This is a genomic window from Isoptericola sp. Y541 (assembly GCF_059445465.1).
In genome coordinates this window covers 507,643-564,264 of record NZ_JCAIUJ010000001.1, presented here as the reverse complement: position 1 = coordinate 564,264, position 56,622 = coordinate 507,643, and the positions used below count along the sequence as shown (strand labels likewise).

Genomic DNA, 56,622 nt, shown 5'->3' with positions numbered 1-56,622 from the left:
GCCGGCGGGCGACCCCCCGGCCACGCACCCGCGGGTCCACGGCGACCTGCCACACGAAGAGCGTGCGCGGGTCGGCCGGGAGGCGGTACGCGGAGAGGAAGCCCACTGGCGTGGGACCTGCGGTGCCGCCGGCTCCGTCGTCGAGGACGGCGAGCCGGCAGGTCGCGGCGAAGTGGTCCGCGAGCAGCAGGTAGGCGTAGGAGGAGTTGAGGTCCAGGGAGCCCGAGTCGCGGGCGAGGCGCCACATGGCGCCGCCGTCGACTGTCGTGGGCGGCCGGATCGTCAGGCCCTCGAGGCTCGCCTCGGTGCTTGCCGCCATGCGGGACGGCGGTGGGCCGTCGGTCGAGCTGTCGGTGGTCGGGTGGTTGGTCGTTGCGGGGTCCGTCGTGTCCATACCGCCATCGACCATAGACGCATCGAGGGGGAAGTTCACCTCGGCCATGACCGTTCCTCGACCGAGGCGACCCTTGGCGCCCCCCGACGATCGTTGGCAGATCAGCGATATGTCGCGACGATCATCGACGAATCATCGACGGTTCTGCAGCAGGTCATCTGTCTCGAATGCTGAGACTTTCCATCGCTTCCGCGGGTGCCTGGGCCGGGAACGACCGTGGGCGCGCCCGTCTGCAACGGGCACGCCCACGGCATGCGTCTGGTCCGGGACGTTGCCCGGGAGGTCAGCCGACGAAGGGCGTGGCCTTCTTGATCTCGACCGGGATCTCGCGGCCGCTGGGCGCCGTGTAGGCCACCTTCTCGCCGATGCGGTGCCCGTCGATCGCGGCACCGAGCGGCGACGTCGGCGAGTACACGTCGAGGTCGGTGGTGCCTGCGATCTCGCGCGAGCCGAGCAGGAACGTCATCTCGTCCCCGGCGACCAGGGCCGTGACGACCATGCCGGCCTCCACGACGCCGTCGTCGGCGGGCGTGCCGATCTGGACGTGGCGCAGCTTCTCGGCGAGCTCTCGGATGCGGGCCTCGTTCTTCGCCTGTTCTTCGCGCGCGGCGTGGTACCCGCCGTTCTCCTTGAGGTCGCCCTCGTCGCGGGCGGCGGCGATGCGCTCGGCGATCTCGGTGCGGGCGGGGCCGGAGAGGTGCTCCAGCTCGGCCTGCAGCCGGTCGTGAGCCTCCTGGGTGAGCCAGGTGACGGTGCTCTCGGTCACGAGGGCTCTCCTTTCGTGGTGCTCGTGGCCTGTTCCGGCAACGCTCATGCGTCCGACGTGCGTCGGCACGCGCGTCGGCTGGGCAGGACTGGCGTGTGAATCATTCAGGATAGCCCGGACCGGGCGCAGAACCCAGGTCTCCGCCCTGGGCGAACAAGCTTCTGAGCGGCGATGGGGGCCGGGCATGGGCCGCGGGCCTCAACCCTGGTCGGTGATGTCGCAGGTCTCGACGACCGCGGTGGTCGCCTCCTCCGACGTGCGGACCGTGACGGTGTAGGTGGTCGTCTGGTCCTCGGTCGGCCCGACCGGCACGTCCAGGGTGCCCACCTGGGCGTAGCTCGGGGCGAGCGCCTCGACCTCGCAGACGGCCGTGGTCCCGGGGGGCATGTGCACCTGGAACGTGACCTCGACCCGCTCGGCGTCCTGCACGTGGAAGGCCACCACGTCGACGTCCACCGGGTCGCGGCGCGTCTGCTCGATCGAGAACCACGCAGCCACGGCCACCGCCGCGGCGAGGGCGGCGCCGATCGCCACCTTGCCGCCCGTCCCGATGCTGCGGCGCCCTGGGCGCGTGCCGTACCGGTCGGCGGGGGGAGTGGGGTTGCCGGGCTCGCTCATGGTGCACCATTGTCCCTGAACCTAGCCGCCGACACGTCACCCGGGAGGGACCTTGTCCTCCGCCTCCTCTGCACCGCCCTCGGGCGAGCGCGAGCCCCTGCGTCTGATGACGGTGCACGCGCACCCGGACGACGAGTCGAGCAAGGGCGCCGCGACCATGGCCCGCTACGCCGCCGAGGGCGTGGATGTGCTCGTCGTCACCTGCACCGGCGGGGAGCGCGGCGACGTGCTCAACCCGAGCTTCCGCCCGCCGGAGGGTTACGAGTTCGAGACGGTCGAGGGTCGGCGCGCGGTGCGGCGCCTGGAGATGGCTGCCGCCGCGGAGGCGCTCGGCGTCCGGCAGACGTGGCTCGGCTTCGTCGACTCGGGGCTGCCGGAGGGCGACCCGCTGCCGCCGCTGCCGGAGGGCTCGTTCGCCCTCATGCCGCTCGAGGAGGCCTCCGCGCCGCTGGTCGAGCTGATGCGTGAGTTCCGGCCGCACGTCGTGACCACCTACGACCCGTCCGGCGGGTACCCGCACCCCGACCACATCAAGTGCCACGAGGTCGCGTTCGAGGCGTACCACGCGGCCGGGGACGCCTCGCGGTACGTCGTCGAGGGCGGGGCGGAGGCCTGGGCGCCGCGCAAGCTGTACTACAACCACGGGTTCTCGATGGACCGGATGCGTGCCGTGCACGAGGCGATGCAGGGCGCCGGCCTGGAGTCGCCGTTCGGCGACTGGATCGAGTCCCGCGCCGCCCGCGAGATCCCCGAGCGTGAGGTGACCACCAGCATCGACGTCGCCGGCTACTTCGGGCAGCGCGACGCCGCGCTGGTGGCGCACGCGTCGCAGATCGACCCCGACGGCTTCTTCTTCGCGGTGCCCCGCGACATCGAGGCGGACGTGTGGCCCACCGAGGAGTTCGAGCTCGCGGACTCCCGGGTCCCGACCACGCTCCCCGAGGACGACCTGTTCGCCGGTCTGCGGGGAGAGGGCCGATGAGCGCCGTCTGGTCTGCGGCCGTCGTCCTCGCCACCGACCCGAGCCCTAGCCCCAGCCCGACCTCGCAGCTGACCGAGCTCGAGGTGACGCCGGGCCTGGCGGGGTTCGTGGCCACGTTCGCCGTCGCCGTGGCGTGCGTGCTGCTGTTCCTGTCGTTGACGCGGCACCTGCGCAAGGCCCGGCACAACGCGGAGGAGCAGGGCATCCCCGTGGAGGAGCCCAGGCGGATCGGATTCAGCCAGCCGGGCGAGGGCGACCCGACCGGCGCCGATCCGGCCGACGGGCAGGGCGACGGGCAGGGCGGGCAGGGCGACGGGCCGGACGAGGACGGCCAGGAGCGTCGATGAGCGCGTCGGTGCGCGTCACGGTCGGGCAGCTCGCGATCACCGCCGATCACGACGCGAACCGGGAGGCGGTCGCCGAGGCGTTCCTCGCGGCAGGCCGGGTCGGCGCCGACCTGCTGCTGCTGCCCGAGTACGCGTCGGGATACGACCGCCGCGGCGTCGGCGTCGAACACGCGGAGCCGCTCGACGGCCCGTTCGTCACCGCCCTGCGCCAGCACGCCGCCCGCTACCGCATCACCGTCGTGGCGGGCACGACGCTGCCGGCGGTCGGTGGGAGAGCCGCGGGGTCGCGCACCGGGCAGATCCCGGCGGTCAGCGGGGCGTTCCCCGCGGTGAGCGGAGCGTTCCCGGCCGTGACGGGGGCGTTCCCCGCGGTCACCGGGTCCGTCCCCGCGATCACCGGGACGACGCCGAGCGCGTCGTCGGCCGAGCCCGCCGCCGACCGGGTCGCCACCCGGGGGTCCAACACCGTCGTCGCCGTGGACGCCACGGGCGCGCTCGTCGGCGCCTACCGCAAGGTGCACCTGTACGACGCGTTCGGCTCGCGCGAGTCCGACCGGCTCGAGCCCGGCCCGGCGGACGTGCCGCCGCTGGTCCTCCGGTTCGGTGACCTCACCTTCGGCGTCATCACGTGCTACGACCTGCGCTTCCCGGAGTCCGCGCGCCGCCTCGTCGACGCGGGCGCGGACGTGATCGTGGTGCCGGCGGCGTGGGTGGACGGGCCGCTCAAGGCCGACCACTGGCACACGCTGCTGCGCGCCCGGGCGATCGAGAACACCGCGGTGGTGATCGGCGTCGGGATGGCCGGGCCGGGACTGGTGGGTCGCTCGCTGCTGGCGGGGCCCGACGGCGTGGTGGGGCTGGAGCTCGACGAGACGCCGCAGGTGCGCACGGTCGACCTCGACCCGGAGCCGCTCGCGCAGGTGCGCCGGCAGAACCCGTCGCTGGCGAACCGGCGCTACCTCGTCGTGCCGAGGTCGTGAGCGGCTACAGCGCCGCGAGGTAGATCGCGACCGTGTGGCACGTGAAGCCGATGACCGTCAGCGCATGGAAGATCTCGTGGAACCCGAACCACCGCGGCGACGGGTCGGGGAACTTGGTGCCGTACACCACCGCTCCGAGGACGTACGCGACGCCGCCCGAGGCGACCAGCCAGCCGACTGCGGGCCCGCCGGCGGCGCCGAACTGCCCGATGTACCCCATGGCCACCGAGCCGAGCGCCACGTACACCGGCACGTAGAGCCAGCGAGGCGCGCCCATCCACAGCACGCGGGCCACCAGGCCCAGCACCGCGCCGCTCCAGACGATGGCCAGCAGGACGGCGGCCTTCCGCTGCGGCAGCAGCATCACGGCCAGCGGCGTGTAGGTGCCCGCGATGATGAGGAAGATGTTGGCGTGGTCCAGGCGTCGCAGCACGGCCGCGACGCGGGGGGACCAGGTGCCGCGGTGGTAGACCGCGCTGGTGCCGAACAGCAGGACGGCGGTGACCCCGAAGACGGCGCACGCGATCTTGTCCGCTGGGGTGTCGGCCAGCACGACCAGCACGATGGCCGCGGCCAGCGCCAGCGGGGTGGTGACGGCGTGGATCCAGCCGCGAAGGTGGGGCTTGAGCCGGGCCGCCTGCGCTGCGGCGGCCTCCGAGACGGTCTGGACGGCGTCGGTCACGGCGCCGCGGGCCTCACCGGCGGCGTCCTTCGCGCCCTCGACGACCTCCTTGACGACGGGCAGGTCGAGACGATCGGTCGCGCGGCCCTTCTGCTGGGCGGCAGCTGCCACGGTGGTCTCCTCACTCGGGACGTAACCTACGCATCCGTAGGTTAGTCAAAGCGTAGGCGACGCGAGCGGGGCAGGTCGACCAGGGCTGTGAAGATCCTGGGGCGGGCTGCTGTCCGTCGCGAGCCGGTGCGGCCGGTCGGCGTCCGGTGTCGGACGAGGGGCGCCGCGTGCGGCAGGATCGGTGCGGAACGGGCCGGTGCGCGAGAGCGGTACCGTTGTCCCGCTCCCCGTCCGACCCCCCGCCGGACACCTGCGTGCGGTCGTACGCGGTGCGGCGCGGCCCTATCCACCGAGGTCACACGCGTGCGCATGCCCCACCTGCTCTACGGCCTGTACGAGCGACGCCTCGCCGCATCGCTGCCGACGGCGCAGAAGCCCCGGCACGTGGGCGTCATCCTCGACGGGAACCGGCGCTGGGCCCGGTCGTTCGGCGAGACCGCCGCGACGGGGCACCGCCGGGGGGCCGACAAGATCACGCAGTTCCTGGGCTGGGCCGAGGAGCTCGGCGTCGAGGTGGTGACGCTGTGGATGCTCTCCACCGACAACCTCGCGCGACCGGAGGGCGAGCTCACCGACCTGCTCGACATCATCCGCGACGCCGTGCAGGACCTCGCGGAGTCCCGCCGCTGGCGGCTGCGGGTCATGGGCCGCCTCGACCTCCTGCCCTCCGAGCTGGCGGACGCCGTCCGCGCCGCCGCGGACGGCACGAGCGACGTCCAGGGGCTGCAGGTGAACGTCGCGATCGGGTACGGGGGCCGGCACGAGATCGCTGACGCGGTGCGCTCCTACCTCAAGCAGGAGTCCGCGACCGGGGCGACGCTCGAGGAGCTGGCCGAGCGGATCGACGTCGAGGACATCGCCGCGCACCTCTACACCAAGGGGCAGCCGGACCCGGAGCTCGTCATCCGCACCTCGGGCGAGCTCCGGGTGGGCGGCTTCCTGATGTGGCAGAGCGCGCACTCCGAGCTGTACTTCTGCGAGGCCTACTGGCCCGACTTCCGTCGCGTGGACTTCCTGCGCGCGTTGCGCGACTTCTCCCGCCGGGAGCGACGACTCGGCCGGTGACCGGCCCGTGGTTGAGCCTGTCGAGACCATCCGGTGGTTTCGACAGGCTCAACCATCGAGCGGACGTCGGTGGCCTGCGGCACACTGCCACGGTGACCCCGCCGCCCGTGCCGACGCAGTCGTCGGAACCCGAGACCGCGCAACCGGCCCAGCAATCGACCCAGCAATCGACCCAGCAACCGAGCCAGCCACCGATCGAGCAGACGGCCGAGCACCGGACCACGGCGAGCGCCCGCCTGGCCGCCGACGCCTGGGAGTCGCTGTTCCGCACGCAGGTGACGATCATGCGCCGGTTTCAGGCGGACGACATCTGGCACGACCTCACGATGCGCGAGTACGACGTGCTCTTCACGCTGTCGCGAGCGCCCGGCGGCGAGCTGCGCCTGCGTGACCTGAACGAGGACATCCTGCTGGCCCAGTCCTCGCTCTCGCGCATGGTCGAGCGGCTCGAGGCGCGGGGGCTGGTGGAGCGGTCCGTGCCGGCCGCCGACGCCCGCGGCACGCTGGTGCGGCTCACCGACGAGGGCGCGCGGCGCCAGCGGGAGACCGGGCGTGCGCACGTGCGCACGATCGCGGAGTACGTGGGCACGGGGCTGGAGCCCGCCGAGCTGGAGACGCTGACCAGCCTGCTCGGGCGGCTCCGCGCGGCGCAGGCGCGCATCCCGGACCGTTCCTCGTCGATGTGACAGGGCGTGCTGTCAATGTCACGTCGGAAGAGCGGCCTCCGCGGCCTGCAGGCCTGCGGCCGGGTGCCATGATGACGATCATGCCGATGACCCCCCGGTCGGCCGATTCCGGCCCGTACGACGCCCTGCTCCTCTACTCCTTCGGTGGTCCGAACAAGCCGGAGGACGTGGTCCCGTTCCTTCGCAACGTGACCGCCGGCAAGGGGATCCCCGACTCGCGACTCAAGGAGGTCGGCGAGCACTACTACGGCTTCGGCGGCAAGAGCCCGATCAACGAGCAGAACCTCGCGCTGAAGGCGGCGCTCGAGGCCGAGCTCGCCGCCCGCGGGATCGAGCTGCCCGTGGTGTGGGGCAACCGCAACTGGGAGCCGTACACCACCGACGCGATCGACGAGCTGGAGCACCTGGGCGCCCGCCGCGCCGTCGCCCTCGTCACCTCCGCCTACTCCTCCTACTCCGGCTGCCGCCAGTACCGCGAGGACCTCGCGGTCACACTGGAGAAGCGCGGCCAGCTCGGCCCCGACGGCTCCACCGGCGTGCAGTTCGACAAGGTCCGCGCCTACTTCAACCACCCCGGCTTCGTGCAGGGCAACGTCGAGGCCGTGCTCGAGGCATACGACGAGCTCGAAGCCAAGCTTGCCGACGGGGGCGGGTCGCCCGCCGAGGCGAAGGTCGTCTTCGTGACCCACTCCATCCCCGACACGATGGAGGCCGCGTCCGGCGTCGGGCACGCCACCTACTCCGCGCAGCACCTGGACGTCGCCGCCGTGATCGCGGCCGCCGTCGCCGAGGCCCGGGGGCACGCCGTCGAGTGGGAGCTCGCGTACTGCTCGCGCTCCGGCCCGCCGTCGCAGCCCTGGTTGGAGCCCGACGTCAACGACCTGCTCACCGAGCGCGCCGGCGAGGGCCTGCGGAACGTCGTGATCTCCCCGATCGGCTTCGTCTCCGACCACATGGAGGTGGCGTACGACCTCGACACCGAGGCGATGGCCACGGCCACGGAGCTGGGCATGACTGCGGTGCGCGCCGGCACGGTCGGCACCCGCCCCGTGTTCGTCTCCGGCCTGGTGGACCTCATCCTCGAGCGCGCGGCCCTGGCCCGCGGCGAGGACGTGGACCAGGCCACCGCGGGCACCCTGCCCGCGTTCCCGTCCGTCACGCCGGACGACTGCTGCCTGCGGCGTCACGCCGAGCCCAGCGGCATCCCGGCCCTCTGCAGCGAGGACATGCACCGATGAGCGAACACACCCACGGCGACACGGGCGAGGCCGTCCAGGCCGCCGCGATCAACGAGTCCATCCGGTACGCGATGATCGCGGTCTTCTCCCTCGCCGAGCCGCTGCCGGCCGGTGACGCCGAGCGCGCCGCGGTCGCCGTCGAGGCCGAGGCCGCGCTGTGGGACGGCCAGCCCGACGCCGCCCGCGACCCCGTGCGGGCCGACGGCGAGGTCGTCGTGCGCGGCGTGTACGACGTCGCGGGGCTGCGGGCCGACGCCGACCTCATGGTGTGGGTGCACGGCCCGTCCGTCGAGGCCGTGCAGGGCGCCTACCAGCGCCTGCGCGCGTCGCGGCTCGGCTCGGCGCTGGCGCCGGAGTGGTCGGTGGTGGCGCTGCACCGCGCCGCCGAGTTCAACAAGGGCCACGTGCCGGCCTTCCTCGCCGGCGAGCGGCCGCGCGACTACCTCAGCGTCTACCCGTTCGTGCGCTCCTACGACTGGTACCTGCTGCCCGACGCCGAGCGTGGCACGATGCTGCGCGACCACGGCATGGCGGCCGCCGGCTACAAGGACGTGCGCGCCAACACGATGAGCACCTTCGCGCTGAGCGACTACGAGTGGCTGCTCGCGTTCGAGGCCGACGAGCTGCACCGCATCGTCGACCTCATGCGCGACCTGCGCGCCACCGAGGCGCGCCGGCACGTGCGCGAGGAGGTGCCGTTCTTCACCGGCCCGCGCGTCACGCTGGCCGACTGGGCGGACAAGCAGCCCCGCGCCTGACATCCCGCCGGTTGAGCTTGTCGAAACCCGGGTTTCGACAAGCTCAACCAGCGGTGGCGGACTCAACCAGCGGTGGTGGACTCAACGAGCGGTGCCGGACTCAACCAGCGGTGGCGGACTCAACCAGCGAGGTGGCGGTGGCGACGACGACCGTGCCGCCGGTCGCGTCGTCGGCGTCGGGGTCGTCGTCCGTGACGACGCGGGCGGCGAGCCCGACGCCCTCGACCAGCGCGGTCGCCGCGGCGACCTGACCGGTGCCCACCTCGAAGAGCAGCGACCCGCCGGGGGCCAGCCAGCCCGGAGCGGCGACCACCACCCGCCGCAGGATGTCGAGGCCGTCGGCGCCGCCGTCGAGGGCGACGGCGGGCTCGTGGTCGCGGGCCTCGGGCGGCATCGTCGCAATCGCGTGGGTGGGGACGTACGGCGCGTTGCAGAGCAGCAGGTCGACGCGGCCCCGCAGCATGCTGGGGACGGCGCTGAGCAGGTCGCCTTCGTGCACGGCGGCACCGAGTGGCTCGAGGTTGCGGCGCGCGTAGACCACGGCGGCCGGCTCCACGTCGCTCGCGTGCAGCACGGGAGCCGCTGCGGCGTCCCGGAGGCCGAGCAGCACGGCCCCGCCCACGGCGCCGCACCCGCAGCACAGGTCGAGGATCGTCTGGGGCGCGGGCAGGCCGAGGGCAGCCGCGACCATCAGCTCGGTGCGCCGGCGCGGCACGAACACGCCGGGCCCCACCGACCAGCGGCGGCCGGCGAACTCGACCCAGCCCAGCAGGTGCTCCAGCGGCTCGCCCGCCACGCGACGCGCGACCAGGTCTTCGAGCACGGGCCCGTTGACGTCGTCGTGCCAGCGGTCTTGGGATGACAGACGGGCGGCCTCGACGAGCAGGGCTGCCTCGTCCTCGGCGAACACGCAGCCCGCGGCCCGCAGCCGTGCGACGAGGTCGTCGTCGGCAGCGGGCCGCGCGAGCGAGGTGCTCCGGTCGTGGCTCAGGGGTACAGCCCTCGGATGCGGTGGGCCTCGGCGGTGCGCTGCACGCCGATGACGAGCGCGGCGTCGCGCAGTGACAGCCCCTCCCGCTTGGCCAGCGTGGACACGTCGCCGAACGAGGACGTCATGCGGTACTCGAGCTTGTCGGCGATCTCCTGCTCTGACCACCAGTACGCCTGGTTGGCCTGCACCCACTCGAAGTAGGAGACGACCACACCGCCGGCGTTGGCGAGCACGTCCGGCACCACGGTGACGCCGTTCTTCGCCAGGAGCCGGTCGCCCTCGGTGGTGGTGGGGCCGTTGGCGCCCTCGACCACCCAGCGTGCCCGGACCCGGGAGGCCGTGACCTCGTCGAGCACGCCCTCCACGGCCGCGGGCACGAGGACGTCGACGTCGAGGGCGAGCAGCTCGTCGTTGGACACCGCGTCGCCGCCGTCGAACCCGACCACCGACCCGGTGGCGGCGACGTGCTCGAGGAGCCGGTCGACCTCGAGGCCCGCGTCGTTGCGGAGCCCGCCGTACTGGTCGCTCACCGCCACGACCGTGGCGCCCCGGCCCGCGAAGATCGCGGCAGCGTGCGAGCCGACCTTGCCGAAGCCCTGCACGGCGACGGTCACGTCCGACAGCGGCACGCCGGCGTCGCCGAGCGCCGCGGCGGTCACGTGCACGATGCCCGCGCTGGTCGCGGTGCCGCGCCCGCGCGAGCCGCCGACGGCCAGCGGCTTGCCCGTCACGACGCCGGGGATCGTGTACCCGCGGTTGACGGAGTAGGTGTCCATGACCCAGGCCATGGTCTGGGCGTCGGTGCCCATGTCGGGCGCCATGATGTCGGTGTCCGGGCCGATCATCGGCATGATCTCGGACGTGTACCGGCGGGTGACGCGCTCCAGCTCGGCCGTCGAGTACTCGCGCGGGTCGATGGCGATGCCGCCCTTGGCGCCCCCGTACGGCAGGTCGACGATGGCGCACTTCCACGTCATCCACATGGCGAGCGCGCGCACCTCGTCGACATCGACGCCGGGGGCGTACCGCAGACCGCCCTTGCCGGGGCCGCGGGAGATGTTGTGCTGCACGCGGAAGCCGTGGAACAGCGCGGTCTGGCCGTCGTCCCGGCCGAGCGGCACGGCGACGTGGATCTCGCGCCGCGGGGTGGCAAGCATCTGGTGCTGGCCCTCGTCGTAGCCGAGCACAGCCACCGCGCTCGCGAGCTGGCTGTGCGCGGTGGCGAGGGGAGAGCTGTGGTGAGGGGCGGGGGCCGGGGTATCGGCCAGGGGTGCCGAGGTCATCGACGTCGTCGTCACGGGTCCTCCAGGACACGGTGCCGGTGACCCCGGGTGGGGGCCGGCAGGGGCGGCGCGGCCCGGGATGGTGGGCCTCGGCGTCCACGGTAGCCCCTCGCGCGGGTGCCCCTGCAGGCGAGACTCGGGGGGTTGCGGAGCCGTGTCCGTGCGTTGACCTGGCCATGACGGACTCGTCGGTCGAGCTTGTCGAGACCACGTCCCGGGTCTCGACAAGCTCAACCGGCGGGGTCAGCGCGCGAGCCGCCAGGCGGTCGGCAGCAGGGCCGCGGCGAGCGCCGCCTTCAGGATGTCGCCCGGCAGGAACACGACCGCGCCGCCGAGCAGGGCGGCGCCGATCGGCATCCCGGTGCTCACGGCGAGCCACGGCACGCCGACGGCGTAGACGGTCAGGGTGCCGATCGCGTACGTCCCGGCCGTGGTGAGCACCCGGCGGTCCGCGCCGCGCCGCGCGAGCGCGCCGACGACCATCCCGGCCACGAGGAACCCGACGAGGTAGCCGCCGGAGGCGCCGGCCACCGACTGCCAGCCCGCCGTCGCGCCCGCGAACACGGGCAGGCCCGCGACGCCGGCGCCGAGGTACACGGCCTGCGCGAGCGCCCCGCGCCAGGGTCCGAGGGCCGCGGCACCGAGCAGGACGGCGAAGGTCTGGCCCGTGAGCGGCACCGGCAGCCCGGGGACCGGGATCACGACCTGGGCAGCGAGCGCGGTGAGGGCGGCCACGGCGACGACGAGGACGACGTCGCGGGCGAGGGCGCCGGGCAGCAGGTCCGCGAGGATGCGGCGCGGGCGGGCCGGGGCGAGGGAGAGTGCGGCTGCGGTCATGACGACGACGCTAGGTGCCCGCCGGACCCGGGTCACGGCCCGGTGCATCACGAGTCCGGGGCCCACGATTGTGCAGGTCGGACAGACGCGAGGCGGCGTACGGCGTGGAGGGCCCCGGTCGTTGTGGGAATCGTGCACGCGACCTGCCCTCCGCGCGGCACGGTGCCGGTGTCCGGTCCGGGGCGTTTGCTACTCTCCGGCGGCATGGCAGACAAGGATGTCGCAAGCCCCGCCCTCGACCACGAACTCCGGGAGGAACGCCCGCGCTGGCGCCTCGTCGGGCCGGGTCTCGTCGTCGCCGCCACCGGCATCGGTGCCGGCGACCTGGTCGCGACGCTCGTGGCGGGCAGCCGCTTCGGGTACACCTTGCTGTGGGCCGCCATCGTCGGCGTCCTCATCAAGATCGTGCTGGTGGAGGGCGCCGGCCGGTGGTCGCTGGCCACGGGCCGCACGATCTTCGACGGCTGGAAGTCGCTGGGCGCCTGGGCGAGCGTCTACTTCGGCGTCTACATCGTGGTGTGGGGCTTCAGCTACGGCGCGGCGGCGATGTCGAGCTCCGCGCTGCCGCTCGCGGCGCTGTTCCCGCAGGTCGACCTCATCTGGTTCGCGATCGTGTCGGGGCTCATCGGCGCGGCCGTCGTGTGGTTCGGCAAGTACAAGACGTTCGAGTACGTCATCGCTGTGCTCGTGGGCGTCATGTTCGTGACGATCGTCGGGTCGGCCGTCCTCACGGTGCCGAACCTCGGCGAGATCGTCGGCGGGCTCGTGCCGCGCATCCCGGAGGGCTCGATCCTGTACACCCTCAGCCTCGCGGGCGGCGTCGGCGGCACCATCACCCTGGCCGCCTACGGGTACTGGCTCAAGGAGAAGGGCTGGCACACCCCGCACTGGATGAAGGTCATGCGGATCGACAATGCCGTGGCCTACGTCATCTCCGGCGTCTTCGTCGTCTCGATGCTCATCGTGGGCGCCGAGCTGCTGTACTCCTCGGGCGTCACCATCGCGGACGGCGAGGGGGGCCTGGTGGACCTGGCCGACGTGCTCGCCAACCGGTACGGGGAGTTCATGGCGCCGCTGTTCCTCGTGGGCTTCTGGGCGGCGTCGTTCTCGTCGGTGCTCGGCGTGTGGAACGGCGTGTCGCTGATGTTCGCCGACTTCGTCGCCACGGCCCGGGGGCTGTCCGAGGACGACTCCCGCCGCAAGTCGGGCGGCACCTACTACCGGGCCTACATCCTGTGGCTCACGTTCCCCCCGATGCTGCTGCTCCTGCTCGACCAGCCGATCGCCCTCGTGGTGGCCTACGGCGCGCTCGGCTCGCTGTTCATGCCGTTCCTCGCGATCACGCTGCTGTTCCTCATGAATTCCTCGCGGGTGCCCGCGAAGTGGCGCAACCGGCCGCTGACCAACATCGCCCTCGTCGTGATCGCCGGCATGTTCGTCGTACTGGGCGTGCAGCAGCTCGTCGAGGCGGTCGCGCCGGCGTTCGGGGGCTGATCGACCAGCAGGCTCAACCAGCGCTGCGGGCGCGACGGCGGAACGACGACGGCGTCTCGCCCGTGAGCCGCGCGAACGTGCGCGTGAACGACGGCTGGTCGTAGAAGCCGGCGGCGGCGGCGACCTCGGCGAGCGGGGTCGCCGTCGACGTGAGCAGGTGCGCGGCGCGGTCCACCCGGGTGCGCAGCACGAGCTGGCGGGGCGAGAGCCCGAAGACCTTCCGCACCCGGCGGTCCAGCACCGCGGGGGTGCTGCCCGCCATCGCGGCCAGGTCGGCCACCGAGAGCGACACCCCGGGCGAGGCGTCCAGGTGGGCCTCGACGCCGGCGACCAGGCGGGCCGTCGCCTCCATGGTGCCGTCGTCGGCGTCGCCGGAACGCAGGTCCTGCGACACGGAGACCAGCCCGACCACGCGGCCGCCGTCGCGCACCGGCAGCTTCGCGGTGAGGAACCACCCCGGCGTGCCCCCGACGCGGCGGATGAGCTCCAGCTCGTGGCGCAGCGGCCGGCCGGTGCGCAGCACCTCCGCGTCCTGCGCCTCGTAGCGCCCGGCGAGCTCGGGCACGAAGAGGTCGGCGGCGCGCCGGCCCAGCACCTGGCGGCGCGAGCGCTCGTTGGTGCGGCGCACGAAGACCTGGTTGACCGCGAGATAACGGCCGTCGGCGTCCTTGGCGCAGAACATGACGTCGGACAGCTCGTCCATCAGCGCCACCATGACGGGGGAGAGCGCGGCCAGCACCGCAGCGGTGCCTGGCACGTCGGTCAGCACGTCGGTCAGCACGTCGGTCGGGACGTCGGCGTCGCCGCCCGCGCGGACCTCGTCCGGCGTGCTGCTGGTGTTGTCGGAATCTGCGCCCATCGCGGGCCCGATCGTACAAGACGGGCACCGGCTCGAGGGCGCACCCTGGGGGCATGAGTACCTCCGTTCCGGCGCACGGCGGCGCCACGTCCTCCGCCGTGCGCAGCGCGGACAGCACCGCCGCCGTCGACGCCGACGCGGCCCTCACCCCGGGCGCCGAGGCCCTGATCGAGGACGCCGTCGCGCTCGCCCACCACTGGATCGCCGTCGCCTCGGGGACGTCTCCGCAGGCCGCGGGCGCGTCCACCACTCGGGCCGACCGCAAGACCCGCGCGACGGCCGAGCGCCTCGGCGCGCTCGTCTCCGACCCGGCGGGCCTCGAGCTCGCCGTCGGGTTCGTCGACGACGTGGCGCGCCCGCACGACCTCGCCGTGGCCGCCACCGCCCTGGCCCGCCTCGGCCGGGACGCCGGCTCCGCCACGTTCCTCGGGCCGATCGACCGGGCGCTGTTCAAGGTCGGCGCGATCGTCGCTCCGGCGCTGCCGTCCGTCGTCGTGCCCGCCGCCCGGGTGCGGCTGCGCCAGCTCGTGGGGCACCTCGTGGCCGACGCCGGCAAGGGCCTCGGGCAGCACCTCGCCCGCACCCGCGCCGAGGGGTACACCCTCAACGTCAACCTGCTGGGCGAGGCCGTGCTCGGTGACGACGAGGCCGCCGCGCGCCTGCAGCGCACCATCGACCTGGTGCGCCGGCCCGACGTCGACTACGTGTCCGTCAAGGTCTCCTCGGTGGCGGCGCAGCTCGTCACGTGGGACCTGGACGGTTCCCGCGAGCGCGTCGTCGAGCACCTGCTGCCGCTCTACCGGGCGGCCCGTGACCACGACGTCTTCCTCAACCTCGACATGGAGGAGTACAAGGACCTGGCCCTCACCGCGGCCGTCTTCACGCAGGTGCTGGACCGCGACGAGTTCCGCGACCTCGAGGCCGGCATCGTGCTCCAGGCATACCTGCCCGACGCGATGGGTGCGCTCGACGGGCTGACCGAGTTCGCGCAGCAGCGCGTCGCCGCTGGCGGCGCCCGCATCAAGGTGCGTCTCGTCAAGGGCGCGAACCTCGCGATGGAGCACGTCGAGGCCGAGCTGCACGACTGGGCGCAGGCGCCGTACCCGACCAAGCCCGACGTGGACGCCAACTACGTCCGCATCCTCGACCACCACCTGCGTGCCGACCGCACCTCCGCCGTCCGGCTCGGCGTCGCGTCGCACAACCTCTTCCACGTGGCGCTCGCGATTCTCCTGGGGCGGCGGCGCGGAGTCTCAGAGGGCCTCGACATCGAGATGCTGCAGGGCATGGCACCCATCGAGGCGCGCCTCGTGCGCGACGAGGTGGCCAAGGGCGATCCCGACCAGCAGGGCCGCGTCGTGCTGTACACCCCGGTGGTGCGCGACGAGGACTTCGACGTCGCGATCTCCTACCTGGTGCGCCGGCTCGAGGAGAACGCGACCGAGCAGAACTTCCTGCACGCGGCATTCGCGCCCGCCGACAGCTCGGGCGCCGAGCCCGGCGTCCGGGCGACGCCGATGGAGCGTCAGGAGCTGGCGTTCCGCGCGTCCGTCAGCCACGGCGTGCACTACCAGCCGGCGGACGTCGCGCCACGCCGCCGCGACCGGTTCTCCCACTCGGCGGGCTCGACCGGCGGGACGGCCTTCCACAACGCCGTCGACACGGACCCGGCCGTCGCCGCCCACCGCGCGTGGGCCCGCGACGTCGTCGGCCCGGAGTCGGGCTTCGTGCCCGTCCAGGCGCCCGAGGTCACCACGACCGCCGAGATCGACGACGCCGTCGCGCGCGCCGTCGCCGCCCGGCAGGCCTGGGCCGCCGTCGCCTCCGCCGACCGGGCCAAGGCGCTGCGCGCCGCGGCCCGCCACCTCGAGAACCGCCGCACCGACCTCGTGGCCGCCATGGTGCACGAGCCGGGCAAGACCGTCGCCGAGGCCGACCCCGAGGTCAGCGAGGCGATCGACTTCGCGAACTACTACGCCGCCTCGGCCGAGGCGCTGGAGCAGGTGGACGGCGCGACCTTCACACCGGACGGCGTCACCCTCGTGACCCCGCCGTGGAACTTCCCTGTTGCCATCCCCACCGGCGGCGTGGTCGCGGCGCTCGCAGCCGGCTCCGCGGTGCTGGCCAAGCCGGCGCCGCCCACGCCCCGCTGCTATGAGATCGCCGTGGACGCGGTGCGCGCCGGGCTCGAGGAGGTCGCCCCCGAGATCGGGCTGGACCCGCAGGCCGCACGCGACGTCGTGCAGTTCCTGCGGGTGCCGGACGGCGACCTGGGTCAGCACCTCGTGACGCACGCCGACGTGGCCCGCGTGATCCTCACCGGCTCCATCGAGACGGCCGAGCTGTTCGCGTCGTGGCGTCCCGAGCGCCCGGTGCTCGCGGAGACGTCCGGCAAGAACGCGCTGGTCGTGACGCCGTCGGCGGACCTCGACCTCGCCGTCTCGGACCTCGTCAAGAGCGCCTTCGGGCACGCCGGGCAGAAGTGCTCGGCCGCGTCGCTGGTGATCCTGGTCGGCTCCGTGGGCGACCCGTCCACCGAGACCGGCCGGCGGTTCCGCCGCCAGCTCGTGGACGCGGTGCACTCGCTCGCCGTCGGCCCCGCCGCCGACCTGTCCACGGTCATGGGCCCGCTCACCGAGCCCGCGCAGGGCAAGCTGCTGCGCGCCCTCACGTCGGTCGAGCCGGGGGAGTCGTGGCTGGTGCGCCCGCGGCGCCTCGACGAGGTCGCCGCGGCCGCCGGCATCGAGCCCGACCGCCTGTGGTCGCCAGGGCTGCGTGACGGCGTCGCGCCGGGGTCGTTCTTCCACCTCACCGAGGTGTTCGGCCCGGTGCTCGGCATCATGACGGCCAAGGACCTCGACGAGGCGATCCGCCTGCAGAACCAGGTGGACTTCGGCCTCACCGCCGGCATCCACTCCCTCGACGACGACGAGATCGCCACCTGGCTGGACCGGGTCGAGGCCGGCAACGTGTACGTCAACCGGCACATCACCGGCGCCATCGTGCAGCGGCAGTCGTTCGGCGGCTGGAAGGCGTCGGCCGTCGGGCCGGGCGCCAAGGCGGGCGGCCCGAACTACGTCGCCGAGCTCGGCCGCTGGGCCGACGACGCCACGGTGCCGTCGCGCACGACCGACCCCGAGGGCTGGCTCGCCCGCGCGCAGGCGTCGGACGACGCGGCCTGGGAGGCCGAGATCGGCGTCGGGCACGACAGGTCCGGCCTGCGGGTGGAGGAGAACACCTTCCGCTACCGCCCGATCGACCGGCTGACCGTCCGCGTCGGCGACGGCGCCCTGCCGATCGAGGTGCAGCGGGTGCTCGCCGCCGCCCGGCGCGCGGGCGTGCCGGCCGTCGTCGTCCCCGACACGGACAGCGGATGGGGCGTGCCGCACGAGGCGCCGATGTCGCACGAGGACTTCGCGGCAGCCGTCGCGGCGGGCCGCGTCACCGGGCGCGTCCGCGTGCTCGGTCGTGCGCCGGGCCTGCACGCGGCCGCCTCGAAGCGTCTCGGCACCGTCACGGTGCTGGACGCCCCGGTGGTCGCGAGCGGTCGGCGCGAGCTGCTCGCCGCCGTGCGCGAGCAGGCCGTCAGCCGCACCCGCCACCGGTACGGCCACGTGCACGCCTGACCGCGAGATAGAGAGCCCACCCCGGCGAGATAGAGAGAACCCCCGAGCGCGAGATAGAGAACCCCCGAGCGCGAGATAGAGAACCCCCGAGCGCGAGATAGAGAAGCTCGGTCGAGACCGCACCTCGTTGCGGTCTCGACCGAGCTTCTCTATCTCGCGCTCGGGGGTTCTCTATCTCGCCGGGGTGGTGTTCTCCTGTCCGGTTGCCTCTCGATCTCGGCGTGGAAGCATCGACGGATGGTCGCGCCGGGACGTGACCACGCCGGGATCGCGCGGGCTGAACGGACCCTTCACGACGTCGTAGCGTCGGAAAGGGTCTGCCGGCCGTCGAGACCTGGCGGCACCGAACTACCCCGAAGGAGCCCCCACGATGCAGCTCATGCGCCGACGGTCGATCGAGGCCACGGTCGCCGTCTCCGACGAGCCGGAGCGGCAGCTCAAACGCACCCTCGGAGCCTGGGACCTCGTCGTCCTCGGCATCTCCGTGGTCATCGGAGCCGGGATCTTCTCCAAGGCCGCGCAGGTGTCGGCCACCCAGACCGGCCCTTCCGTGGTGATCTCGTTCATCATCGCGGGCACCGTGTGCGCGCTCGCCGCGCTCTGCTACGCGGAGTTCGCGTCGCACATGCCGGTGGCGGGTTCTGCGTACACGTTCTCGTACGCGTCGATGGGCGAGCTGCTCGCCTGGATCATCGGCTGGGACCTCATCCTCGAGATGTTCTTCGCCGCGTCCGTCGTGGCCAAGGCGTGGGGCCTGTACCTCGACAACTTCCTCAACGTGTTCGGCCTGGGCGGCGTGGACTCGAACGGTGTGGCCTCCGGCATCCACAACACCGTGCAGCTGGGCAGCGTCACGTTCGACTGGGGCACGGCCCTGCTGATCGTGGCGCTCGCGATCCTGCTCGCCGTCGGCACCAAGCTCTCGACGCGCGTCACCGGCGTCCTCACGGCCATCAAGGTCGCGATCGTGCTGCTCATCATCGTGGTGGGCTTCGCGTTCTTCAGCGCGTCCAACCTGAGCCCGTTCGTGCCGAGCCCGGAGTCGTTCGGCGAGTCCACGACCCACGGCACCACGATGACGCAGACCCTCTTCTCCTGGCTCGCCGGCGCGGAGCTGTCCGTGGGCGGCGTGATGGGCATCCTCGCGGGCGCCGGCACGGTGTTCTTCGCGTTCATCGGGTTCGACGTCGTCGCCACGGCGGCGGAGGAGACCCGTGAGCCGAGCAAGAACGTGCCGCGCGGCATCCTGGGTGGCCTCGCCATCTGCACCGTGCTCTACATCGCGGTGTCGATCGCGCTGTCCGGCATGGCCACCCCGCAGCAGCTGCGCGACGCCACGCCGGACGGCGGCGCGTCCGCCACGATCATCACGGCGTTCCAGCTGCAGGAGAACGCCCCGACGTGGGCAACGCAGGTCATCACGGTCGGCATCCTCGTGGGCCTCACGACCGTGGTCATGGTGCTCATGCTCGGCCTGACCCGCATCGTCTTCGCGATGAGCCGCGACGGCCTGCTGCCCCGCGGCATGTCGAAGACGTCCGAGCGCGGTACCCCCGTCACGATCCAGGTGGGCACCGCCGTGCTCCTCGTCATCGTGACCTGCTTCTTCTCGGTGGACGTGCTCGGCAACATGGTGAACATCGGAACCCTGTCGGCGTTCGTGCTCGTGAGCTTCGGCATCCCGCTCCTGCGCCGTCGTCGCAAGCAGGCCGGCCTGCCCGAGGGCGAGGGGTTCCGCGTGCCGTGGGCGCCGGCGCTCCCGATCGTCTCGGGCCTGCTGTGCCTGTGGCTGATGCTCCAGCTCGATGTCGAGACGTGGCTGCGGTTCCTGGTGTGGCTGGCCCTCGGGTTCGCCATCTACTTCGGGTACAGCTACCGCAACTCGCAGCTGCGCAAGCACCCGGAGCAGATCGCGGCCGACTACCGCGAGGCCCTGCAGACGAGCGTGGGCGTCGACGACGACACGCCGCGTCGCGACTGACCCTCCCGGCGCCACCCGGCACCGCACCCCGGTCGACGGACTAGGCCGACTCGCCCTCGACGAGGCGCGGGACGAAGATCTCGGGCTGCGCCGGCGCGCCCGCCCCGCCGAGCATGTCGAGCAGGGTCGACGTCGCGGCGGTGACCATCTCGACGACCGGCTGGAGCACGGTCGTGAGCCGCGGCGTCGTCCGCTCGGCGCCCAGGGCGTCGAAGCCGACCACCGCGACGTCGTCGGGCACGCGCCGCCCGGACTCGAGCAGCACCTGCAGGGCGCCCGTGGCCATGAGGTCCGACGCGGCGAAGACGCCGTCGACGTCGGGGTGGTCCGCCAGGATCTGCTGCATCGCCGTGGCGCCGCCGGTGACGGTGAAGTCGCCGTTCACGACCGCCAGGGGCGGCAGCCCGGCTTCGTCGAGCGTGTGCTGCCAGGCGTCGTGGCGGTCCACGGCGGCGGTCATGTCGAGCGGGCCCGTGATGGTGGCGATGCGCCGGCAGCCGCGGCCCACGAGGCGCTGCGTGGCAGTGCGCCCGCCGGAGGCGTTGTCCACGTCGACGAAGTGCAGCGACTCCGTGTCGAACGGGCGCCCCACGAACACCGCGGGCAGGTGCGAGCGGATCAGCTCGCCCTCGAGCTTGTCCTCCTTGTGGTGCGACGCCACGATGACGCCGTCCACGTGCCCCGAGCGCAGGTAGCGCGCGATGTGCCCCGGCGGCTCGCCCGGCCGGGCGAGGAGCAGCACGAGCTGCAGCTCGGTCCCGGTGAGGCCCTCGCTGACGCCCCGCAGCACGCCCGCGAGGAACGGGTCGGTGAGGATGCGGGCGTCGGGCTCCGGCACCACCAGCGCGATCGAGTCGGTGCGGCGGGTGACCAGCGAGCGCGCCGCCCGGTTCGGGGCGTACCCGAGGCGGGCGACGGCGTCGTCGACGGAGGCCTGGGCCTCCGGCGAGACCCGGTCGCCCCCGTTGATCGCGCGCGACGCCGTGGACCGCGAGACTCCCGCCGTCCGGGCGACGTCGTCCAGCGTCGGGCTGGCGTGCTCGATGACCACCAGCGGAGACTACTCTGCGCCCGGGCCGGTCAGACCGGCCGCGTCGCGCCCCGGCACGACGCCGTCGCGCGCCACGTCCGCGTACCAGCGGCCCGAGGCCTTGACCGTGCGCTCCTGCGTCTCGTAGTCCACGTGCACGAGCCCGAAGCGCTTGGAGTAGCCGAGCGCCCACTCGAAGTTGTCCATGAGCGACCAGGCGAAGTAGCCCCGCACGTCGGCGCCGGCGTCGATCGCGTCCTTGGTGGCGCGCAGGTGCAGGTCGACGAACGTGAGCCGGTCCTGGTCGTCGACGGTGCCGTCGGGCTGCACGACGTCGGGGTAGGCGGCCCCGTTCTCCGTGATGAACATCGACGTGCCGCGCGGGCCGGTGTACTCGTGCTGCAGGCGGGTCAGCAGCCGGGTGAGGCCCTCGGGCTGCACCTCCCAGCCCATGTCCGTCGTGGGCAGGCCGCGGCTGTGGTGGTGGATGCCGTCCGGCACCGGGTTGGGCGAGCGGGTCTCCCACAGTGTGGCGTCCGCGGGTCGGGCCCCGTCCGGCCCGGCGGTGCCCTCCGGGGCCGCGCCGTCGTCCTGCTGCGGGCGCGCCGAGACGGCGCCGCCGTTGTAGTAGTTGACGCCGAGCACGTCGATCGGCGTGGAGATGACCTCCAGGTCGCCGGGCAGGACGTGGTCGGCGAGGCCGAGGTGGGCGACGTCGGCCAAGATGTCCCGCGGGTACGCGCCGCGCAGGATCGGGTCGAGGAAGATCCGGTTGAACATGCCGTCGTCGCGGCGGGCGGCCTCCACGTCGGCGGGGTCGGTCGGGTCGACCGGGTCCGAGACGGTGAAGTTGAGCGTGAGCCCGAGCACGGCCTCCGGGTCGCGCTCCCGCAGCGCCTGCACCGCGCCGCCGTGGGCCAGCATGAGGTGGTGGGCCGCGGCCAGGCCGGCCTCGGGCGACCTCTTGCCCGGGGCGTGCACGCCGGCGGTGTAGCCGAGGAAGGCCGAGCACCAGGGTTCGTTGAGGGTGGTCCACACCTTGACCCGGTCGCCGAGCGCCTCGTGCATCGCCACCGCGTAGTCGACGAACCGGGAGGCGGTGTCGCGCGCGGGCCAGCCGCCGAGGTCCTCGAGCGCCTCCGGCAGGTCCCAGTGGTACAGCGTCAGCCACGGCAGCACGTCGGCGCCGAGCAGCTCGTCCACGAGGCGCGAGTAGAAGTCGAGTCCCTCCGCGTTCACGGTCTTGCCGTCCGGCATGACGCGGGCCCACGACGTCGAGAACCGGTACGTGTCGAGGTTGAGGCGCTGCATGAGCGCCACGTCCTCGCGGTAGCGGTGGAAATGGTCGCAGGCGACCGAGCCGTCGTCCCCGTCCACCACAGCGCCCGGGACGCGGCAGAACGTGTCCCAGATCGAGTCCTCGCGGCCGCCCTCGGTCGCGGCGCCCTCGACCTGGTACGCGGCGGTGGCCGTGCCCCAGAGGAAGCCGGTCGGGAACGCGACGGAGCCCTCGGCGTTCGGGGAGCTCGTGAGGGGCGCGGTGGGCACGAACGGCACGGCGGTGCCGGGGGCCGCGAGACGCGCGCCGAGGGTGGGGAGGGTCATGGATTCGGATCTTTCCATCGGAGGGGTGCCCCCGCAGCCGCGGCGACGGGCGGCTGCGGGGGCGTGACGACGCTGCGGCTCAGCCCTTGACGGCGCCGGCCATGATGCCGGCGACGAGCTGGCGGCCGACGAACGCGAAGATCACCAGCAGGGGCAGCGTCACGAGGAAGATGCCGCCCATCACCAGCGCGTAGTTGACGAAGTAGTTCGCCTGGAGCGACTGCACCACGAGCGGGAGCGTCGGGTTCTCGCTGTTCAGCACGATCGACGGCCAGAAGAAGTTGGTCCACTGCTGCACGAAGGTGAACAGGCCCAGCATCGCGGCCGCGGGGCGCGCGGCCGGCAGGGCCACCGACCAGAACGTCCGGATCATGGAGGCCCCGTCCACCCGGGCCGCCTCGATGAGCTCGTACGGCAGAGCCTCGGAGAGGTACTGGGTCATCCAGAACACGCCGAACGCCGTGACCAGGCCCGGCACGATGACGGCCTGGAGCTTGCCGATCCAGTCGAGGTCCGACATGAGGATGTACATCGGGATGACGCCGAGCTGGGTGGGCACGGCCATCGTCGCGATGACGAACACCAGCAGGGGGCCGCGCCCGCGGAACCGGAGCTTCGCGAACGAGTAGCCGGCGAGCGTCGAGAACAGCACCACGGACGCGGACGTGACGACGGCGATGATCACCGAGTTCGTCAGCGCCTTCCAGAAGTTGATCCGGTCGGACCCGAACACCGTGGCGAACTGCTGGAACAGGCTGGAGTCGGGCAGCCACTGCGGGACGGCGCGCTGCGCGATCGTCACGGGGTCGGAGGATCCGAGCAGCAGCGTGAAGTACAGCGGGAACACCGAGATCAGCAGCGTGATGCCGAGCAGGATGTATGTGACCCGGCCGGGCCGGCGCTGCGCGGAGCGGGTGCCGCGGCTCCGGCGCTTGGCGGCGTTGCTGGCCGCGCGCTTGCCGGCGGTCTGGGCGGTGACGGCGACGGAGCTCATCGACGGTCCTCCCGGTCGGTGGTCGTGTCGGTGGGTTTCGTGGCGGGCGGGATCGAGGGTGGAGCCGCTCCGGGCGGCGGTGCGGGTGCGTTCGCCGGCGTGGCCGTCGTCGCGGTGCCTGCACGGCCCGCGGCCCGTGCCTGCTCGAGCAGCCGCCGGGTGTGCTGGCGGCTCACGCGGGGCCCCTTCGGGCCGGACGTGGAGATCTGCCGGCTGATGAGGAAGTTCACCATGCCGATGACGATGATCAGCAGGAACAGGAGCCAGGCGACGGCGGAGGCGCGGCCGAAGTTCTTCTGGTTGCCCCACGCGACGTCGTACAGGTAGAGGACGGTGGTCATCCAGTCCTTGTCGGGGCCGCCGAGGCCCTTCGGGTCGAACATCCGGACCTCGTCGAAGATCTGCAGGCCGCCGATGGTCGAGGTGATGACCACGAAGATGATGGTGGCCCGGATCTGCGGCACGGTGACGGAGAAGAACTGGCGCGCGCGGCCGGCGCCGTCGATGACGGCAGCCTCGTACAGCTCGCGGGGCACGGCCTGCATGGCGGCCAGGAAGATCAGCGCGTTGTAGCCCGTCCAGCGGAAGTTCACCATGGTGGCGATCGCGACGTGGCTGGAGATGCGGTCCGTGTGCCAGCCCACCGGGTCGATCCCCACGAGCCCCAGGAGCTCGTTGATCAGGCCGTAGTTGTCGGCGAACATACGGCCGAAGATCATGGAGACCGCGACCGGAGCCACGACGTAGGGGATGAGCACTCCCATGCGCCAGAACGTCGCGGCCCGCAGGTTCTGGTCGAGCAGCGCCGCGATGGTGATCGCCAGGATCACCTGGGGAATGCTGGAGAAGACGAAGATCGAGAACGTGTTGACGAGCGTCTTCCAGAACATGGGCTGCGCGAGCACGTCGGAGTAGTTCTGCAGCCCGACGAAGTCGCCCTGCCCGCCCAGCAGGTTCCACTCGTTCAGGGACACGAACGCCGTGTACCCGAGCGGGAACAGGCCGGTGATCGCGAACAGGATGAAGAACGGCGAGATGTACAGGTAGGGCGAGACCTTGACGTCCCAGCGGCCGAGCCGCTGGGAGAACCCGACGCGTCGGGGCGGGCGGTGCTCTGGCGCACCGCGCCGGCGCGTGGGCTGGGTGGGGGAGAGGACGGCCATTTGCTGCTTCCTGTGCTCGCCGGTCGAGGGCACCGGCCGCTGGTCGAGCCTGTCGAAAGCTGGCTTCGACAGGCTCGACCAGCGAGGGGGTCAGGGGGTGGTCAGCGGGTCAGAGCCCGAGCGAGGCGTAGTCGTCGAGCGCGCCCTGCCAGCTCTTCTCGGCGTCGTCACCGTTGAGGTCCACCCGGTTGAGCGCGTCCTGCACGGCGGTGTGGATCGAGAAGTAGTTCGCACCCTTGAACGGGGCGCCCTCGATCGCCTGCGCGCGGGTCGAGAAGATCGGGCCCACCGGGGCGTCGTTGAAGAACTCGTTCGTGGACGACTGCACCGCGTCGGAGGCCTGGGCCTCCAGCTGCGACGGGAAGGTGTTGGCGTTCTCGTACGCGGTGGTCTGCTGCTCCGGGGCGGTCAGCCACGCAGCGAGCTCCTTGGCCGCCGCGGCGTTCGCGCTGGAGGCCGGGACGGTGAGGAACGAGCCGCCCCAGTTGCCGCCCCCACCGGGGAAGACGTCGGCGACGTCCCAGCCCTCGACGCCGCCGGCGTTCTGCTCGATGGACGCGGTCATCCACGGCGGGCAGAGCATGGTGGCCCAGGCGTTGTTCTGGAACCCGGCGGTCCAGTCCTCGCCCCACTGCTCGAGGCCGGCGGACAGCTTGCCGTCGACGGAGGCTGCCAGGACCTGGTCGTACAGGTCCTTGATCTCCTGGTTGGTCGCGAGGTCCGTCGGCTCACCCGTCGCGGGGTCCTCGTAGGCGCCCTCGAGCTGGTTCACCATGCCCTGGTAGGTCGGCACGGCGCCGTCGAACCACGCGGAGTCGGACTTCGCGACGAACTTCTTGCCGGCCTCGAAGTAGTCGTCCCACGTGGCACCGTCGCCGCCGAGGAGCTCCGCGACCTCTTCGCGGTCGGTGGGCAGGCCGGCCTTCTTGAACAGGTCGGCGCGGTAGCAGATGGCCTCCGGGCCGATGTCGGTGCCGTAGCCGATGACCTTGCCGTCGGTGGTGGTGGCCTGCTGCACCTTCCAGTCCACCCAACGGCCGTCGAGCTCCGGGTCGGTGAGGTCCTCGAACAGGTCGGGGTACGTCATGAGCTCGGGGAGCCAGTCGACCTCGATGGCCTCGATGTCGGCGAGGCCCTCGCCGCCGGCGGCGAGCTTGGTGGTGAGGTTGTTGCGAGCGTCCTCGGAAGTCGCGGCCGTGACCTGCTTGACCGTGACGTTCGGGTGCTCCTCCGTGTACTGGGCGAGCATCTCGTCGGTGTACCCGAACTGGTTGAAGGTGGCGACCGTGAGGGTGACCTTCGCGTCGGGGTCCGCGGCGGCGTCGTCGTCGGAGCCACCGCCGCAGGCGGTCAGGGCGAGGGCGAGGGTCGCGACGCCGGCGGTGACCGCGGCGGCGCGGCGGGTTCGGCGGGTGGGTCGGGTGCTGTCGAGCACGATGACTCCCTTGTCTGGTTCGGGCATGCGAGGTGGAGGTTTGGGAGCGCTACCACCTCCATGGTGGTAGCGCTCCCACGGCCAGAGCACGATGCTCGCCGTCGGCGCGCCGAGAGTCAAGCCCGTGGTGGGTAACGATGCCGCATCGCGGCGTCCATGGCGGCGTCGCCGCAGGTGACCGGTGTGGCCGGATCGGTGCGTGACCGGATCGTTACCGGTCGTCGCGGGGCTTCGCGTGCTCGGCGAGCCACTCCCGGCCGGCCTCGCCCTCGGCCTCGAGGGCCGACCGGACCGCCCGTGCGGCGGCCTCCGCCACCGCGGCGCCGAACAGCGGGACCGAAGCGCGGACCTCGCCGTCGTACACCTGCCGGGTGCCGCCATCGCCGAGTGGCTCAAGCCGGACCGTGCCGATCACACGCACGGGAGCGCCGGCGATCTCGAAGGCGATCGTGCCCGTGCGGCGGCCGGCGGCCGGGGCCTCCCACACCTCCACCTGGCGTACCTCCAGCCGGTCGCCCACGAACGGCCGCACCTGCGCCGGGATGAGGTCGGTGGGCAGGGCGCGGCGCACCGTGATGGTGAACCCGGTGTCCGGGCTCCCGGTGACCTCAGCCTGCTCGACGCTGCCGCCGGGGCCTCGGGCCGCGCGCCAGCGCACGAACGTCTCGTCGGCCAGCATCGCCACGACGTGGTCGGCGTCCGCGGCGTACGGGAGGTCCACGGTCAGGTGCACGTGTTCACCCTACCGACGCCGGGGCCACGCGGCAGCGCCCGTAGGCTGGTGGGCGTGTCCGCCATGAGTGACCTCATCGCCCAGAACACCGACCTCTCCGAGGGGGACGGCGAATGGTTGCACCTGCTCGTCGGCGACTGGCAGCTCGTGTCAGACCTGGCGTTCGCCGACCTGGTGCTCTGGCTCCCGACCGCCGAAAGCGGGTTCGTCGCTATCGCGCAGTGCCGGCCGTCCACCGGCGCGACGGTGCACTACGACGACATCGTGGGGTCGTTCGCCCCCGACGGGCAGCGCCCGCAGCTCACGGCGGCCATGACCGAGGTGCGGGCGCAGCGCTCGCGCGAGCCTCGCTGGTTCGGCGCATACGCCGTGCGGGAGGAGGCCGTGCCGGTGGTGCACGACGGGCGGGCGATCGCCGTCGTGGCCCGGCAGACCAACCTCGGCTCCGGCCGCACCCCGAGCCGCCTCGAGCTCAACTACGTGGAGTCGGCCGACGACATCCTCGCGATGATCGCGCGCGGCGAGTACCCGGCACCCAACGCCGCCACGGGGCCGCGCCGCGGGGCGCCGCGCGTGGGCGACGGCCTGATCCGCCTCAACTCCGAGGGTGAGGTGCTCTACGCCAGCCCGAACGCGCTCTCCTGCTTCCACCGGCTCGGCGTCATCGGGCCGCTGGTCGGGCAGTCCCTGGTCGAGGTGACGGCCGAGATCGTGCAGCACCAGAACAACACGGTGGACGAGTCGCTGCCGCTGGTGGTGATGGGTCGGGCGCCGTGGCGCACCGACATCGAGGCCAATGGTGTCGCGCTGTCGCTCCGCGCGCTCCCGCTGACCGACCACGGGCAGCGCATCGGAGCGGTGCTGCTGTGCCGTGACGTGTCCGAGCTGCGGCGGCGCGAGCGCGAGCTCATGACCAAGGACGCGACGATCCGCGAGATCCACCACCGCGTCAAGAACAACCTCGCCACCGTCGCGGCGCTGCTGCGGCTGCAGGCCCGCCGGATGGACGTGCCCGAGGCGCGGGCGGCCCTGGAGGAGGCGATGCGGCGCGTCGCCACCATCTCGATGGTGCACGAGTCGCTCTCCCAGACGCTCGACGAGAACGTCGAGCTCGACGACATGCTGAGCCGGGCGCTGCGCCTCGCGGCCGACGTCGCCTCGACGCACGCGAAGGTGCGCACGCGCCAGACCGGGTCGTTCGGGATGGTGCCCGCCCAGGACGCCACCCCGCTGGCGCTGGTGCTCACCGAGCTGGTGACCAACGCCGTCGAGCACGGGTTCCCGGGCCGGGAGTCCGGCATCGTGGAGATCGACGTGGAGCGCACCGGCACGTCGTTGCGCGTGGTGGTGGCCGACGACGGAGTCGGGATGCCCGACGGCATCGCGACCCTGGGCCGTGCCTCGCGCAGCGGTCTCGGCTCGCAGATCGTGCACACCCTGGTGACGAACGAGCTGGGCGGCACCATCGACTGGGAGGCGCGGGACGGCGGGGGCACGCAGGTGGTGCTGAAGCTCGAGCTCCGCGACGGCCAGCAGTCGGCGAGATAGAGAAGCTCGGAGGACGCCGCGACCGGTCGCGGCGTCCTCCGAGCTTCTCTATCTCGCCGAGGGAGCTTCTCTATCTCGGCAGCCTCAGCCGGCGCGGCGGGCGCGAGCGGTGCGGCGCTTGAGCGCGCGGCGCTCGTCCTCGCTCATACCGCCCCAGACGCCGGCGTCCTGTCCGGACTCGATCGCCCACTTCAGGCACGTGTCCACGACGTCGCAGCGGCGGCAGACGGCCTTGGCCTCCTCGATCTGGAGGAGGGCGGGGCCGGTGTTGCCGATGGGGAAGAAGAGCTCAGGGTCCTCGTCGAGGCAGGCGGCCTTGTGGCGCCAGTCCATGTCATTCTCCTCGGTGCAGGGGAACCCGGTGCGGAGTTGGCGGCGCGTCGAGGCGCGCCCGTCCGGGTCCGGTGGGTGGGTGCGGAATCTGCTGTCCAGCGTCACACCTCGTGAAGTGCCGCACAAGGGGTTACGTGGAAGTTTCTCGCGCATGAAGCGTGAGTGCTTCATCACACTGTCGTGAAACCGCAGGTCGCACGTATTCTGGCGTGTCATGCGCCCTCCTGTCACCCCCCTGTCCGGCGCCGATGACGCTCCCAGCCCGGCTCGACCGCCCGGCTTGCGGGTCGTCGCGGCCGGCATCGGCCTGGAGGTGCTGGTGTTGGTGGCGGCCGCCGCGGCGGTCGGCCTCGAGGCGGCGCAGGGGGGATCGAACAGCGGGGCCGTGAGCGTGTTCCTGGTGCTGTTCTTCCTCGGGATCGCCTGGATGCTCGTCGCCGCCTGCCGCACCCTCTGGGCGGGGCGGCGTGGTGGCCGCGCGCCGATCGTCCTCTGGCAGATCATGCAGGGGCTGGTCGGCGTGAGCCTCCTGACCGCCGGCGTGACCTGGGAGGTGCTCGGCGGACTTGCCCTGCTCGTCGTCGCCGCGACGGTGCTGGTGTCCGTCATGACGCGCCGCGTCGTCGAGGCGACGTCCGGCTGAGCACCAGCTGCGGTGAGCCGGCACTCTGTTCGGCGGGCTGCCCGGTTCCCGGGCGTGCCACCTGCAGGGCGCGCACCTGGCCGGAGACGACAAGAGCGCCGCTGCCGGGTCGCAGAGGCCCGGGTCGGATCGCGTCGGTGAGCGGCGCTCCGAGCACCTCGTCGGCCCCCCGCTCGGCCGGGTGGAGCACCACCCCCGTGCGCCGCGCCCGCAGCTCGGCCAGTGGGCCGCGGTGGGCGAGGAGCGCCCCCGTCGTCGTCGCCGCGGCCACGAGGGCCAGCCGCCCGGAGTCGAGCAGCTCCGCGAGCCGGTCTGCCTCGAGGGGATGCTGCTGAGCGAGCGCCTCGAGGTCGTCGACCACGACGACGCCCGGCCCGGGACCGTCGGGGTCTCCGCCATGATCCCCGGACGCGAGGGTGTCCAGCAGCTCGCGCAGGGCGGCGGGGGAGAGCGCCGCGGTGGGCGCCGGGCCCGCGTCGTGACGGAGCGCGGCGTCGCGCGCGACCACCGCCGCCAACCTTCCCGAGGCGGCGAGGCCACGCGCGACGATGCGTAGCACCGTCGTGCGGCCGCTGCCCCGTGGCCCGGTGACCAGCGCACCGGCGGCGACGTCCAGGCCGACCGGAGCGGCCTCGTCGCCCCCGACACCGACCGGGACGACCAGCCGCCCCGGGTCGGCGCACAGGAGGTCGACGAGATCGGCCTCCTCGACCGTCACGGGGAGCGGTCGCACGACGAGCGGTGGCACGGCGGGCGCGCGGCCCGCGGCGACGGGACCGACGTCGGGCAGCAGCACCTGGCACAGCAGCTGCTCCTCGCCGAGCCACGCCGCCCGACCGGCGGGGCCGCCCTGGCCCGCGAGTCCGGACGGCGCGCCGAGGACGACGTCGTCGTGCGCGTCACGCCCCAGGAGCACCAGGCGAGGCCCCACGCGCGACGCCAGCCCACCGAGCGTCCCGCTGTCGGCCGCGAGGGCGAACGCGACGCCGGGCGTCCCGAGGGCGCTGGTGAGCGGATCCCACAGGTCGGGCCCGGCCAGGGCCGCACGCAGCTCCTCGACCCCGTCGACGAGCACGAGCACCGGTGCCGCCCGGGGCCGCGTGGCGAGCAGGCGCAGCAGCCGGGCCGCGCGTCGTGGGGACTGCGGGCCGGCGACCGTGCCGAGGCCAGGGTGCCCGTCGAGCTCGGCGAACCGCGGGGCCGTGGCGGCCGGGGCGAGCACGTGCACGTGCCACCCGCGGGCCAGCGCCGCCCGGGCCAGGGCTAGCACGGTCGTGGTGCGGCCGGAGCGCGCCCGCCCGACCACGCCGAGGTGCCCGGCCGCCGGGTCCCAGCGCAGCAGGGCCCGGCGCTGCCGCCCCGGGTCGTCGCCGAGCGCCACGGGCAGGCCGTCGTGCGCGACGCGAGCGCCCTGGTGGGTGGAGTCGTCGCCCGATTCGGCACCGATGATGCCGTCGATGTCGGAGTCCACGTCGCGGGCCCGCACCTGCTCGGGCAGGGGCGGCAACCACGGCGCCCGCCCGGCCCGGAGCCCGCGCCGGGACGCGGCCCGGCGGGCCGCGGCGACGAGCTCGTGCACGACGCCCTCCGGCCCACCGGCCTCTCCGCCCTCCTGCCCGGGCCCGGGCGTCGAGTCCGGCAGCGTGGGCCCGCCGTCGGGCACGGCGCCCCACACGGGCGCCCGCCGCACGACGCTGCCGCCCCCGAGCCGGCCCGCCGCGTGCGCACACTGCAGCACCACCGGCCGCTCGGAGCCGAGGCGCAGGACGGCGCGGCCGGGAACCCCGGCCGGGATCCGCGCGGCGGCGGCCGTCTCGACCACGTCGAGCGAATCGGCGGCGTCGACGACGCGGAGCGCGAGCCGTGCCGAGACGTTCGCGCGGACGTCGGCGCTCACGGCCCCGGCCGGTCGCTGGGTCGCGAGCACGAGGTGGACGCCGAGCGACCGTCCCTGCGCGGCGACCCGCAGCAGCCCGGGCAGGAAGTCGGGCAGGTCGTCGGCCAGGGCGCGGAACTCGTCCACCACGACGACCAGGCGGGGCGGGGCGTCGGGCAGCCCGGCCGGCAGCGCCGCCAGGTCCGCGACGCCGTGGCGCGCCAGGACCCGTTCGCGCCGGTGGAGCTCGGCGCGGAGCCCGGCCAGGGCCCGCCCCGCCAGCCCCGGGTCGAGGTCGGTGACCTGCCCGACCACATGTGGCAGCCGGCCGCACTCCCCGAACGACGCGCCCCCCTTGAAGTCGACGAGGGCCAGGGCGAGGTCCCGGGGCGACCGGCGCGCGGCGAGGCCCAGCACCATCGACTGCAGCAGCTCCGACTTGCCCGCGCCGGTGGTGCCCGCGACGAGCAGGTGCGGGCCGTCGGCCACGAGGTCGAGGGCGACGGGCCGGCCGCGTCCGTCCACGCCCAGCGGCACGGCCCAGCCGCCCGGCGCGTCCCAGGCGGCGCCCGGGTCCTCGGCGTGGTCGAGCAGCGACAGCAGGGGCACCGCCGCGGGGAGCCGCGGATCGGCCGGGTCGGCGTCCGGGTCCTCGGCGGCGCCCCGGGCGACCGGGTGGTCCAGCTCGCCGAGGGAGCGCCGCAGGCCGGCCAGGCCCGCGACGAGGCGCGCGGCCTGCTCCGCCCAGGAATCGGTGACGCCGACGACCGGGCCCGTCGCCGCCGAGCCGTCGGGGGCGGCTCGGCGCACCGTGCCCGCGCCGGTCACCCGCCACGTGGTGCGGCACCACGCGGGCACGGGCGCGCCGTCGGGCAGGCACAGGATCATCGCCCCGCCCCGCCCGAGCACCTCCTCGCGGCGCGCGGCGCCCACGACCTCGCCAGCCGCGGCGTCGGGCGCGTCCACGACCAGGACGGGCGGTCCGCCGCCGGGCAGCCAGCGGCACCACGACCAGGCGTCCTGCGCGCCCACCACGGCGACCGACCCGCCCGCCGTGGCGAGCTCGACGACGACCGACCGGGCCGCCGCGAGCACGGCCGGGCGGGGGCCGACGACCGCGACCGCGCCGTCCGGCACCAGACCGGCCAGCGCACGGATCGGGCCGGGAGCCGGTCCGGCTGCCGGCCCGATCCGTGACCGCCCGGCGGCGCGCTCGCCGGCGGCGCTCCAGGCCCCGTCCGAGGCCTGGTGCGCCGCCAGCAAGCGTGCCGCCAGCGGCCCGGGCGAGTCCCCGACGTCGCGGCCGGTGGTGCGGGACGATGCCGCGGCGGTCCCGGCGTCTGGGGGTCGGCCGTCGAGGTCGGGGCGCGTCTTCGCCGCGTGCCGCCGGCGCCGGGCGGCGAGGAGCTGGGGGATCAGGGCGAGCACGCCCATCAGGGAGAACAAGGCGTAGGCCGGCTGGCGGAGCATGGCCGCCAGCACGAGCGAGCCGACCATCGGCACCGCGGCCGTGGCCAGCAGCCCGGCGCCGGACGGGCCGGCTCCGTCGCCCGCGCTCGTGCTCGCCGTGGCGGGTCCGGCCTCGAGCCACCGGGCCACGTCGCCGGACGGATGCAGGGTCCAGGAGCGGGAGCCCTGCGGCCCGGTGACCTCGAGGCGGTCGCCGGGACGCCACCGACGGCGCAGGAGCCCGACGCGCCCGCGCCGCCGTCGCGGTGCGCCCGCGCGCACGAGCCGGACGTCGGCCCGCACGTCGGGCCCCTTGGTGGCACGTGCGGTGGCCCGCACGGTGACGTGGTCGGCACGGCGCGGGTCGATGCGCACGACGGCGTGCGGCCCTGGTGCGTCGGTCAGCGTCGTGGAGCTTCCCGGCCCCAGCGCGATGACGCTGCCCGCCGCCGTGCCGTCCGCACGCGCGACCAGCCAGGGGCTGCCGAGCACGGCGCGACCGGGTTCGCCCGGAGCCGACTCCGACGTCGTGCCGGACCTGCGCCGTCGGGCCGGCTCATGCGGCGCGACCACCGCGCCCGGCAGGAGCGGACGGTCGCCCACGACGTCCGTGTCGGCGACCGGGACGCCGTCGGCGGCGAGCGGCGCGTGCCGGAGCTCCGGCCGGCGCAGCAGCGCCGCGAGGCCCGCCCGGCAGGTGCCGAGCGGGACGCCCGCGGGGAGCAGCACGTCCTCGCCGGGGGGCACGGTGACCCGGACGGCTCCGTCGCCCCGGCTCGGCCCGCGACCGGGGACGGCGAGGGCGGGCACTCCGGAGGTCGACACGACCTCCAGGGTGCCCGCCCAGGGCGGCCGTCACGGACGGCCTGTGGACAACTCCCGTGTGCTGCTCGGGCTACTCGCTCGCAAGGGCCTCCACCGGCGATGTCCGCACCGCGGCCCGGGCCGGGACGACGGACGCTACGAGCCCCGCCACGGCGGCCACGACCAGCATCACCAGCACGTCGCGCCACGGCACCACGATGGCGGGCGTACCCGCCCAGCCGAGCGCCGCCGCGGAACCCGCCCAGCCGTAGACCAGGCCGAGCAGCACGCCCAGCACCGCGCCGACCAGCGCGATGAGCAGACCCTCGACGGCGAGCATGCCGCGCAGCTGGGCCTTCGACAGCCCGATCGCCCGCAGTGTGGCGGACTCGCGCCGCCGCTCGATGACGGACAGCGACAGCGTGTTCGCCACGCCGATCAGCGCGATCACGACCGCCGCCGCCAGCAGCCCCACGACGATCCCCAGCGCGGTGTCGATCACCTGCTGGTAGCTCGCGCGCTCCACCGCGGCGCCGACGACGTCCGCGGGCGCCTCCGTGTCCGCCACCGTGTCCTGGATGGCGGGCACGACGTCCGCGGCGTCGCTCGGGTCGTCCAGCCCCACCCACAGGCCGGTGGTCGGGGCTGCCGGGTCGAGGGCGGCGAGGTCGTCGGGGACGACGAAGAGTGCGTCGTCCACGATGCTGGTGAGCGCGACCGTGACCTCGAGCGACCCCTGGGGGCCGGTGAGGGTGACGGTCTGGCCGTCGGAGAAGCCCCAGTCATCGGACAGCTGCTCCGGCACGACGACGGTGCCCGCGGCGAGCGGGGCGACCACGTCGGTGCTGCGCAGCACCGACGCCGCGGCGTCGGGCTCGAGGCCCCGGATGGTGAAGGCGACGTCGTCGTCGATGCCGTCGCCGGTGACCTGCGCGGCCGTGGCCGGCACCTCGACCACCGTCGAGACGCCGTCGAGGTCGCGCACCGTCCCCTCCAGCGTGGCGGGCACGGACGGGGTGGTCTCGTCCCCGGTGGCGACGCTCGTGGGGTCGCTCGACAGGTCCGTCGAGACGGTGACGTCGACCGGGTAGCGCACGTCGAGCTCGGAGTCCATGGTCATCTGGGCGCTTGCGGCGCCGGTCGACATCATGCCGACGAGCGTGACGCCGATGAGCAGGGCCGTGGACGTGGCGGCGGTGCGCCGCGGGTTGCGCAGCGTGTTCGCCGCCGCGAGCCGTGCCGTCGGCCCGGACGCGCCGACCAGCCGGCCGGCGAGGGCCACCACGCGGGGCAGCCAGAACACGGCGCCGACCAGCACGCCGAGGAACGACAGGATGCCGCCCGCGACACCGGCCAGGAGGCCGAGGCTGGGCTGGCCGCCCACCGTGCTCACGGCGACGCCGCCGCCCAGCAGGAGGAAGCCGACCACGGCGACGAGGGTCGAGAGCACCAGCCGGACGCGGCCGGCGCCCCGTGCGGCCGAGGGCGCGTCCGCGGGGCGGAGCGCGGCGAGCGGGGCGACGCGCGTCGCGGCCCGCGCCGGCGACAGCGCGGCGACGAGCGTCACGACGACGCCGGCCACGAGCGGGATGAGGATCACGGCCGGCGTGATGTCGACCGTCTTGGGCAGAGGGACGCCCAGGTCAAAGCCCCGGCCGACCACCAGCGCGGCCTGGCCCAGGCCGATGCCGGCCGCGAGGCCGACCACCGAGGAGAGCAGGCCGAGCACGGCCGCCTCGAACAGCACCGAGCGGCGCAGCTGCCCCTTGTCCGCCCCGACGCAGCGCAGCAGGGCGAGGGTGCGGGTGCGCTGGGCCACGAGCACCTGGAAGGTGTTCGCAATGACCAGCGCGGCGACGAGCAGCGCGACCGCGGCGAAGACCAGCACGAACACCGTGAAGATGATGTTGTCGCCGCCGGTCATCTCGTTCGCGACCGACTCGGCGTGCTCCTGGGGCGTCACGACCGCCAGGCTCGAGGTGTCGGCCCCGGACGCCACGGCAGCGTTGGTGACGGCGCCGGTGATGGCGGTGCGTGCCTGCTCGACGTCCGCCCCGTCGTCGAGCGTGACGAGCACGGTGGCGGGCTCGCCGGTGGTCTCGCCGGGGGCGTAGAGGTCGCCCTCCCAGGCGGTGACGTCGGCAGCGGGCGCGATGGCCGCGCCGCCCATCATCGAGAACGCGCCGTACGGGTCGGTGAGCGTGCCCGTGACGGTGAGCTTTTCGCGGACCTCGGTCCACGCGTCCTCGTCGGTGTCCTGGTCGCCTGCGAGCACGTTGCGCGCCAGGGTGACCTGGTCGCCGGGAGCGGCGTCGAGGCGCTCGGCCACCTTGACCGGCAGCGCGATCTCCCCGGTGGCCTCGGGCAGTGCGCCGTCGGCGATCTCCAGCGGCAGCACCGACGTGTCCGTGGGCGCGGCCAGCACGCCCTGGAAGATCGTGCGGCCGCCGTTCTCCAGCTGCTGGTAGGTGATGAGCTGCTGGTCCGCGGTCGCGACCCCGTCCGCGTCACGCGCCGCGTCGATGAGGGCGTCGTCGGCGGGGACGCCGCGGACGACGAGGTCGGCGCCCGTGTACTGGGCGGCGATGGAGTCGTAGGTGGTGGCGGTGACGACGTTGCCCGCGAGCAGCGTGATCGCGACGAAGGCAGTGCCGATCACGATCGCGAGGCCGGCGGCGGCGAGCCGCCCGGCGCCGCGCCGCATCTGCGACAGGGTGATGCGGATCATCGTGCGGCCACCGTCCGCAGCGCGTCGAGGCCGGCGAGGGCGGACTCAGGCGTCGGGTCGGTGATGTCGCCCGCGATCTTGCCGTCGGCGATGAGCACGACGCGGTCCGCGTAGGCCGCGGCCGCCGGGTCGTGGGTGACCATGATGATCGTGCGTCCGAGCTCGCGCACCGAGCGGCGCAGGAAGCTCAGCACCTCCGCGCCGGAGCGGGAGTCGAGGTTGCCGGTGGGCTCGTCCGCGAACACGACGTCAGGCTGGGCGATGAGGGCGCGCGCGATGGCGACGCGCTGTTGCTGGCCGCCGGACAGCTCGCTGGGCCGGTGCGAGAGCCGCTGGCTCAGACCGAGCGTGTCGACGAGCGTGCCGAGCCACTGCTTGTCCACGGCGCCGCCCGCGAGCTCCACCGGCAGCGTGATGTTCTGCTCGGCCGAGAACATCGGCAGCAGGTTGAACTGCTGGAAGACGAAGCCGACGCGCTCGCGGCGCAGGGCTGTCAGGGCCTTGTCGTTCATCCCGGTGACCTCGGTGGACCCGACGAACGCCTGTCCGCTGGTCGCGGAGTCGAGGCCGGCGAGCAGGTGCATCAGGGTCGACTTGCCGGAGCCGGACGGCCCCATGATCGCCGTGAAGCGGCCGGCGGCGAAGTCGACGTCCACGCCGTCGAGGGCGCGCACTTCTGCCTCGCCGCGGCCGTAGGTCTTGGTCAGGGCGCGTGCCCGCACGGCGGGGGTGACGGTCGGCCGCGCGCTCGCGGCGGGGGCGTCGTCGGGGATCGGGACGTACACGGTGGTGTCCACGGAGGTCTCCGGTGTGGTCGAGGCGAGGGGCCCGAGCGCCGACGACGGCCGGCGGGGCAGGACACCAGTGACGCTACGGAGCGGGCGGCCCCCGGACATCGGTCCGAGGTCGGGTCCTGCGAGCTCCCAGGTCATCCTCCGGTATGACGCCGACCCTGAGCCGGCCCTGACCTGCGCCGTCGCTCCCACGAGCTGTCAGGACCACGCGCAGGTCCTTGTGGTCCTGGTCCTGACAGCTCCGTGGCTGAATGTGCTGTCAGGACCACGCGCAGGTTCTGGTTGTCGTGGTCCTGACAAGTCGCCGGGCGGAGGCTGCCCACAGGTACGAGCGGAGACGCCTCGTCCACAGCGAACCTGCCGACGCCGGTCGCCGGGCTCGTGCCGGGCCAGGCTCGTCGTCATGACCGGATCACGCGAGGTGTACGCAAGGGTCGGCGGGCTGCGTGAGCTGCTGCGTCGGCAGCAGGACGTCGTGACACGCCCGCAGCTGACCGTCCTCGGTATGGGCCCGGCCGAGGCCGCCTGCCACCTGGCGGCCATGCGGTGGCGGTCGCTGAGCGAGCAGGTCCTGGTCACGCACCGCGGGCCGCTCACCCGCGCGGGACGGCGATGGGCCGCAGTCCTGGGAGCGCCGGCCGGGAGCGCGGTCGGGGCGTGGAGCGCACTGGAGGTGCACGGGCTCGAGGGGTGGTCGCGAGAGCCGATCCACGTCGTCGTCCCGCGTGGTGCCTACCCGGACCGGCACCCGTGGCTCGTCGTGCACGAGTCCCGGCGGCTCCGCGAGGAGGACGTCGTCGAGGTCGGCGGGCTGCCCGTGCACGTCGTCGCCCGGTCCGCCGTCGACGCCGCGGCGTGGCAGCGGTCGTGGCGCACCGCGGCGGGGCTGATGGCCGCCGTCGTGCAGCAGCGGCTCGCCACCACCGACGAGCTGTTCGCCATGCTCGACACGGTGGGCAAGGTCCGGCACCGCAAGGTCATGCGCCTGGCGCTGGCGGACATCGTGGGCGGTACCGACTCGCTCGCCGAGATCGACTTCGCTCGCCTGTGCCGTGACGGCGGGCTACCCGAACCTTCGCGGCAGGCGGTCCGCACCGATGCGCGGGGACGACGGCGGTTCCTCGACGTCGAGTGGCGGCTGCCCGGCGGGCGACGGTTCGTCGTCGAGATCGACGGCGTCGGCCACATGGAGCGCGAGCGTTGGTACGACGACCTGCTGCGCGATGCCGAGATCGGCGCCGAGGCCGGCACGGTACGCGTGCGGCTGCCCGCGATGGCCGCGCGCTACGAGCCGGAGCGCGTGCTCGCCGTCGTGCGCCGCCACCTGGGCTGGTGAGTTGTCAGGACCAGGAGCACGAAGACCTGCACGTGGCCCTGACAACTCTTGGTCACGGTGAGTTGTCAGGGCCAGAGCCATGGATACCTGCGCGTGGTCCTGACACGTCGCGGGTCAGGCGCCCGGGCGGACGAGGCCCGCCTCGTAGGCGGTGACGACCGCCTGTACGCGGTCGCGGGCGTCGAGCTTCGCGAGGATGCGGCCGACGTGGGTCTTCACCGTGGCCTCGGCGACGAAGAGGTCGGCCGCGATCTCGGTGTTGGACCGGCCCCGGGCAATGAGCACGAGCACCTCGCGCTCGCGGTCGGTGAGGGCGGCGAGCGCGTCGTGCTGGGGTGCGGCCTGGTCGGCGGGCAGTGCCGTGACGAGGTGCTCGAGCAGGCGGCGGGTCGACGACGGCGCGATGACGGCGTCCCCGGCGTGCACGGTGCGGATCGCGGCGAGCATCTCCTCCGGCGGCGCGTCCTTGAGCAGGAAGCCGGACGCGCCGCTGCGGATGGCCTCGAGCACGTACTCGTCGAGGTCGAACGTGGTGAGCACGATGACGCGGGGGGCGTCGGGTGCGGCGGTGAGGCGGGCGGTTGCCGTGAGCCCGTCGAGGTGCGGCATCCGCACGTCCATCAGCACCACGTCCACCTCGTGGTCGGCGAGCAGGCGCAGTGCCTGGGCGCCGTCGCCGGCCTCGAGCGCGACCTCCAGGTCCGGCTGGGAGTTGATCACCATGCGGAAGCCCGCGCGCACCAGTTGCTGGTCGTCGACAAGCGCTACGCGCACGACGTCCGCGCCGTCGGGATCGCCGGAGGGGGGTGCCGAGGCGTCGGCGGCGGGCGGGGTCATGCGTCCTCCTGGGGTGCGGTCGTCGCAATGCTCGTCGCAATGCTCGTCGCAATGCTCGTCGCAATGCTCGTCGCAACGCTCGTCGCAACGCTCGTCGGTGTGCTCGTCGCAACGCTCGTCGGTGTGCTCGTCGGCGTGCTCGTCGGCGTGCTCGTCGGCGTGCTCGTCGGTGTGGCGGTCCGTGCGGCCGGCGGTCTGGTCGGCGTCGCGCCGGGCAGGGGCAGCTCGAGGTGCACGCGGAAGCCGCCGCCGGCGCGGGGGCCGGACTCGAGGGAGCCGCCGTACAGGTTGGCTCGCTCCCGCATCCCGCGCAGGCCGAAGCCGGGGTCGGCGCGGGCGGACGCGGCGGCGCCGCGGCCGTCGTCGAGGACCTCGAGCTCGACGGTCGACGGCGTCCAGCGCACGGCGACCGTGACGGCCGGGTCGGGGCCGGCGTGCTTGCGCACGTTGGTGAGCGACTCCTGGCACACGCGGTACAGGGTGAGGCCCATGCCGGCTGGCAAGGTCTTGGCCTCGCCGACGCGGACGAGCGAGACCCGTTGGCCGCCACCGCGCGCCTGGGCCACCAGATCGTCGATCTCCTCGACCCCGGGCTGCGGGGCCGGGCGAGTCGACCGCGCGTCGTCGCGCAAGGCGGGCGCCGGCGTGGTGCGGTCGCCCGTGCCGGCGTGCGCGGGGAGGGCCGGCGCGTCCTCGTCGTCCTGGGAGCGCAGCACGCCGAGCAGGCGGCGCATGTCCGTCAGGGCAGTGCGGCCGGTCTCGCTGATGGTCCCGAGCGCGCGCACCGCGGCCTCGGTGTCCGAGGCGGCGGCGTATCGGCCGCCGTCGGCCTGCGCGACCACGATGGACAGCGAGTGGGCGACGATGTCGTGCATCTCGCGGGCGATGCGGGCGCGCTCGGCCGCGGCGCTGATCCGGGCCTGCTGGTCGCGCTCGATCTCGAGCCGGTGCGCCCGGTCGCGCAGGGCGTCCATCGTGACGCGGCGGGAGCGGCGTGCGAGGGCGAACGCCCATACGGCGAGGCCGGTGACGAAGCAGAAGATGCCGACGGGGAGCATCTCCGGGATGCCGGCGACGCCGAGCATGCCGTGGACGGCGACCGCGACGGGCAGCACGACCAGACTCCCGACGGCCGTCGAGCAGATCGCGGTGACGTGCGCCCAGGTCGGGCCGTAGACGGTCACCGAGAAGAGTGCGACGAGCACGAGCAGGTCGCCCGGCAGGATCATCGGGTAGCCGGCGAGCATCTGCGCCAGCGCCACCGCGAAGATGGCTATCGCGGAGGGCACGGGCCGGGTGCGGCGCCAGGGGAGGGGTGCCAGCAGGGCCACGGTCCAGGCGATGGACCCGGTGCGGGAGAGATTCGGCACGGTCAAGTACAGGTCGGTGGCCGAGACGAGCATGAACAGCCCGAGCAGCCCGGTCGTCGTCGCGTCGATGCCGAAGCGGTGCGCCTCGAACCAGCGCCTCATCCCCTCGATCCAGGCCATGACGGTCAGGGTATGTGCGCGCCGCGGGGTGCGCGTCCGCCTGCGGGCGGACGGCGTCCAGCGCGGCGTCGGCCCGTGGGCGGACGGGGCGCCGTCGTACGCGTCGTCGCCCCGCCGTCATCTCGATGTCACAGCGACGTCTGACGACGCGGCGTGGAGCGGGGCCCAGGACCTGGGAGGATGCCGCTAGCATGAGGGAATGACCCACGTACTGCTGGCCGAGGACGACCCGGCTATTGCCGAGCCTTTGGCGCGGGCTCTCACACGTGAGGGTTACGACGTCATCGTGCAAGGAACTGGTCAAGGAGCCGTCGACAACGCCGGGGCCGCGGACATCGTCGTCCTGGATCTCGGCCTCCCCGACATGGATGGGCTGGACGTGGCCCGCGAGATCCGCGGTGCGGGCCTCACCGTGCCCGTCCTCGTGCTCACCGCGCGCGCCGACGAGGTCGACCTCGTCGTCGGCCTCGATGCGGGCGCCGATGACTACGTCACGAAGCCGTTCCGCCTCGCCGAGCTGCTTGCCCGCGTCCGGGCCCTGCTGCGCCGCACCCACGGCGATACGGGCGAGGACGAGGAGCTGCGCGCGCAGGACGTGCGGGTCGACGTGGCCGCGCACCGCGCGTTCCAGGGCGACCGCGAGCTGCACCTCACCACCAAGGAGTTCGACCTGCTGAAGGTGCTGGTCGCGAACGCCGGGTCGGTCGTGGTGCGCGACACGCTGATGCGCGACGTGTGGGGCTCGGACCCGGTGGGGTCCACCAAGACCCTCGACATGCACGTGTCGTGGCTGCGCCGCAAGCTCGGCGACGACGCCAACGCCCCGCGCTACGTCTCGACCGTGCGCGGGCTCGGCTTCCGCTTCGAGCTCGGCGCGAGCTGACGGCGTCGGCGGACAGGGGCAGACGAATTGCGTCGCCGCGTCCTGCTGGCGACCATCTCGGCGGTCGCTGTCGCCGTGCTCCTGCTCGGCGTGCCGCTCGGCATCTTCGGTGCCCGGTACGTGCTCGCCAACGAGGAGCAGCGCGTCACGGACCGGGTGGACACGCTCCAGCGGAGCATCGACAACACGCTCGAGGAGGGTGACGAGCTCGGCGAGGGCACGGTGGAGCGCGCCAGCGAGGGCCGCGACGGGGACCTGCCCGCGTACGTGGTCGTGACCCTGCCGGACGGCACCCAGCTCACGGCCGGGGAGCCGGTCTCCGCGCCGACGATCGAGAAGGCCAAGCTCACCGACCGCAACGTGGCGGTGTCGATGACGGTGTCGGCGGTCAGCGCCTACGTGAAGTCCGCCCAGACGGTGGTGCTCGTCATCATCGCCGGCATCGTCGCGATCGCCGCGGGCATCGCGGTGGCGGTCTGGCAGGCGAACCGTCTGTCGGCGCCCCTCGTGTACCTCGCCGCGTCCGCGGAGCAGCTCGGGTCGGGTCAGGTACGCCCGCGGCTGGAGCCCTCGGGCGTGGAGGAGATCGACCTCGTGGCGGCCGAGCTCGCGCGCTCGGCCGACCGGCTCGCGGGGCGCCTCGCGGCCGAGCGGCAGTTCACACAGGACGCGTCGCACCAGCTCCGCACCCCGCTGACGGCACTCACGATGCGGCTGGAGGAGATCACGCTCGCATCCGACGACCCCGAGGCTGTGGAGGAGGCGCGGATCTCGCTCGAGCAGGTGGAGCGGCTGGTCACGGTCGTGGACGACCTGCTCGCCGCGTCCCGGCGGGCGCAGGGGGGCACCACGGAAGCCGTGGTGCTGGCCGACGTGGTGCACCAGCAGGAGGAGGAGTGGGCGCCGACGTTCGCGCGGGCCGGGCGCTCCCTGGTGGTCGAGGTGCCCGACGGCATGCAGGTGCTCGCGACGCCCGGCGCCCTGGCGCAGATCATCGCGACGCTGCTGGAGAACTCGCTGAAGTACGGGGAGGGCACCACCACCGTCCGCGCGCGGCCGTCGGGCACCACCGGCGCCGTGGCGATCGAGGTCGCCGACGAGGGGCCCGGGGTGGCCGACGACATCGCGCCGAAGATCTTCGAGCGCGGCACGACGACGGGCCACAGCACCGGGCTCGGGCTCGCGCTGGCCCGCGATCTGGCGGCCGCGGACGGCGGCCGGATCGAGCTGGCGCAGCGCCGCCCGCCAGTGTTCGCGCTCTTCCTGGCCGGGGTGCCCCGCACCCTCGACCCGCACATGGTGCTGCCCCCGGGCACCACGATCTCCTCGCGCGGCCGACGTCGCGGGTGGCTGCACCACCACGGCGAGTGACCACGTCGCCGCACCACGGCCGGTATCCTCGATCCCCGTGACCGGACCCCGCACTTCCGCCCCCGTCGTCGCCGTCGTCGGAGGTGGTCAGCTCGCCCGCATGATGGCGCCCGCCGCCGCAGAGCTGGGGGTGTGCCTGCGCGTCCTCGTCGAGGACCCGGCGTCGTCCGCGGCCCAGGTGGTGACCGACGCCCCCGTGGGTACGGCGTCCGACGACGCGGCGATCCGCGACCTCATCGCGCCCGACGACGGGCGCGCCCCCGCAGCGGTCCTGACGTTCGAGCACGAGCACGTGCCGAACGCGCTCCTGCAGGACCTCATCGACCACGGCACGCCCGTGCGGCCCGGCCCGCATGCGCTGGTGCAGGCGCAGGACAAGATCGTCATGCGCCGGCGCCTCACCGAGCTCGGGATGCCCTGCCCCCGCTGGGCCGCGCTGCCCACCGTCCCGGAGGACGCCCGCCGGGCGCTCGCCGCGTTCCTCGCCGACGAGCCCGGCGGGGAGGCGGTCGTCAAGACCTCCCGCGGCGGCTACGACGGCAAGGGCGTGCGCGTCGTCGCCGACCCGGACGCCGTCGCCGACTGGCTGCAGACGGTGGCGGACGGCGGCCCGGCGCTCCTGGTGGAGCGGAAGGTGCCGTTCGTGCGCGAGCTCGCGGCGCTGGTCGCCCGCCGGCCGTCGGGGGAGGTGCGCACCTGGCCCGTGGTGGAATCGATCCAGCGCGACGGCGTGTGCGCCGAGGTGATCGCGCCCGCCCCCGGCCTGCGGCCCGAGGTGGACGCGCGGGCCCGCGAGATCGCCGTCGCCGTCGCCGAGGGCCTCGACGTCACCGGCGTGCTGGCCGTGGAGCTGTTCGAGACGCGGGACGCCGACGGCGGTGTGCAGCTGTGGGTCAACGAGCTCGCGATGCGCCCGCACAACTCGGGCCACTGGACCATCGACGGAGCCGTGACCAGCCAGTTCGAGCAGCACCTGCGGGCGGTGCTCGACCTGCCGCTGGGCGAGACCACCGCGCGCGCGCCCTGGACCGTCATGGCGAACGTGCTCGGCTCACGGCTGGAGGTCCTCACCGACGCCCTGCCCGAGCTGATGGCCCGCTACCCCGAGGCGCGCGTCAACCTGTACGGCAAGGGTGTGCGGCCGGGGCGCAAGCTCGGGCACGTGAACGTCAGCGGCCCCGACCTGGAGCGGGTGCGTCGTCGCGCCGTCGAGGCCGCCGCGCTGCTGCGGGGCGAGCCCGGCTCAACCACCGAGAACAAGGAGCACGCATGAGCACGCAGCCTGTCGTCGGCATCGTCATGGGGTCGGACTCCGACTGGCCCGTCATGGAGGCGGCCGCCGACGCGCTCGCCGAGCTCGGCGTGGAGGTGGAGGTGGACGTCGTCTCCGCCCACCGCATGCCCACCGAGATGATCGAGTACGGCCGCTCGGCGTCCGAGCGCGGGCTGCGCGTGATCGTCGCCGGGGCCGGCGGCGCCGCGCACCTGCCGGGCATGCTCGCCGCCGTCACGCCGCTGCCGGTGATCGGGGTCCCCGTGCCGCTGCGGCACCTGGACGGCATGGACTCGCTGCTGTCGATCGTGCAGATGCCGTCGGGCGTGCCGGTGGCGACCGTGTCGGTCGGCGGGGCGCGCAACGCCGGCCTGCTCGCCGCGCGGATCCTCGGCGCGGGGACCGAGGCCGAGGACCTCGCCCTGCGCGAGCGGATGGTCGCGTTCCAGGCCGACCTCGGCGACGTCGCGCGCGCCAAGGGCGAGAAGCTGCGGGCGTCCCGCGCCCAGCACCCCGGCTTCTGACGTTCCGTTCCCGCTGGTTGAGCCGACGACGCAGGCTCAACCAGCGGGACGAGGTTTCGACCCTTCGACAGGCTCAGGACGGCGCAGGCTCGACCGGCGATCCGGTCGTCAGCCGGGGAGGCCGCCGACGGTGCTGCCGGGCTCGAGCCCGCCGTCGCGCACGTCGGTCCAGAACTGACCGGTCTTCTCCTCGTCGAGCAGCACGGTGGAGCCGACCCCGGTGCCGGGGTCGTAACCCGGGTTCGCGATCGGCGGCGTGCCGGTGACGCCCTCGGGCCCGGTCGCGGCCTTGAAGGCCAGGGCGAGGCGCCCGAGGTCGATGATGCCCGTCTTCTCGTCGACGGCGAGCGCGCCGGTGCCGGCGTCGACGAGCTGCACCTGGTTGAGCGGGTTCAGCACGACGCCCGGCTTGACGACCTTGGCCGCCGCAGCGGCGATGACCTGCTGCTGCCGCTCCGCACGGCCGATGTCCCCCTTGAGGTCGGAGTAGCGCATGCGGGAGAACGCGAGCGCCGTCTCGCCGTCTGCCATGTGGCAGCCGGCCTCCCACTTCAGCTCGCTCTTCTTGTCGTCGACGTCGTCGTCGTAGCAGAGCTCGACGCCGCCGACCGCGTCCACGATCTCCTCGACGCTGCCGAACCCGACCTCGGCGTAGTGGTCGACCGTCAGGCCGGTGAGGCCCTCGACCGCCTCGACGAGCAGCGGGGCACCGCCGAACGAGTATGCGGCGTTGATCTTGTTCGGGTCGTGCCCGGGGATGTCCGCGAGCGTGTCGCGCGGGATGGAGATCAGAGACGTCGGACCGCCCGAGGGCTGGTGCAGCACCATGATCGTGTCGGTGCGGGCGCCCTCGGTGCCGTCGTCGGCGATGCTGCCGGTGCCGCGCGCGTCCGACCCGGCCAGCAGGTATGTGGTGCCGGGGGTGTTCGCCGCGCCCGAGAGAGCGTCGACGTGCTGGATCTTGCCGTTGGCCCAGAGGATCAGCCCGATCGGCCACGCGAGCAGCAGCACCAGCAGGAGCACCAGGACCAGCCCGACGATGCGGCCCCGACGCACGCGGAATCCGCCGCCGGCGGCCGCGGCCGCAGCTCCGCCCGGGCGTGCGGGCGGGGGAGTGCGGCGCGCCTGGCCGCCGCGGGCCTGGGCGGGCATCACGCGGGTGCCGGAGCCGTGCCCGGAGGCAGCCTGCCGCGACGACGCCTGCCGGGGTGCCGCGGCCGACTGCGCGCCGCGGGGGGCGATCGAGCGCGGCTTCTGCTGTGCGCCGCCGCGCCGCTCGGCCGGGGTGGTCGGGATCTCGCGCGACGACTGGCGCCGCACGCGCGGCTCCATGGGGGTGGCGTCGTCACGACGACCCACCCGCCCGCCGGTGGGCCGGCCGGCCGCCCGGGAGGCGCCGCCCACGGGGATAGCGTCGCCCGCGCCGTGGGGGCGGTCGGACGAGCCGCCGGACGGCGTGAAGCTCGGCGGGATGCGCTGTTCGTCGTTGCTCATGGGACCTCCGCGCTCAACCGCACACCGACGTCACGTCGGCCCCGGTGAAAGCTTCCTCGCCTGCCTCGCGGGTTTGCGTCGGCTCGGGGTCGCTCTCCTTGTCATCTGATCCGTCATCTGCTCCGCCGTCCGTGGTGGAGCCGGTGTCGTCGTCCGAGACCGGGGTCGCGTCCGTGCCGTCCGCGCCCTCGGCGGCCGCCGCGTCGTCGCCCTCGGAGTCCTTCGCGCCGGAGTCCTTGGAGTCCTTGTCGTCCGACTTCTCGGTCTCGATCACGTCGCTGAGTGGCTTGTCGTCGTAGAGGTTCTCCCAGACCTGATCGGCCTCGTCCGTGAGCAGGACGTTCGCCGCGTTGTTCGGGTCGTACGCGTACGGCGCAGTCATGAACGAGATGGTGTCAGGACGGACGTTGCGGGAGCTGTATGCGAGCCCGGCGAGTCCCTGGACCGACGCGAAGTTGCTGCTCATCGTGAGCGAGCCGGTCACGGCGCCGAGGAACTTCAGCAGCTTCGGGGAGTCGGTGAGCATGTTCTGGCTCAGCACGGTGCGGGCCAGCGCGGCCATGAGCTCCTGCTGGCGTCCGATGCGGCCGAGGTCGGAGCCGTCGCCCAGACCCTTGCCCGTCCGCGCCCGGGCGTACTTGAGCGCGGTGTCACCGTCGAGCTCCTGCTTGCCCGCGGACAGCACCAGGTGGTCGGCCTTGGGAGCGTCGACGTCCTCGGGGACGCAGAGCTCGACGCCGCCGAGGGCGTCGATCATCTTCTCGAAGCCGGCGAAGTCCACCACGACGAAGCCGTCCATCTGCACGTCGGTGATCGTCTCGATCGTGCGCATCGTGCAGAGGGCGCCGGACTCGACGTCCCCGCCAGTATTGACCCCCTGGGCGAAGGCCGCGTTGAACTTCACGCCGGACTGCGGCGAGGTCTCGCCGCCCGACGACGTCGGGCACGACGGGACGTCGGTGGTGGTGTCGCGCGGGATCGACAGCATCTCCACGCGGGAGCGGTCGGACGAGATGTGCATGATCATCGTCGTGTCCGAGCGGGCGCCCTCGGTGCCGTCGCCGACGATGTCGGCGTTGTCGCCGCCGCGGCTGTCGGAGCCCATGAGCACGAGGTTCAGCGGCTCGTCGGCGTTGGGGTCCTCCGGCACCTTCTTCTCGGGCCGGTCGTCACCGAGCAGCTTGTCGGCGTCGACGGACGTGATGTTGCCGGTGAGCCTGACGGCCGCCGTCGCGCCTCCGACGGCGGCGAACGCCAGGACCGCGGTCAGCCCCATCCCCAGGGCGCGCGCCAGCGAGTGCTGGCGCAGGGCGCGGGCATGCGCCGGGCCCTTGGCGGGCTCGGTGTGCGAGGCGACGTGGCGAGGGGTGAAGCGGGTCACGGGAAGCGAGCATAGAGGGTTCGAGTTACGCGGCTGAGGTGCCCGCGGACCGGGACGGTAGAGGAAATGTGTGGGTCGGTCACCGGTTTCCCCCTACTGGCCGGTCGCGGCGTACTTGGCCTCGGCGGCGGCCTTGTGGGGGCGCCACCAGTCCTCGTGCTCGCGGTACCAGTCCACGGTGGCGGCCAACCCGGTACGGAAGTCCGTGTATCGGGGCGCCCACCCGAGCTCGTCGCGCAGCCTGGTCGCGTCGATCGCGTAGCGCAGGTCGTGCCCCGGCCGGTCTGTCACGTGGTCGAAGTCGCCCGGGTCGTGCCCGAACAGCTCCAGCAGGGTGCGCACCACCTCGAGGTTCGACGTCTGCCCGTCCGCCCCGATCAGGTACGTCTCCCCGAGGCGGCCGCCGTCGACGATCTCCCAGACCGCCGCGTTGTGGTCCTCCACGTGGATCCAGTCCCGCACGTTCAGCCCGGCCCCGTACAGGCGGGGGCGCACCCCGTCGATGAGGTTGGTGACCTGGCGGGGGATGAACTTCTCCACGTGCTGGTACGGCCCGTAGTTGTTCGAGCAGTTCGAGATCGTGGCGCGCACCCCGAACGAGCGCACCCAGGCGCGCACCAGCAGGTCCGAGCCCGCCTTCGTGGAGGAGTACGGGCTGGACGGGTTGTACGGGGTGTCGGGGGTGAACTTCTGGGTACCCTCCAGCGGCAGGTCCCCGTAGACCTCGTCGGTCGAGACGTGGTGGAACCGCACGTCGTGCCGGCGCACCGCCTCCAACAGCGTGTACGTGCCCACGAGGTTGGTCTGCACGAACGGCGAGGGATCGGCCAGCGAGTTGTCGTTGTGCGACTCGGCCGCGAAATGGACCACCACGTCCGCGTCCGCGACCAGCCGGTCCACCAGCGGCGCGTCGGTGATCGACCCCTCGACCAGCGCGACGGCGTCCGCGACCGGCGCCAGCGACGACCGGTCACCCGCGTAGGTGAGCGCGTCCAGCACCGTCACCCGCGCCCCGGCACGCGAACGCACGGTCTGCTGGACGAAGTTCGCACCGATGAACCCGGCGCCGCCCGTGACGAGAACACGCATGGCGGCACCCTATCGGCGCGTCGCGGGCCGTGGGAGGGGCCTCGTCGAGAGGGGTGGGTGAAGCCCTGGCACACTGAGGTCGTGACGGACACCACGCCACATGTGCGCCCGGAGCCTGCCCCGACTCCCACCACGAGCCCCCCGCATCGGAGCCTGCGCGGCTACCGGCGCGCCCTCGTCGTGCTCGCGCTCGCCGTGGCGGCGTGGGGCGCCGTCTGGGCCGTCGTCGCGCCGCCGTTCCAGGCGCCCGACGAGCAGCACCACCTCAACAGCGTGCTGCGCATCGCCTACGGCGGCGGCTGGCCCGCGCCCGGCGACGCCTACTTCTCGCCGGCGGTCGTGCAGGCCGTCGAGGAGGCTGCCTACCACTCCGACCCGCCCGGCCGCTGGACCTACCGGCCCGACGCGCGCCAGTTCGTCGACGTCGAACCGGTGCCGCGCGACGAGCGCACCCGCATCGACGCCACCACCGCGCTCGGGGACGCCGCGTCGGGCACCGAGGTCGACCAGATGACGCAGCACCCCCCGCTCTACTACGCGGTGGGCGCCGGGGTGCTGCGCGCCACCGGGCTCGCGGACGGGCGCTGGGACGTCGCGATGCTCGCCCTGCGACTGCTCGACGTGCTGCTGCTCGCGCTCACGGTGCCGCTCGCGGCCGAGACCGCCCGCCGGGTCACCGGGTCCCGGTCGGCGGGGTTGGTGGCGGCGGCGTTCCCGCTGTTCCTGCCGCAGCTCGGCCACATCATGGGAGCGGTGAACAACGACGCTCTCGTCATGCTCGCGTGCGCCGCCGCCACCTACCTGGCGGCGCGCGTCGTCACGGGGGACCTCCGGTGGCGGGTCGCGATCGCGATCGGGCTGGTGGTCGGGCTGGGGTTGCTCACCAAGGTGATGGTGGCGTTCGCCCTGCCGATGGTGGGCATCGCCTACCTGCTGGCGCGCGGGCGCCCGTGGCCCGCGCGGCTCGGCCGCGTGGCCGTGGCCGCCGGAGTCGCGGGCGTCGTCGGCGGCTGGTGGTGGGTTCGCAACGTGATCACGCTCGGCGCGGTCCAGCCCGTCGGGCTGGTCCGCGACCCGGCGACGTACGCGCAGGTGCCCGACGACCAGGTGGCGTCGGTCATCGTGGAGAAGCTGGCGCAGGCGTTCTTCGGGAACCTCTCCTGGCTCGAGGTGCGGCTGCCGGGCCAGTGGGTCGTCGCCGGCTCGATGGTGCTGATCGCCGCCGCCCTGGCCGCGCTCGTGCTGCCCGGGGCCCGGCGGGCGTCCGCGGTGCTGCTCCTGCTGCCCGGCGGGCTCGCCCTCGGCGTCGCGTACAACAGCTGGGACTTCCACGCGGCGACCGGGGGGCTCGTGGCGGTCCAGGGGCGGTACGTCTTCGGCGGGGTGCCGGCGCTCGCCGCCGTGCTCGCCGTGGCCGTGTGGCACCTCGTGGGCAGGAGCGGGAGGCGGCTGGCGTGGGCCGTCCCCGTGGTCGTCGCGCTCGCGGTCGCCGCCGGGGTCGGCGGGCTGGTGTGGGGCTTCAGCACCTTCTACCAGGGGCCGGGCGAGACGTTCGGCGACGCCGCCGACCGGTGGCTCGCCTGGAGCCCGATGGAGGCGCCCGCGCTGCTCGCCGTGGTGCTGCTCGGCGCAGTCGCGACGGTGTCGGCGCTGGTCGTCGGGGCCCTGTGGCCCCGTAGACTCGCGGCGTCCTCGCCGACGGTCCTGCCCCTCGGCCCCGTGTCGCCGGTGACCTCCGGTCCCGTGAAGGAAGCGCGATGAAGCTCTTCGTCCAGATCCCGTGCCTCGACGAGGCCGGGACGCTTCCGCTGGTGCTGGCGACGATTCCGCCCGAGGTCGACGGCTTCGACAGCGTGGAGGTCGTCGTGATCGACGACGGTTCCACGGACGGCACCGCCGTGGTCGCTCGGCGGCTCGGGGTGCGGCACGTGGTGCGGCACGCCAGCACGATGGGGCTCGCGCGGTCGTTCCGGGACGGCGTCGACTACGCCCTCGCCCACGGCGCCGACGTCGTGGTCAACACCGACGGCGACAACCAATACCCCTCGGAGCGCATCGGCGACCTGGTCGCCCCGATCGTCGCGGGGGAGGCGGACATCGTCGTCGGCGACCGCCAGACCGCGACGATCGAGCACTTCTCCCCGTTCAAGAAGCGTATGCAGCGGCTCGGGAGCCGGGTGGTGAGCGCCGCCGCGGGCACGTCGCTGCCGGACGCGGCGAGCGGGTTCCGCGCCTACTCGCGGGCCGCGCTGCTGCGGCTCAACGTGGTGACGCAGTTCAGCTACACGATGGAGACGATCATCCAGGCGGGCAACAAGCGCCTGCGGATCGCGAGCCTGCCCATCACCACGAACCCGAAGACGCGCGAGTCGCGCCTCTTCACCAACATCTGGCAGCACATGGGCCGGTCCGGCCGGGCGATCGTGCGCTCCTCGATCATGTTCCGGCCGCACCTGGTGTTCCTCACGCTGGCGGCGGTCTTCTTTCTCATGGCGGCCGTGCCGGCCGTGCGGTTCCTCGTGTTCCTCGTCCAGGGGGACGCGGGCGGGCACGTCCAGTCGCTCGTCTTCGCCGGCGCGATGCTCGTCGGGGCGCTGCTGTGCCTGGCGCTGCTGGTCATCGCCGACCTGCAGCGCACCAACCGCACCCTGGTGGAGGAGACGCTCGAGCGCGTCAAGGAGCTCCAGTACGGGCCCCGACCGGTGGTGCTCGACCCGGTGCTCGACACGGTGCTCGACCCGGCGCTGGACATGGAGGCCGACGGAGCTGCCGACGGGCCGGTCGACGGGCCGGACGGCGTCCACACCGACGGGCGGGTCGGGGCGCACGACGACGGTCTCTCCCGGCGCGCGGCGCGGGGCGAGGACGCGCCCGCGTGATCGTCGCGTTCGGCACGTACGACACCGCCCGGCACCCGCGCGTCGGGGTGCTCGTGGCGGGCCTGCGGGCGCACGGGTACACGGTGCACGAGGTCGACCGGCCGCTCGGCCTCAGCACCGCCGAGCGGGTGCGGATGCTGCGCCAGCCGTGGCGGCTGCCGGGCCTGGCGGTGCGGCTGCTGCGGTGCTGGGCGCTGCTCGTTGCCGACGCCGCGACGCACCGGCGCCGGCACGGGCGCCCGGACGCGGTGCTGGTCGGCTACCTCGGCCACTTCGACGTCGTCCTGGCGCGCGCCCTCTTCCCGCGTACCCCGGTGCTGCTCGACCACCTCGTCTTCGCGGGGGACACCGCCGCCGACCGCGGCGCCCGCGGCGCGCGGGTCGTCCTGCTGCGCGGCCTGGACCGCCTCGCGACCGGGTGCGCCGACGTCGTCCTGGTCGACACGCCGGAGCACGCCGCGATGCTGGGCGACCTGGCACCGTCCCGGGGGCGCCGCGGGGTCGTCGTTCCCGTGGGCGCCGCGCGGGAGTGGTTCGACGCCGCCCGTGCTGCCGACCCGGCCGACGACTCCCGACCGCTGCGGGTCGTCTTCTTCGGTCTGTTCACCCCGCTGCAGGGCGCCGACGTGCTGGCCGAGGCCCTCTCCGTCGCGCTGCGGCGGGCGGCGGCCGACGCGGGGGCAGGGGGCCGCCCGATCGAGGCCACCCTCGTGGGGTCCGGGCAGGACCTCCCCGCCGCCCGCGAACGCCTGCAGGGCGTGCCGGGCGTGACGTGGGTCGGCTGGGTGGAGCCCGCGGAGCTGCCCTCCCTGGTTGCGGCGCACGACGTCTGCCTCGGCATCTTCTCGGCCACCCCCAAGGGGCTGCGCGTCGTGCCGAACAAGGTCTTCCAGGGTCTCGCCGCGGGCTGCGTGGTCGTCACCTCCGACACCCCGCCGCAGCGGCGGCTGCTGGGCGACCACCTCGAGCTCGTCCCACCGGCCGACCCCGAGGCGCTGGCCGCGCGGCTGCTCGCGCTGCGGGACCCGGCGGTGCTCGACGCTGCCCGCGCCGCCGCCGCCGCGGGTCGTGACCTGGTGCGCCCCGCGGCCGTCGTCGAGCCCCTGGTGCACGCGCTGCGGACGCGCGGGGTCGCGTCGTGACGGGGGACCGGGCGGAGGGCACGGTGGCCGGGACACGCGGCACGCTGGGTCGCGCGCTCGCCGTGCTGCGCTCGCCGTGGGTGCGCTGGGGGTTCCTGGTGCTGGCGGTCGGCCTCGCGGTGTACGCGGTGGTGGCGGCCCGCGACGACCTCGCGCGCGCGGCCTCCGCCCTGTCCTGGCAGCGGATCGCCCTCGCGCTGGTGCTGTCCGTCGCGTTCGTCGGCTGCACCTTCGCGTCGTGGCGGGCGGTGCTCGCCGACCTCGGGCCCCCCGTGGCGCCGCGCGCTGCGCTGCGCGTGTTCGGCCTGAGCCAGCTCGGCAAGTACGTGCCGGGCGGGGTGTGGAACGTGGTGGCCGCAGCGGAGATCGGCGCCGACCACGGCATCGCGCGCCGCACGTCGGTCACCACGACCGCGGTGGCGACCCTCGTCGGCGTCGTGTCCGGCGCCGTGGTGGGCCTGGTCGCGCTGCCGCTCGTCGCGACCGGGGCGCTCGGGGCCGCGACGCCGGTGCTGTGGGCGCTCCCGGCCGTCGCCGTCGTGCTCCTGCCGCCCGTGCTGAACCGCCTCGTCGCGTGGGCGCTGCGCGTCGCGCGCCGACCGCCCCTGGAGCGGCCGCTCGGTTGGCGCGGCCTCGGCGCCGCCACCCTGTGGTCGGTGACCGGGTGGCTGCTCGCCGGGGCTCAGGTCTGGGTGCTGGCCGTCGGGCTCGGGATGGCGGCCGATATGCGCGGGGTGGCGCTCGCCGTGGGTGGCTATGCGCTCGCATGGGTCGTCGGGTTCCTCGTCGTCGTCGTGCCCGCCGGTGCCGGCGCCCGCGAGCTCGTGCTCCTCGCCGTGCTCGCCGGGGTGCTGCCGCACGCGGCCGTGCTGCTGCTGGTGCTCGTCAGCCGGGTGCTGGTGACGTTCGCCGACCTCCTGCTCGCCGCGCTCGGGGCGCTGGCCCGGCCGAGGTAGTCCGGATCTCGCCGAGGTAGTGCGAAACCCCGCGAGGTAGTTCGGCGGTCTCAACCGGCTTCCCCGCTCCGTGAGGTAGTTCGGGTTGCGGGCGCGGTGGTGCGGGATGTCTCGTCGCGAGGCGTCCCGCACCACCTCGCGGCATTCGTCGTGCGCAGACCGCGCCTCGTCCTGGCGAGGTCTCGGACTACCTCGCCGAGATCGTTACTACCTCGCCGGGTCTTGGACTACCTCGTCGAGATCGTTACTACCTCGCGCGGCGGGGTCTCGATCCTTCGGCAGGCTCAGGACGGCTCAAGCTCAACCAGCGAGGGTCCGCAGGTGGGCCTGGACGGCGTCGTGGGTGGGGAGCAGGCCCTGCTGCTCGGCTTCGGCGAGGGTGGGGGCGGCCTGGTCCTTGTCCGAGAGCTGCGGGGTGAGGGGCGAGCCGTCGCGGGCGGTGGTGGGCCAGGCGATGCCGATCCCGGGGTCCAGGGGGTGGACGCCGTGCTCGGCGCCCGGGTTGTAGCCGGTGGCGCACAGGTAGAGCACGGTGGACCCGTCCTGCAGGGACAGGAACGCGTGCCCGAGCCCTTCGCCGAGGTAGATGGCGCGGCGGTCGACGTCGTCGAGCAGGACGGCGTCCCAGCGGCCGAAGGTCGGGGAACCGGTGCGGATGTCGACGACGACGTCGAGGACGGCGCCCTGCGGGCAGGTGACGTACTTGGCCTGGCCGGGCGGGACGTCGGCGAAGTGGATGCCGCGCAGCACGCCGGCGGCGGAGACGGAGGCGTTGGCCTGCTGCAGGTCCAGGGGGTGCCCGACGGCGTCGGCGAACGGGCCCGCCTTGAACCACTCGAGGAAGAGGCCGCGGGGGTCGCCGAACTGCTTCGGGGTGATCTCGTAGGCGCCGGGCACGGCCAGCTCGCGGAACTCCACGCTGCGCTCCAGTGGTCGGGACGGGGGTCGGGACGTCCAGGTCCTAGGATCCTACGGGTGAGCACCACCGACGCCGCCGCCGACGCACGCTCGCCCGCCGCAGCACGGCGGGAGGCGTCGACCGCCCGGGCCCGCGACCTGCGCTGGTTGGTCGTCGGCGCGGGCGGGATGCTCGCCCACGACCTCCTCGACCTGCTGCGCGCCGCGGACGCGCCGGTCGTCGCGGCCCGCCGGGCCGACCTGGACATCACCGACCCGGCGGCGGTGTCTGCCGTCGTGCGCGACGTGGACGTGGTGGTCAACTGCGCGGCGTGGACGGCGGTGGACGACGCCGAGTCCCACGAGCCCGAAGCGTTCCGTGTGAACGCCGTCGGCGCCGCGAACCTCGCCCGTGCTGCCGACGCTGCGGGCGCGCGGATCGTGCACGTGTCCACCGACTACGTCTTCGACGGCCGCGCGGTCGCCCCGTACGCCGAGGACGCCGCGCTGGCCCCGACCTCGGCCTACGGCCGCACCAAGGCGGCGGGGGAGTGGGCGGTGGCGGCCGAGGCGCCCGACCACCTCGTCGTGCGTACCGCGTGGCTGTACGGGGCGCACGGCGGGTGCTTCCCGAGGACCATGGCGCGCCTCGCGGGCGAGCGGGACGAGCTGTCCGTCGTCGACGACCAGAGCGGCCAGCCCACCTGGACCCGCGACCTCGCCGACCTGATCGTGCGGTTGGTCGAGGCGCAGGCCCCGGCGGGCACGTACCACGGCACCGCCGGCGGACGGACGACGTGGTTCGGCTTCACGCAGCGCATCGTCGCCGCGACGGGCGCGCAGGTGCGGGTGGGGCCCACCACGAGCGAGGCGTTCGTGCGCCCCGCGCCCCGGCCGGCGTACTCGGTGCTCGGCCACGACGCCCTGCGGGCCGTCGGCGTGGAGCCGATCGGCGACTGGGCCGCGCGGTGGGACGCGGCCGCGGACGAGGTGCTGGCAGGCTGAACCGCGCAACCCCGTCGAGCCCGTCGTCGAACCACAAGGAGCGCCCGTGCCAGCAGCCACCACCCCGCCGCCCCCGCTCACGCTCTACGGCAGCCTGCGCTGGGACGTCGTGGAGGAGCGGCTCCCCGCGGCGCCCGGCCGTGTGCTCGAGGTCGGGTGCGGGCAGGGCGCCGCGGCCGTGCGGCTCGCGGCGCGCGCGGCCGGCTACACGGGGGTCGAGCTCGACGGCGTGAGTGCCCGCACGGCGGAGCAGCGGCTCGCGGACGCGGGGGTGCCGGGCGCGGTCGTGCAGGGCCCGCTCGACACCCTGCCGGCCGCGGAGCGGTTCGACCTGGTCTGCGCCTTCGAGGTGATCGAGCACATCGAGGACGACGCCGCGGCGCTGCGCGAGTGGGTCTCCCGGCTCCGGCCGGGCGGCATGCTCCTCGTCTCGACGCCCGCCTGGCAGGCCCGGTACGGGCCCATGGACGAGGCCGTGGGGCACTTCCGCCGCTACGACCCGCCCGCGCTCGCCGCGCTGCTGGTGTCGGCCGGGCTGACCGACGTCGGCCTGCGCCTGTACGGCATGCCCCTGGGCTACGCCCTCGAGGCCGCCCGCAACCAGATCGCCCGGCGCCGCCCGGGCCTGCGGGAGGAGGGCAGCACCGCCGACCGCACCGCCCGCAGCGGCCGCCTCTTCCAGCCGACGACGGCCGCTCAGGGGACGCTGGTCCGGGCCGCGACCTGGCCGTTCCGCATGGCGCAGCGCGCGTTCCCGCACACCGGCACCGGGCTCGTCGCGTGGGGGAGCGCGCCGCGGACCTGACGGTGGAACCGGCGGGCGGGTTGGGTTGTCTCGTCCCGAGGCGCGCCATCCGCATCGCTCGTCCCTCGCTCTGCTCCCGCCAGGCCCGACCAGCCTCGGGACGAGACAACCCGCCCCGCCCGTCTCGTGCGTCGCCACGGCGGCGAACGGCAGGCTCAACCGGCGCCGAGCAGGCCCAGGAGGTACGTGCCGTAGCCGGACTTCACGAGCTTCTCGGCGCGGACGTGCAGCTCGTCGTCGCTGAGGAACCCCCGGCGCCAGGCCACCTCCTCGGGCGCGCCGATCTTCAGGCCTTGGCGCCGCTCGATGGTGCGCACGTAGTCGGACGCCTCCAGCAGGGAGTCGAACGTGCCCGTGTCGAGCCAGGCCGTGCCACGGGGGAGCACCTCGACCTGCAGGGTGCCGCGGCGCAGGTACTCGCGGTTGA

At 73.8% G+C, this 56,622-nt stretch carries 48 protein-coding genes (2 of these 48 cut by a window edge); 23 read left to right on the top strand and 25 right to left on the bottom strand.

Translation table 11 applies throughout. The features are described 5' to 3' along the window. From ectA to AC1C2V_RS02530, 3 genes are all read right to left on the bottom strand, one after another. Positions 1–394, bottom strand: partial view of a diaminobutyrate acetyltransferase gene (gene ectA / locus AC1C2V_RS02540; RefSeq protein WP_495387991.1) — the 5' portion only. The gene continues 227 nt to the left of window position 1, outside the view; 394 of the gene's 621 nt are visible here — the first part of the coding sequence; it begins with the start codon at positions 392–394; its stop codon lies off the left edge, out of view. A gap of 283 nt (positions 395–677) precedes the next feature. Next, entirely contained in the window at positions 678–1,160 is a 483-nt protein-coding gene (gene greA / locus AC1C2V_RS02535) for a transcription elongation factor GreA (protein WP_495387990.1), read from the bottom strand. 198 nt (positions 1,161–1,358) lie between these two features. Beyond that, entirely contained in the window at positions 1,359–1,778 is a 420-nt protein-coding gene (locus AC1C2V_RS02530) for a DUF4307 domain-containing protein (RefSeq protein ID WP_495387989.1), read from the bottom strand. A gap of 106 nt (positions 1,779–1,884) precedes the next feature. On the opposite strand from AC1C2V_RS02530, the gene mca reads away from it, so the two are divergent. The 3 genes from mca to AC1C2V_RS02515 are packed head-to-tail and all read left to right on the top strand — an operon-like array spanning position 1,885 to position 4,087. Further along, the gene (gene mca / locus AC1C2V_RS02525) at positions 1,885–2,760 is read left to right on the top strand and encodes a mycothiol conjugate amidase Mca (RefSeq protein ID WP_495387988.1); all 876 of its coding nucleotides are present in this window, start codon (positions 1,885–1,887) and stop codon (positions 2,758–2,760) included. After that, a complete protein-coding gene (locus AC1C2V_RS02520) occupies positions 2,757–3,107 on the top strand; it encodes a hypothetical protein (protein WP_495387987.1) in 351 nt (116 codons plus the stop codon). The genes mca and AC1C2V_RS02520 overlap by 4 nt, the downstream gene beginning before the upstream one ends. Further along, positions 3,104–4,087, top strand: coding sequence for a carbon-nitrogen hydrolase family protein (locus AC1C2V_RS02515; RefSeq protein WP_495387986.1), 984 nt, complete (start codon positions 3,104–3,106; stop codon positions 4,085–4,087). Before AC1C2V_RS02520 ends, AC1C2V_RS02515 begins: the two co-directional genes overlap by 4 nt. A gap of 4 nt (positions 4,088–4,091) precedes the next feature. On the opposite strand, the gene trhA is transcribed toward AC1C2V_RS02515, so the two are convergent. After that, the gene (trhA, locus tag AC1C2V_RS02510) at positions 4,092–4,880 is read right to left on the bottom strand and encodes a PAQR family membrane homeostasis protein TrhA (protein ID WP_495387985.1); all 789 of its coding nucleotides are present in this window, start codon (positions 4,878–4,880) and stop codon (positions 4,092–4,094) included. Positions 4,881–5,183: 303 nt separating this feature from the next. Here trhA and AC1C2V_RS02505 point away from each other — a divergent pair, with 303 nt between their 5' ends. From AC1C2V_RS02505 to hemQ, 4 genes are all read left to right on the top strand, one after another. Further along, positions 5,184–5,945: an isoprenyl transferase gene (locus AC1C2V_RS02505; RefSeq protein WP_495387984.1), complete on the top strand. Its 762-nt coding sequence runs from the start codon at positions 5,184–5,186 to the stop codon at positions 5,943–5,945. A 92-nt stretch (positions 5,946–6,037) separates the two neighbouring features. After that, positions 6,038–6,631, top strand: a complete 594-nt coding sequence (locus AC1C2V_RS02500; protein WP_495387983.1) for a MarR family winged helix-turn-helix transcriptional regulator — start codon at positions 6,038–6,040, stop codon at positions 6,629–6,631. Between the two features lie 80 nt (positions 6,632–6,711). Next, positions 6,712–7,869: a ferrochelatase gene (locus tag AC1C2V_RS02495; protein WP_495387982.1), complete on the top strand. Its 1,158-nt coding sequence runs from the start codon at positions 6,712–6,714 to the stop codon at positions 7,867–7,869. After that, complete coding sequence (gene hemQ / locus AC1C2V_RS02490; RefSeq protein ID WP_495387981.1) at positions 7,866–8,627, top strand: hydrogen peroxide-dependent heme synthase; 762 nt, start codon at positions 7,866–7,868, stop codon at positions 8,625–8,627. The genes AC1C2V_RS02495 and hemQ overlap by 4 nt, the downstream gene beginning before the upstream one ends. Before the next feature lie 100 nt (positions 8,628–8,727). On the opposite strand, the gene AC1C2V_RS02485 is transcribed toward hemQ, so the two are convergent. The 3 genes from AC1C2V_RS02485 to AC1C2V_RS02475 all read right to left on the bottom strand — a co-directional run bounded on the left by AC1C2V_RS02485 (position 8,728) and on the right by AC1C2V_RS02475 (position 11,738). Further along, on the bottom strand, positions 8,728–9,555 hold the full coding sequence (locus AC1C2V_RS02485; RefSeq protein WP_495388437.1) for a putative protein N(5)-glutamine methyltransferase: 828 nt from the start codon (positions 9,553–9,555) through the stop codon (positions 8,728–8,730). Positions 9,556–9,614: 59 nt separating this feature from the next. Then, positions 9,615–10,901, bottom strand: coding sequence for a Glu/Leu/Phe/Val family dehydrogenase (locus AC1C2V_RS02480; protein ID WP_495387980.1), 1,287 nt, complete (start codon positions 10,899–10,901; stop codon positions 9,615–9,617). Positions 10,902–11,144: 243 nt separating this feature from the next. Continuing rightward, complete coding sequence (locus AC1C2V_RS02475; protein ID WP_495387979.1) at positions 11,145–11,738, bottom strand: biotin transporter BioY; 594 nt, start codon at positions 11,736–11,738, stop codon at positions 11,145–11,147. A gap of 204 nt (positions 11,739–11,942) precedes the next feature. On the opposite strand from AC1C2V_RS02475, the gene AC1C2V_RS02470 reads away from it, so the two are divergent. Further along, complete coding sequence (locus tag AC1C2V_RS02470) at positions 11,943–13,232, top strand: Nramp family divalent metal transporter (RefSeq protein WP_495387978.1); 1,290 nt, start codon at positions 11,943–11,945, stop codon at positions 13,230–13,232. A gap of 13 nt (positions 13,233–13,245) precedes the next feature. On the opposite strand, the gene AC1C2V_RS02465 is transcribed toward AC1C2V_RS02470, so the two are convergent. Then, positions 13,246–14,091 (bottom strand): helix-turn-helix domain-containing protein, encoded by an 846-nt coding sequence (locus tag AC1C2V_RS02465; RefSeq protein ID WP_495387977.1) that lies wholly within the window; start codon positions 14,089–14,091, stop codon positions 13,246–13,248. A gap of 53 nt (positions 14,092–14,144) precedes the next feature. On the opposite strand from AC1C2V_RS02465, the gene AC1C2V_RS02460 reads away from it, so the two are divergent. After that, on the top strand, positions 14,145–17,717 hold the full coding sequence (locus AC1C2V_RS02460) for a proline dehydrogenase family protein (RefSeq protein ID WP_495387976.1): 3,573 nt from the start codon (positions 14,145–14,147) through the stop codon (positions 17,715–17,717). A 370-nt stretch (positions 17,718–18,087) separates the two neighbouring features. Further along, positions 18,088–19,698 carry an APC family permease gene (locus tag AC1C2V_RS02455; RefSeq protein ID WP_495387975.1) on the top strand — a complete coding sequence of 537 codons (1,611 nt, stop codon included), beginning with the start codon at positions 18,088–18,090 and terminating at the stop codon, positions 19,696–19,698. 40 nt (positions 19,699–19,738) lie between these two features. Here the strand turns inward: AC1C2V_RS02455 and AC1C2V_RS02450 are convergent, their stop codons facing one another. The 6 genes from AC1C2V_RS02450 to AC1C2V_RS02425 all read right to left on the bottom strand — a co-directional run bounded on the left by AC1C2V_RS02450 (position 19,739) and on the right by AC1C2V_RS02425 (position 26,658). Then, complete coding sequence (locus tag AC1C2V_RS02450) at positions 19,739–20,749, bottom strand: LacI family DNA-binding transcriptional regulator (protein ID WP_495387974.1); 1,011 nt, start codon at positions 20,747–20,749, stop codon at positions 19,739–19,741. A gap of 9 nt (positions 20,750–20,758) precedes the next feature. Next, a complete protein-coding gene (locus AC1C2V_RS02445; RefSeq protein ID WP_495387973.1) occupies positions 20,759–22,333 on the bottom strand; it encodes a glycoside hydrolase family 1 protein in 1,575 nt (524 codons plus the stop codon). Between the two features lie 79 nt (positions 22,334–22,412). Further along, positions 22,413–23,327 (bottom strand): carbohydrate ABC transporter permease, encoded by a 915-nt coding sequence (locus tag AC1C2V_RS02440; protein ID WP_495387972.1) that lies wholly within the window; start codon positions 23,325–23,327, stop codon positions 22,413–22,415. Continuing rightward, a complete protein-coding gene (locus tag AC1C2V_RS02435) occupies positions 23,324–24,490 on the bottom strand; it encodes a carbohydrate ABC transporter permease (protein WP_495387971.1) in 1,167 nt (388 codons plus the stop codon). Before AC1C2V_RS02435 ends, AC1C2V_RS02440 begins: the two co-directional genes overlap by 4 nt. A gap of 109 nt (positions 24,491–24,599) precedes the next feature. Then, positions 24,600–25,952 (bottom strand): ABC transporter substrate-binding protein, encoded by a 1,353-nt coding sequence (locus AC1C2V_RS02430; protein ID WP_495387970.1) that lies wholly within the window; start codon positions 25,950–25,952, stop codon positions 24,600–24,602. Between the two features lie 184 nt (positions 25,953–26,136). Continuing rightward, a complete protein-coding gene (locus AC1C2V_RS02425; protein ID WP_495387969.1) occupies positions 26,137–26,658 on the bottom strand; it encodes a DUF2505 domain-containing protein in 522 nt (173 codons plus the stop codon). 63 nt (positions 26,659–26,721) lie between these two features. Here AC1C2V_RS02425 and AC1C2V_RS02420 point away from each other — a divergent pair, with 63 nt between their 5' ends. Continuing rightward, a complete protein-coding gene (locus tag AC1C2V_RS02420) occupies positions 26,722–28,206 on the top strand; it encodes a sensor histidine kinase (protein ID WP_495388436.1) in 1,485 nt (494 codons plus the stop codon). Positions 28,207–28,290: 84 nt separating this feature from the next. Here the strand turns inward: AC1C2V_RS02420 and AC1C2V_RS02415 are convergent, their stop codons facing one another. Continuing rightward, complete coding sequence (locus tag AC1C2V_RS02415; RefSeq protein ID WP_166849954.1) at positions 28,291–28,539, bottom strand: WhiB family transcriptional regulator; 249 nt, start codon at positions 28,537–28,539, stop codon at positions 28,291–28,293. Positions 28,540–28,753: 214 nt separating this feature from the next. Here AC1C2V_RS02415 and AC1C2V_RS02410 point away from each other — a divergent pair, with 214 nt between their 5' ends. Then, complete coding sequence (locus AC1C2V_RS02410; protein WP_495387968.1) at positions 28,754–29,182, top strand: hypothetical protein; 429 nt, start codon at positions 28,754–28,756, stop codon at positions 29,180–29,182. Here the strand turns inward: AC1C2V_RS02410 and AC1C2V_RS02405 are convergent. From AC1C2V_RS02405 to AC1C2V_RS02395, 3 genes are all read right to left on the bottom strand, one after another. Next, positions 29,145–33,332, bottom strand: coding sequence for an FtsK/SpoIIIE domain-containing protein (locus AC1C2V_RS02405; RefSeq protein WP_495387967.1), 4,188 nt, complete (start codon positions 33,330–33,332; stop codon positions 29,145–29,147). The two genes, AC1C2V_RS02410 and AC1C2V_RS02405, sit on opposite strands and share 38 nt — an antisense overlap. Before the next feature lie 70 nt (positions 33,333–33,402). Then, positions 33,403–36,039 carry an ABC transporter permease gene (locus AC1C2V_RS02400; protein ID WP_495387966.1) on the bottom strand — a complete coding sequence of 879 codons (2,637 nt, stop codon included), beginning with the start codon at positions 36,037–36,039 and terminating at the stop codon, positions 33,403–33,405. Next, complete coding sequence (locus AC1C2V_RS02395) at positions 36,036–36,836, bottom strand: ABC transporter ATP-binding protein (protein WP_495387965.1); 801 nt, start codon at positions 36,834–36,836, stop codon at positions 36,036–36,038. The genes AC1C2V_RS02400 and AC1C2V_RS02395 overlap by 4 nt, the downstream gene beginning before the upstream one ends. A 400-nt stretch (positions 36,837–37,236) precedes the next feature. On the opposite strand from AC1C2V_RS02395, the gene AC1C2V_RS02390 reads away from it, so the two are divergent. Next, the gene (locus AC1C2V_RS02390) at positions 37,237–38,169 is read left to right on the top strand and encodes a hypothetical protein (protein WP_495387964.1); all 933 of its coding nucleotides are present in this window, start codon (positions 37,237–37,239) and stop codon (positions 38,167–38,169) included. Between the two features lie 114 nt (positions 38,170–38,283). Here the strand turns inward: AC1C2V_RS02390 and AC1C2V_RS02385 are convergent, their stop codons facing one another. Both AC1C2V_RS02385 and AC1C2V_RS02380 read right to left on the bottom strand, forming a co-directional pair. Beyond that, a complete protein-coding gene (locus tag AC1C2V_RS02385; protein WP_495387963.1) occupies positions 38,284–39,006 on the bottom strand; it encodes a response regulator in 723 nt (240 codons plus the stop codon). Continuing rightward, positions 39,003–40,496 (bottom strand): sensor histidine kinase, encoded by a 1,494-nt coding sequence (locus tag AC1C2V_RS02380; protein WP_495387962.1) that lies wholly within the window; start codon positions 40,494–40,496, stop codon positions 39,003–39,005. Before AC1C2V_RS02380 ends, AC1C2V_RS02385 begins: the two co-directional genes overlap by 4 nt. A gap of 199 nt (positions 40,497–40,695) precedes the next feature. On the opposite strand from AC1C2V_RS02380, the gene AC1C2V_RS02375 reads away from it, so the two are divergent. The 4 genes from AC1C2V_RS02375 to purE are packed head-to-tail and all read left to right on the top strand — an operon-like array spanning position 40,696 to position 44,547. Further along, positions 40,696–41,379 carry a response regulator transcription factor gene (locus AC1C2V_RS02375; protein WP_495387961.1) on the top strand — a complete coding sequence of 228 codons (684 nt, stop codon included), beginning with the start codon at positions 40,696–40,698 and terminating at the stop codon, positions 41,377–41,379. Between the two features lie 27 nt (positions 41,380–41,406). Then, positions 41,407–42,750, top strand: a complete 1,344-nt coding sequence (locus AC1C2V_RS02370) for an ATP-binding protein (protein WP_495387960.1) — start codon at positions 41,407–41,409, stop codon at positions 42,748–42,750. Positions 42,751–42,787: 37 nt separating this feature from the next. Continuing rightward, the gene (locus tag AC1C2V_RS02365; protein WP_495387959.1) at positions 42,788–44,023 is read left to right on the top strand and encodes a 5-(carboxyamino)imidazole ribonucleotide synthase; all 1,236 of its coding nucleotides are present in this window, start codon (positions 42,788–42,790) and stop codon (positions 44,021–44,023) included. Further along, positions 44,020–44,547, top strand: coding sequence for a 5-(carboxyamino)imidazole ribonucleotide mutase (gene purE, locus AC1C2V_RS02360; protein ID WP_495387958.1), 528 nt, complete (start codon positions 44,020–44,022; stop codon positions 44,545–44,547). The genes AC1C2V_RS02365 and purE overlap by 4 nt, the downstream gene beginning before the upstream one ends. A gap of 108 nt (positions 44,548–44,655) precedes the next feature. On the opposite strand, the gene AC1C2V_RS02355 is transcribed toward purE, so the two are convergent. The 3 genes from AC1C2V_RS02355 to rfbB all read right to left on the bottom strand — a co-directional run bounded on the left by AC1C2V_RS02355 (position 44,656) and on the right by rfbB (position 48,511). Further along, a complete protein-coding gene (locus AC1C2V_RS02355) occupies positions 44,656–46,041 on the bottom strand; it encodes an LCP family protein (RefSeq protein WP_495387957.1) in 1,386 nt (461 codons plus the stop codon). A 13-nt stretch (positions 46,042–46,054) separates the two neighbouring features. Then, a complete protein-coding gene (locus tag AC1C2V_RS02350; RefSeq protein WP_495387956.1) occupies positions 46,055–47,422 on the bottom strand; it encodes an LCP family protein in 1,368 nt (455 codons plus the stop codon). Positions 47,423–47,515: 93 nt separating this feature from the next. Beyond that, positions 47,516–48,511: a dTDP-glucose 4,6-dehydratase gene (gene rfbB / locus AC1C2V_RS02345; protein WP_495387955.1), complete on the bottom strand. Its 996-nt coding sequence runs from the start codon at positions 48,509–48,511 to the stop codon at positions 47,516–47,518. A gap of 81 nt (positions 48,512–48,592) precedes the next feature. Between rfbB and AC1C2V_RS02340 the strand changes: the two genes are divergently transcribed. Genes AC1C2V_RS02340 through AC1C2V_RS02325 form a run of 4 tightly spaced genes read left to right on the top strand, consistent with a single transcriptional unit; the run spans position 48,593 to position 53,488 of the window. Beyond that, positions 48,593–50,272 carry a DUF2142 domain-containing protein gene (locus AC1C2V_RS02340; RefSeq protein ID WP_495387954.1) on the top strand — a complete coding sequence of 560 codons (1,680 nt, stop codon included), beginning with the start codon at positions 48,593–48,595 and terminating at the stop codon, positions 50,270–50,272. Further along, complete coding sequence (locus AC1C2V_RS02335) at positions 50,269–51,390, top strand: glycosyltransferase family 2 protein (RefSeq protein WP_495387953.1); 1,122 nt, start codon at positions 50,269–50,271, stop codon at positions 51,388–51,390. The genes AC1C2V_RS02340 and AC1C2V_RS02335 overlap by 4 nt, the downstream gene beginning before the upstream one ends. Next, entirely contained in the window at positions 51,387–52,532 is a 1,146-nt protein-coding gene (locus AC1C2V_RS02330) for a glycosyltransferase (RefSeq protein ID WP_495387952.1), read from the top strand. The genes AC1C2V_RS02335 and AC1C2V_RS02330 overlap by 4 nt, the downstream gene beginning before the upstream one ends. Next, positions 52,529–53,488 carry a lysylphosphatidylglycerol synthase domain-containing protein gene (locus AC1C2V_RS02325; protein WP_495387951.1) on the top strand — a complete coding sequence of 320 codons (960 nt, stop codon included), beginning with the start codon at positions 52,529–52,531 and terminating at the stop codon, positions 53,486–53,488. The genes AC1C2V_RS02330 and AC1C2V_RS02325 overlap by 4 nt, the downstream gene beginning before the upstream one ends. A 300-nt stretch (positions 53,489–53,788) precedes the next feature. On the opposite strand, the gene AC1C2V_RS02320 is transcribed toward AC1C2V_RS02325, so the two are convergent. Continuing rightward, a complete protein-coding gene (locus AC1C2V_RS02320; RefSeq protein WP_495387950.1) occupies positions 53,789–54,406 on the bottom strand; it encodes a dTDP-4-dehydrorhamnose 3,5-epimerase family protein in 618 nt (205 codons plus the stop codon). Between the two features lie 138 nt (positions 54,407–54,544). On the opposite strand from AC1C2V_RS02320, the gene rfbD reads away from it, so the two are divergent. Then, positions 54,545–55,390, top strand: a complete 846-nt coding sequence (gene rfbD / locus AC1C2V_RS02315; protein WP_495388435.1) for a dTDP-4-dehydrorhamnose reductase — start codon at positions 54,545–54,547, stop codon at positions 55,388–55,390. A 46-nt stretch (positions 55,391–55,436) separates the two neighbouring features. Then, complete coding sequence (locus tag AC1C2V_RS02310; RefSeq protein WP_495387949.1) at positions 55,437–56,195, top strand: class I SAM-dependent methyltransferase; 759 nt, start codon at positions 55,437–55,439, stop codon at positions 56,193–56,195. A gap of 155 nt (positions 56,196–56,350) precedes the next feature. On the opposite strand, the gene rfbA is transcribed toward AC1C2V_RS02310, so the two are convergent. Beyond that, positions 56,351–56,622, bottom strand: the final stretch of a protein-coding gene (rfbA, locus tag AC1C2V_RS02305; protein ID WP_495387948.1) for a glucose-1-phosphate thymidylyltransferase RfbA. 595 nt of this gene lie beyond the right edge of the window; only the last 272 of its 867 coding nucleotides appear in the window; its start codon lies off the right edge, out of view — the gene reads right to left on this strand; it ends in the stop codon at positions 56,351–56,353.

What these genes read in the sequence shown, in the direction of transcription:
- AC1C2V_RS02380 (WP_495387962.1), bottom strand. Translation starts at nt 40,496, where the DNA reads ATGGCCTGGATCGAGGGGATGAGGCGCTGGTTCGAGGCGCACCGCTTC.
- AC1C2V_RS02415 (WP_166849954.1), bottom strand. Translation starts at nt 28,539, where the DNA reads ATGGACTGGCGCCACAAGGCCGCCTGCCTCGACGAGGACCCTGAGCTC.
- AC1C2V_RS02355 (WP_495387957.1), bottom strand. Translation starts at nt 46,041, where the DNA reads ATGAGCAACGACGAACAGCGCATCCCGCCGAGCTTCACGCCGTCCGGC.
- AC1C2V_RS02455 (WP_495387975.1), top strand. Translation starts at nt 18,088, where the DNA reads ATGCAGCTCATGCGCCGACGGTCGATCGAGGCCACGGTCGCCGTCTCC.
- AC1C2V_RS02470 (WP_495387978.1), top strand. Translation starts at nt 11,943, where the DNA reads ATGGCAGACAAGGATGTCGCAAGCCCCGCCCTCGACCACGAACTCCGG.
- AC1C2V_RS02460 (WP_495387976.1), top strand. Translation starts at nt 14,145, where the DNA reads ATGAGTACCTCCGTTCCGGCGCACGGCGGCGCCACGTCCTCCGCCGTG.
- AC1C2V_RS02495 (WP_495387982.1), top strand. Translation starts at nt 6,712, where the DNA reads ATGCCGATGACCCCCCGGTCGGCCGATTCCGGCCCGTACGACGCCCTG.
- AC1C2V_RS02515 (WP_495387986.1), top strand. Translation starts at nt 3,104, where the DNA reads ATGAGCGCGTCGGTGCGCGTCACGGTCGGGCAGCTCGCGATCACCGCC.
- AC1C2V_RS02390 (WP_495387964.1), top strand. Translation starts at nt 37,237, where the DNA reads ATGACCGGATCACGCGAGGTGTACGCAAGGGTCGGCGGGCTGCGTGAG.
- AC1C2V_RS02375 (WP_495387961.1), top strand. Translation starts at nt 40,696, where the DNA reads ATGACCCACGTACTGCTGGCCGAGGACGACCCGGCTATTGCCGAGCCT.
- mca (WP_495387988.1), top strand. Translation starts at nt 1,885, where the DNA reads ATGACGGTGCACGCGCACCCGGACGACGAGTCGAGCAAGGGCGCCGCG.
- purE (WP_495387958.1), top strand. Translation starts at nt 44,020, where the DNA reads ATGAGCACGCAGCCTGTCGTCGGCATCGTCATGGGGTCGGACTCCGAC.
- rfbB (WP_495387955.1), bottom strand. Translation starts at nt 48,511, where the DNA reads ATGCGTGTTCTCGTCACGGGCGGCGCCGGGTTCATCGGTGCGAACTTC.
- AC1C2V_RS02465 (WP_495387977.1), bottom strand. Translation starts at nt 14,091, where the DNA reads ATGGGCGCAGATTCCGACAACACCAGCAGCACGCCGGACGAGGTCCGC.
- AC1C2V_RS02440 (WP_495387972.1), bottom strand. Translation starts at nt 23,327, where the DNA reads ATGAGCTCCGTCGCCGTCACCGCCCAGACCGCCGGCAAGCGCGCGGCC.
- AC1C2V_RS02430 (WP_495387970.1), bottom strand. Translation starts at nt 25,952, where the DNA reads ATGCCCGAACCAGACAAGGGAGTCATCGTGCTCGACAGCACCCGACCC.
- AC1C2V_RS02385 (WP_495387963.1), bottom strand. Translation starts at nt 39,006, where the DNA reads ATGACCCCGCCCGCCGCCGACGCCTCGGCACCCCCCTCCGGCGATCCC.
- AC1C2V_RS02335 (WP_495387953.1), top strand. Translation starts at nt 50,269, where the DNA reads ATGAAGCTCTTCGTCCAGATCCCGTGCCTCGACGAGGCCGGGACGCTT.
- hemQ (WP_495387981.1), top strand. Translation starts at nt 7,866, where the DNA reads ATGAGCGAACACACCCACGGCGACACGGGCGAGGCCGTCCAGGCCGCC.
- AC1C2V_RS02445 (WP_495387973.1), bottom strand. Translation starts at nt 22,333, where the DNA reads ATGACCCTCCCCACCCTCGGCGCGCGTCTCGCGGCCCCCGGCACCGCC.
- AC1C2V_RS02400 (WP_495387966.1), bottom strand. Translation starts at nt 36,039, where the DNA reads ATGATCCGCATCACCCTGTCGCAGATGCGGCGCGGCGCCGGGCGGCTC.
- AC1C2V_RS02480 (WP_495387980.1), bottom strand. Translation starts at nt 10,901, where the DNA reads ATGACCTCGGCACCCCTGGCCGATACCCCGGCCCCCGCCCCTCACCAC.
- AC1C2V_RS02410 (WP_495387968.1), top strand. Translation starts at nt 28,754, where the DNA reads ATGCGCCCTCCTGTCACCCCCCTGTCCGGCGCCGATGACGCTCCCAGC.
- AC1C2V_RS02530 (WP_495387989.1), bottom strand. Translation starts at nt 1,778, where the DNA reads ATGAGCGAGCCCGGCAACCCCACTCCCCCCGCCGACCGGTACGGCACG.
- AC1C2V_RS02475 (WP_495387979.1), bottom strand. Translation starts at nt 11,738, where the DNA reads ATGACCGCAGCCGCACTCTCCCTCGCCCCGGCCCGCCCGCGCCGCATC.
- AC1C2V_RS02520 (WP_495387987.1), top strand. Translation starts at nt 2,757, where the DNA reads ATGAGCGCCGTCTGGTCTGCGGCCGTCGTCCTCGCCACCGACCCGAGC.
- AC1C2V_RS02435 (WP_495387971.1), bottom strand. Translation starts at nt 24,490, where the DNA reads ATGGCCGTCCTCTCCCCCACCCAGCCCACGCGCCGGCGCGGTGCGCCA.
- AC1C2V_RS02420 (WP_495388436.1), top strand. Translation starts at nt 26,722, where the DNA reads ATGAGTGACCTCATCGCCCAGAACACCGACCTCTCCGAGGGGGACGGC.